The sequence below is a fragment of the Rhodococcus sp. NPDC060176 genome (genome assembly GCF_042728675.1).
Classification (GTDB): Bacteria; Actinomycetota; Actinomycetes; order Mycobacteriales; family Mycobacteriaceae; genus Rhodococcus_F.
Genome location: NZ_JBHWYS010000004.1, coordinates 395205 through 452875, shown reverse-complemented (window position 1 = coordinate 452875; position 57671 = coordinate 395205). Strand labels below are relative to the sequence as shown.

At 61.7% G+C, this 57671-nt stretch carries 54 protein-coding genes, 1 tRNA gene, 1 other RNA gene and 1 pseudogene (2 of these 57 cut by a window edge); 21 read left to right on the top strand and 36 right to left on the bottom strand.

Features of this window, described 5'->3' with window-relative positions; genetic code table 11:
- Window positions 1–3318, bottom strand: partial view of an SDR family NAD(P)-dependent oxidoreductase gene (locus ACFWEM_RS21740; protein WP_378536917.1) — the 5' portion only. The gene continues 2808 nt to the left of window position 1, outside the view; 3318 of the gene's 6126 nt are visible here — the first part of the coding sequence; its start codon is at window positions 3316–3318; its stop codon lies off the left edge, out of view.
- A 677-nt stretch (window positions 3319–3995) separates the two neighbouring features.
- Window positions 3996–6251 (bottom strand): DNA polymerase III subunit gamma and tau, encoded by a 2256-nt coding sequence (locus ACFWEM_RS21735; protein ID WP_378536913.1) that lies wholly within the window; start codon window positions 6249–6251, stop codon window positions 3996–3998.
- Between the two features lie 162 nt (window positions 6252–6413).
- Here ACFWEM_RS21735 and ACFWEM_RS21730 point away from each other — a divergent pair, with 162 nt between their 5' ends.
- On the top strand, window positions 6414–7727 hold the full coding sequence (locus tag ACFWEM_RS21730) for an ammonium transporter (RefSeq protein ID WP_060939276.1): 1314 nt from the start codon (window positions 6414–6416) through the stop codon (window positions 7725–7727).
- Window positions 7728–7733: 6 nt separating this feature from the next.
- Here ACFWEM_RS21730 and ACFWEM_RS21725 read toward each other — a convergent pair whose 3' ends face one another.
- The 7 genes from ACFWEM_RS21725 to ACFWEM_RS21695 form a co-directional block, all read right to left on the bottom strand.
- Complete coding sequence (locus ACFWEM_RS21725) at window positions 7734–8105, bottom strand: carboxymuconolactone decarboxylase family protein (protein WP_003943892.1); 372 nt, start codon at window positions 8103–8105, stop codon at window positions 7734–7736.
- Between the two features lie 8 nt (window positions 8106–8113).
- The gene (locus tag ACFWEM_RS21720) at window positions 8114–9703 is read right to left on the bottom strand and encodes a long-chain fatty acid--CoA ligase (protein WP_378536907.1); all 1590 of its coding nucleotides are present in this window, start codon (window positions 9701–9703) and stop codon (window positions 8114–8116) included.
- Window positions 9696–10319 (bottom strand): RBBP9/YdeN family alpha/beta hydrolase, encoded by a 624-nt coding sequence (locus ACFWEM_RS21715; protein ID WP_378536904.1) that lies wholly within the window; start codon window positions 10317–10319, stop codon window positions 9696–9698. Before ACFWEM_RS21715 ends, ACFWEM_RS21720 begins: the two co-directional genes overlap by 8 nt.
- Window positions 10319–11680 carry an MFS transporter gene (locus ACFWEM_RS21710; RefSeq protein WP_378536901.1) on the bottom strand — a complete coding sequence of 454 codons (1362 nt, stop codon included), beginning with the start codon at window positions 11678–11680 and terminating at the stop codon, window positions 10319–10321. Before ACFWEM_RS21710 ends, ACFWEM_RS21715 begins: the two co-directional genes overlap by 1 nt.
- Before the next feature lie 94 nt (window positions 11681–11774).
- Window positions 11775–12827 carry a 3-keto-5-aminohexanoate cleavage protein gene (locus tag ACFWEM_RS21705; protein WP_378536898.1) on the bottom strand — a complete coding sequence of 351 codons (1053 nt, stop codon included), beginning with the start codon at window positions 12825–12827 and terminating at the stop codon, window positions 11775–11777.
- A 51-nt stretch (window positions 12828–12878) separates the two neighbouring features.
- Window positions 12879–13778, bottom strand: coding sequence for a TauD/TfdA dioxygenase family protein (locus tag ACFWEM_RS21700; RefSeq protein ID WP_378536895.1), 900 nt, complete (start codon window positions 13776–13778; stop codon window positions 12879–12881).
- A gap of 30 nt (window positions 13779–13808) precedes the next feature.
- On the bottom strand, window positions 13809–14783 hold the full coding sequence (locus tag ACFWEM_RS21695) for a quinone oxidoreductase family protein (protein ID WP_378536892.1): 975 nt from the start codon (window positions 14781–14783) through the stop codon (window positions 13809–13811).
- A 201-nt stretch (window positions 14784–14984) separates the two neighbouring features.
- Between ACFWEM_RS21695 and ACFWEM_RS21690 the strand changes: the two genes are divergently transcribed.
- Window positions 14985–15989, top strand: coding sequence for an AraC family transcriptional regulator (locus ACFWEM_RS21690; protein WP_378536889.1), 1005 nt, complete (start codon window positions 14985–14987; stop codon window positions 15987–15989).
- Here ACFWEM_RS21690 and ACFWEM_RS21685 read toward each other — a convergent pair.
- Complete coding sequence (locus tag ACFWEM_RS21685; RefSeq protein WP_378537166.1) at window positions 15982–17007, bottom strand: YeiH family protein; 1026 nt, start codon at window positions 17005–17007, stop codon at window positions 15982–15984. The two genes, ACFWEM_RS21690 and ACFWEM_RS21685, sit on opposite strands and share 8 nt — an antisense overlap.
- Before the next feature lie 122 nt (window positions 17008–17129).
- Here ACFWEM_RS21685 and ACFWEM_RS21680 point away from each other — a divergent pair, with 122 nt between their 5' ends.
- Window positions 17130–18038: a LysR family transcriptional regulator gene (locus tag ACFWEM_RS21680; RefSeq protein WP_378536885.1), complete on the top strand. Its 909-nt coding sequence runs from the start codon at window positions 17130–17132 to the stop codon at window positions 18036–18038.
- A gap of 6 nt (window positions 18039–18044) precedes the next feature.
- Here ACFWEM_RS21680 and ACFWEM_RS21675 read toward each other — a convergent pair whose 3' ends face one another.
- From ACFWEM_RS21675 to ffs, 4 genes are all read right to left on the bottom strand, one after another.
- A complete protein-coding gene (locus tag ACFWEM_RS21675; protein WP_378536882.1) occupies window positions 18045–18626 on the bottom strand; it encodes an HhH-GPD-type base excision DNA repair protein in 582 nt (193 codons plus the stop codon).
- 18 nt (window positions 18627–18644) lie between these two features.
- A complete protein-coding gene (locus ACFWEM_RS21670; RefSeq protein ID WP_378536878.1) occupies window positions 18645–20000 on the bottom strand; it encodes a glycosyltransferase 87 family protein in 1356 nt (451 codons plus the stop codon).
- Window positions 20001–20098: 98 nt separating this feature from the next.
- The gene (locus tag ACFWEM_RS21665) at window positions 20099–21391 is read right to left on the bottom strand and encodes an aminotransferase class I/II-fold pyridoxal phosphate-dependent enzyme (protein WP_378536874.1); all 1293 of its coding nucleotides are present in this window, start codon (window positions 21389–21391) and stop codon (window positions 20099–20101) included.
- A gap of 41 nt (window positions 21392–21432) precedes the next feature.
- Window positions 21433–21532, bottom strand: an RNA gene (ffs, locus tag ACFWEM_RS21660) — signal recognition particle sRNA small type.
- A 136-nt stretch (window positions 21533–21668) separates the two neighbouring features.
- Here ffs and ACFWEM_RS21655 point away from each other — a divergent pair.
- Window positions 21669–21756: transfer RNA gene (locus ACFWEM_RS21655), tRNA-Ser, on the top strand.
- 57 nt (window positions 21757–21813) lie between these two features.
- Here the strand turns inward: ACFWEM_RS21655 and ACFWEM_RS21650 are convergent.
- The 4 genes from ACFWEM_RS21650 to ACFWEM_RS21635 are packed head-to-tail and all read right to left on the bottom strand — an operon-like array spanning window position 21814 to window position 24865.
- Complete coding sequence (locus ACFWEM_RS21650) at window positions 21814–22245, bottom strand: YbaB/EbfC family nucleoid-associated protein (protein ID WP_378536870.1); 432 nt, start codon at window positions 22243–22245, stop codon at window positions 21814–21816.
- Entirely contained in the window at window positions 22242–22811 is a 570-nt protein-coding gene (locus ACFWEM_RS21645; protein WP_378536867.1) for a hypothetical protein, read from the bottom strand. The genes ACFWEM_RS21650 and ACFWEM_RS21645 overlap by 4 nt, the downstream gene beginning before the upstream one ends.
- Window positions 22808–24556, bottom strand: a complete 1749-nt coding sequence (locus ACFWEM_RS21640) for an alpha/beta hydrolase (RefSeq protein ID WP_378536864.1) — start codon at window positions 24554–24556, stop codon at window positions 22808–22810. The genes ACFWEM_RS21645 and ACFWEM_RS21640 overlap by 4 nt, the downstream gene beginning before the upstream one ends.
- On the bottom strand, window positions 24557–24865 hold the full coding sequence (locus ACFWEM_RS21635) for a hypothetical protein (protein WP_378536862.1): 309 nt from the start codon (window positions 24863–24865) through the stop codon (window positions 24557–24559).
- Between the two features lie 140 nt (window positions 24866–25005).
- On the opposite strand from ACFWEM_RS21635, the gene ACFWEM_RS21630 reads away from it, so the two are divergent.
- Complete coding sequence (locus ACFWEM_RS21630; protein ID WP_378536859.1) at window positions 25006–25824, top strand: pentapeptide repeat-containing protein; 819 nt, start codon at window positions 25006–25008, stop codon at window positions 25822–25824.
- A gap of 22 nt (window positions 25825–25846) precedes the next feature.
- Here ACFWEM_RS21630 and ACFWEM_RS21625 read toward each other — a convergent pair whose 3' ends face one another.
- A complete protein-coding gene (locus ACFWEM_RS21625) occupies window positions 25847–26155 on the bottom strand; it encodes a DUF6191 domain-containing protein (RefSeq protein WP_007731580.1) in 309 nt (102 codons plus the stop codon).
- A gap of 133 nt (window positions 26156–26288) precedes the next feature.
- Here ACFWEM_RS21625 and ACFWEM_RS21620 point away from each other — a divergent pair, with 133 nt between their 5' ends.
- From ACFWEM_RS21620 to ACFWEM_RS21595, 6 genes are all read left to right on the top strand, one after another.
- On the top strand, window positions 26289–26960 hold the full coding sequence (locus ACFWEM_RS21620) for a response regulator transcription factor (protein WP_378536857.1): 672 nt from the start codon (window positions 26289–26291) through the stop codon (window positions 26958–26960).
- A gap of 39 nt (window positions 26961–26999) precedes the next feature.
- Window positions 27000–27779 (top strand): helix-turn-helix domain-containing protein, encoded by a 780-nt coding sequence (locus ACFWEM_RS21615; protein WP_378536855.1) that lies wholly within the window; start codon window positions 27000–27002, stop codon window positions 27777–27779.
- 66 nt (window positions 27780–27845) lie between these two features.
- On the top strand, window positions 27846–28406 hold the full coding sequence (locus ACFWEM_RS21610) for a TIGR03086 family metal-binding protein (protein ID WP_378536853.1): 561 nt from the start codon (window positions 27846–27848) through the stop codon (window positions 28404–28406).
- A gap of 51 nt (window positions 28407–28457) precedes the next feature.
- Window positions 28458–29066 carry a TetR/AcrR family transcriptional regulator gene (locus tag ACFWEM_RS21605; protein ID WP_378445644.1) on the top strand — a complete coding sequence of 203 codons (609 nt, stop codon included), beginning with the start codon at window positions 28458–28460 and terminating at the stop codon, window positions 29064–29066.
- Between the two features lies 1 nt (window position 29067).
- Window positions 29068–29964 carry a tRNA glutamyl-Q(34) synthetase GluQRS gene (gene gluQRS, locus ACFWEM_RS21600; protein WP_378536850.1) on the top strand — a complete coding sequence of 299 codons (897 nt, stop codon included), beginning with the start codon at window positions 29068–29070 and terminating at the stop codon, window positions 29962–29964.
- A 255-nt stretch (window positions 29965–30219) separates the two neighbouring features.
- Complete coding sequence (locus tag ACFWEM_RS21595; RefSeq protein ID WP_378536848.1) at window positions 30220–30960, top strand: EAL domain-containing protein; 741 nt, start codon at window positions 30220–30222, stop codon at window positions 30958–30960.
- Between the two features lie 12 nt (window positions 30961–30972).
- Here the strand turns inward: ACFWEM_RS21595 and ACFWEM_RS21590 are convergent, their stop codons facing one another.
- Entirely contained in the window at window positions 30973–31641 is a 669-nt protein-coding gene (locus ACFWEM_RS21590; protein ID WP_378536846.1) for a DUF4190 domain-containing protein, read from the bottom strand.
- Window positions 31642–31771: 130 nt separating this feature from the next.
- On the opposite strand from ACFWEM_RS21590, the gene ACFWEM_RS21585 reads away from it, so the two are divergent.
- From ACFWEM_RS21585 to ACFWEM_RS21575, 3 genes are all read left to right on the top strand, one after another.
- Window positions 31772–32488, top strand: a complete 717-nt coding sequence (locus tag ACFWEM_RS21585; RefSeq protein ID WP_378536844.1) for an RDD family protein — start codon at window positions 31772–31774, stop codon at window positions 32486–32488.
- A gap of 8 nt (window positions 32489–32496) precedes the next feature.
- On the top strand, window positions 32497–33474 hold the full coding sequence (locus ACFWEM_RS21580) for a hypothetical protein (protein ID WP_378536840.1): 978 nt from the start codon (window positions 32497–32499) through the stop codon (window positions 33472–33474).
- 118 nt (window positions 33475–33592) lie between these two features.
- Window positions 33593–34327 carry a queuosine precursor transporter gene (locus ACFWEM_RS21575; protein WP_378536837.1) on the top strand — a complete coding sequence of 245 codons (735 nt, stop codon included), beginning with the start codon at window positions 33593–33595 and terminating at the stop codon, window positions 34325–34327.
- Here the strand turns inward: ACFWEM_RS21575 and tgt are convergent.
- Entirely contained in the window at window positions 34318–35607 is a 1290-nt protein-coding gene (gene tgt / locus ACFWEM_RS21570) for a tRNA guanosine(34) transglycosylase Tgt (protein WP_378536834.1), read from the bottom strand. The two genes, ACFWEM_RS21575 and tgt, sit on opposite strands and share 10 nt — an antisense overlap.
- Window positions 35608–35788: 181 nt before the next feature.
- Between tgt and ACFWEM_RS21565 the strand changes: the two genes are divergently transcribed.
- The 5 genes from ACFWEM_RS21565 to ACFWEM_RS21545 all read left to right on the top strand — a co-directional run bounded on the left by ACFWEM_RS21565 (window position 35789) and on the right by ACFWEM_RS21545 (window position 42562).
- Window positions 35789–36571: an enoyl-CoA hydratase/isomerase family protein gene (locus tag ACFWEM_RS21565; protein ID WP_378536831.1), complete on the top strand. Its 783-nt coding sequence runs from the start codon at window positions 35789–35791 to the stop codon at window positions 36569–36571.
- A 26-nt stretch (window positions 36572–36597) separates the two neighbouring features.
- Window positions 36598–37569, top strand: a complete 972-nt coding sequence (locus ACFWEM_RS21560; RefSeq protein ID WP_378536828.1) for an ABC transporter substrate-binding protein — start codon at window positions 36598–36600, stop codon at window positions 37567–37569.
- Window positions 37570–37688: 119 nt separating this feature from the next.
- On the top strand, window positions 37689–40025 hold the full coding sequence (locus tag ACFWEM_RS21555) for a CoA transferase (protein WP_378536825.1): 2337 nt from the start codon (window positions 37689–37691) through the stop codon (window positions 40023–40025).
- 50 nt (window positions 40026–40075) lie between these two features.
- Window positions 40076–41023, top strand: a complete 948-nt coding sequence (locus tag ACFWEM_RS21550; RefSeq protein ID WP_378536823.1) for a zinc-binding alcohol dehydrogenase family protein — start codon at window positions 40076–40078, stop codon at window positions 41021–41023.
- 15 nt (window positions 41024–41038) lie between these two features.
- Window positions 41039–42562, top strand: a complete 1524-nt coding sequence (locus tag ACFWEM_RS21545; RefSeq protein ID WP_378536820.1) for an AMP-binding protein — start codon at window positions 41039–41041, stop codon at window positions 42560–42562.
- An 11-nt stretch (window positions 42563–42573) separates the two neighbouring features.
- Here the strand turns inward: ACFWEM_RS21545 and ACFWEM_RS21540 are convergent, their stop codons facing one another.
- The 15 genes and pseudogenes from ACFWEM_RS21540 to ACFWEM_RS21470 form a co-directional block, all read right to left on the bottom strand.
- On the bottom strand, window positions 42574–43476 hold the full coding sequence (locus tag ACFWEM_RS21540) for an IclR family transcriptional regulator (protein WP_378536817.1): 903 nt from the start codon (window positions 43474–43476) through the stop codon (window positions 42574–42576).
- A gap of 166 nt (window positions 43477–43642) precedes the next feature.
- Window positions 43643–44467 carry an alpha/beta fold hydrolase gene (locus tag ACFWEM_RS21535; protein ID WP_378536814.1) on the bottom strand — a complete coding sequence of 275 codons (825 nt, stop codon included), beginning with the start codon at window positions 44465–44467 and terminating at the stop codon, window positions 43643–43645.
- Window positions 44467–44787, bottom strand: coding sequence for a DUF362 domain-containing protein (locus ACFWEM_RS21530; RefSeq protein ID WP_378536812.1), 321 nt, complete (start codon window positions 44785–44787; stop codon window positions 44467–44469). The genes ACFWEM_RS21535 and ACFWEM_RS21530 overlap by 1 nt, the downstream gene beginning before the upstream one ends.
- Before the next feature lie 3 nt (window positions 44788–44790).
- The gene (locus tag ACFWEM_RS21525; protein WP_378536810.1) at window positions 44791–45801 is read right to left on the bottom strand and encodes an NAD(P)/FAD-dependent oxidoreductase; all 1011 of its coding nucleotides are present in this window, start codon (window positions 45799–45801) and stop codon (window positions 44791–44793) included.
- Window positions 45802–45961: 160 nt separating this feature from the next.
- Window positions 45962–46738 (bottom strand): annotated as a pseudogene (locus ACFWEM_RS21520) (class II aldolase/adducin family protein); the annotation flags it as partial.
- Between the two features lie 13 nt (window positions 46739–46751).
- Window positions 46752–47588, bottom strand: coding sequence for an ABC transporter permease (locus tag ACFWEM_RS21515; RefSeq protein WP_138871461.1), 837 nt, complete (start codon window positions 47586–47588; stop codon window positions 46752–46754).
- Window positions 47585–48448 (bottom strand): ABC transporter ATP-binding protein, encoded by an 864-nt coding sequence (locus tag ACFWEM_RS21510; protein ID WP_378536808.1) that lies wholly within the window; start codon window positions 48446–48448, stop codon window positions 47585–47587. The genes ACFWEM_RS21515 and ACFWEM_RS21510 overlap by 4 nt, the downstream gene beginning before the upstream one ends.
- Window positions 48445–49428 (bottom strand): ABC transporter substrate-binding protein, encoded by a 984-nt coding sequence (locus ACFWEM_RS21505; RefSeq protein ID WP_378536806.1) that lies wholly within the window; start codon window positions 49426–49428, stop codon window positions 48445–48447. The genes ACFWEM_RS21510 and ACFWEM_RS21505 overlap by 4 nt, the downstream gene beginning before the upstream one ends.
- A gap of 204 nt (window positions 49429–49632) precedes the next feature.
- Window positions 49633–50589 (bottom strand): NAD(P)-dependent oxidoreductase, encoded by a 957-nt coding sequence (locus tag ACFWEM_RS21500; protein WP_378536804.1) that lies wholly within the window; start codon window positions 50587–50589, stop codon window positions 49633–49635.
- A gap of 108 nt (window positions 50590–50697) precedes the next feature.
- Complete coding sequence (locus tag ACFWEM_RS21495) at window positions 50698–51570, bottom strand: alpha/beta fold hydrolase (RefSeq protein ID WP_378536802.1); 873 nt, start codon at window positions 51568–51570, stop codon at window positions 50698–50700.
- A gap of 30 nt (window positions 51571–51600) precedes the next feature.
- Window positions 51601–52278, bottom strand: coding sequence for a catechol 1,2-dioxygenase (locus ACFWEM_RS21490; protein ID WP_378536800.1), 678 nt, complete (start codon window positions 52276–52278; stop codon window positions 51601–51603).
- A 279-nt stretch (window positions 52279–52557) separates the two neighbouring features.
- A complete protein-coding gene (locus tag ACFWEM_RS21485) occupies window positions 52558–53901 on the bottom strand; it encodes a M20 family metallopeptidase (protein WP_378536798.1) in 1344 nt (447 codons plus the stop codon).
- 122 nt (window positions 53902–54023) lie between these two features.
- Window positions 54024–55313, bottom strand: a complete 1290-nt coding sequence (locus ACFWEM_RS21480; protein WP_378536796.1) for a Rieske 2Fe-2S domain-containing protein — start codon at window positions 55311–55313, stop codon at window positions 54024–54026.
- Between the two features lie 81 nt (window positions 55314–55394).
- Window positions 55395–55793 carry an acyl dehydratase gene (locus tag ACFWEM_RS21475; protein WP_378536795.1) on the bottom strand — a complete coding sequence of 133 codons (399 nt, stop codon included), beginning with the start codon at window positions 55791–55793 and terminating at the stop codon, window positions 55395–55397.
- Window positions 55790–56275 (bottom strand): hypothetical protein, encoded by a 486-nt coding sequence (locus tag ACFWEM_RS21470; protein WP_378536792.1) that lies wholly within the window; start codon window positions 56273–56275, stop codon window positions 55790–55792. The genes ACFWEM_RS21475 and ACFWEM_RS21470 overlap by 4 nt, the downstream gene beginning before the upstream one ends.
- A gap of 101 nt (window positions 56276–56376) precedes the next feature.
- Between ACFWEM_RS21470 and ACFWEM_RS21465 the strand changes: the two genes are divergently transcribed.
- Both ACFWEM_RS21465 and ACFWEM_RS21460 read left to right on the top strand, forming a co-directional pair.
- Entirely contained in the window at window positions 56377–57228 is an 852-nt protein-coding gene (locus ACFWEM_RS21465) for an alpha/beta fold hydrolase (protein WP_378536788.1), read from the top strand.
- Between the two features lie 7 nt (window positions 57229–57235).
- Window positions 57236–57671, top strand: partial view of a multidrug effflux MFS transporter gene (locus tag ACFWEM_RS21460; protein ID WP_378536786.1) — the 5' end (the start) only. 746 nt of this gene lie beyond the right edge of the window; only the first 436 of its 1182 coding nucleotides appear in the window; it begins with the start codon at window positions 57236–57238; its stop codon lies beyond the right edge, outside the window.

The window sequence follows — 57671 nt, the reverse complement described above, 5'->3', positions numbered from 1 at the left end:
TGCAGCTTCTCCGATGGTGGCGTTGGCCAACTCGGCAGGGTCGAGGTCGACAACCTCGAATTGATGCGCAACCTTCGAAATAGCCTCTGCCGCACTGATCGAGTCGAGATTCAGATCATCGAGCAGACGCAAATCCGTCGTGATCGACTCGGCCGGGAACCCTGTGGTGCCGGCGAGGATCCTGATCAGCTCACTTTCCACGGACCCCGCGCCCGCGACAGCCGGCTCTTCGACCACCGGAGCCGAAACCGGCGCAGGAGCTTTCGCTGCTACAGATTCGTGGCCGTTGGTGACTGCCCGCGAAGTCGGAGCAGATGGAGAAGACGGAGAAGTCGCTCCACTGCCTACATCCGCGCGAATGACGTCGACGAGGAAGTTCCCGCGTCGGCTCAGGTAATCGGCCAGCGCCGCAGCCGGATCCCCGCCGGACGTACCAACTGCGAGCGGTTCGGGAGCAGATTTAACCGTCAGCTTCGCCTCGGCCAGGTTCTCGATGAACACCTTCTGATCGGCGGGAACGAATTCGCGCACGAAGCGGCCGTCGAAAAGTTCGTTCCAGCGGACCTGAGCGCCGTGTACGTACATCGCGGCCAGTGCGACGTTGAAGTCCTCGTCACGTCCGGACTTGGACGCAACGGGGAAGCAGCGCACGCCGTCGGTCCCGTTGATCGCCTTGGTGAGCCCGGTCAGCACACGGCCGGGTCCGACCTCGACAAGCAGGTCCACCTCCTGCGAGATCCCACGTACCGTCTTGATCCAGTCGACCGGTGAGACAACCTGTTTGGTGACCAATTCGCGAAGTGCCACTGGCGTCTGGACGCGTTCCCCTTCAACGCAGGAATATACGGGGCAGGTCAGCGAATCGACGTGCTCGTCAACGGGCGCAGTGGACTTCAGCTCCCGCTCGGCCTCGTTCATCATCTCGGAGTGGAAAGCATTCGACACGGCAAGCGCCTGGGCCGACACTCCGCGCGTCTTCGCGATGGCAACCACATCGTCGACCGCGTCCTTGGTACCCGAAACCACTGTCTGCGTCGGCGTATTCAGATTCGCGACGGTCGCATATCCGTTTGCTTCCGCGATGATCGCCTCAGCCGTCGATCGGTCGCAGGTCAGGCTCGCCATTGCGCCGTTTCCGCCACCACTGACCGCCATCGCCGCGCCCTTCGCCGCAGCCAAGGTGATCAGCGTCTTCTTGTCGTAAGCCCCTGCCACGTAGAGGGCTGTCAGCTCCCCGAGACTGTGCCCGGCAACGGCAGTGGGTGTGACGCCCAAACGGTGGAGGTACTCGAACCACAGTAGCGACGCCAAGGCAACGGCGGGCTGGGTGAACTGCGTCTGGGCGAGGTCCCTCTTCCACTTCGCCAATTCCGCAGCGTCAGCGCTCTTGACCGGGTTCCGCAGAATCCGCGGCGTGATCGCTTCCGCTCCCGCATCCTCCAGCCAGCCGTCGGCCTCGTTCGCCAGTTCACGCGCCCACTCGAAACGCTCGATCAGCACGCGAGCCATCTCGAGCTGTTGTGATCCCTGTCCCGGGAACAGGAACCCGATGTCGTGACGAACGTTGTTCGAGATCGATATCTCGTTGCTGACCACCTTGACCTGGCCGGCCGCGGGCGCAGAGTTCTCGCAGATGACGGCGAGTTGGCGCATGCGTTCGGCCAACTGCGCGGGTCGACCTGCCACCACTGCGGCCCGGAAGGGCGCGGTCGGCGAGATCACCCGCGAGAGCTTCGCCGAAAAGTCCAGCAGCTCGGCAACACTCAACGGAACTGCCAGATCTGCGACATCCCGCGCTCGGGTCGCCAAGTCCATGGCGGAATCTGCGGAAAGTACGAAGACCTCGGTGTCCTGGTACGACGCCATCATGGTGCGGACGTCGCGCGAAGGTGTCAGCTTGCTGGACGGTGCATCAGCCGATTCGATGGCGACGTGGCAGTTGATACCGCCGAATCCCATGGCCTGCGCACCGGCGCGCATCTTCTCGGACGGATCTCTGATCTCGCCGTTGACGAGCGGAAAGAGCGCTGGCGCTTCGGTTCCGAACGCCGGGTTCGGGTCGGTGCAACCGGCGATCGGCGGAAGGATTCGTTGGTTGACGGCCATTGTCGCCTTGATCAGTGCAAGGATGCCCGACGCCGCCTTCGTGTGCCCGATCAGCGACTTCAGCGAGGTCATACCGATGCTGCGAGCCTCGACGGGCCCGTCCGTCTGCGCGGCCTGCTGGACGCCGGCAAGTTCGACGGGGTCCCCGACAGGAGTGCCAGTTCCGTGTCCTTCGACAAAGGCAACCTCGCTGGCAGCGAATCCTGCTCCCGAGTATGCGCGACGGATCATTTCGGCCTGAGTTTCGGCGCGGGGCTTGGTAATTCCACCCTTGCCATCGGTGGAGATGCCCCAGCCGCGAATCGTCGCGTACACGTAGTCACCGTCTGCCCTGGCGTCCTCGAGCCGTTTCAAGGCCACGAATCCACAGCCTTCACCCGGGATGAATCCGCTTCGGCTTGCGTCGTACACGTTCATGTCACCGCGTGTCAGTGCACCCAAACGCGCGAATCCCACGAGTTCCAAAGGATCTAAGCTGACGTCGACTCCACCTGCCAAGACGAAGTCGGCCGCGCCGGACGCCAGCTTTTCCGCCGCAGTCGCCACCGCGAGCATGCCGGACGCGCACGCACCGTCCACGACGTACCCGCCGCCGTTGAAGTCGAGGTAGTTGCAGATCCGACCGGCAATCGTATTCGACAACATACCGGCCAGAGTGTCTTCACTCGGCTCCACCAGCGGGCCTTTGTAGACCTCTTCCATCGTCTCGGCGAGGGCATCGACGACGGAACTGTCCAACTGGCGCGCTTCGGCCGCCACAGCGAGGGCGCGCTTGACATAAGGCCAGCGCAAACGCATCGACCACATCCGGGATTCTTCACCGGTAAGGGAGTTGCCGACGATTGCGGCGCTGCGGCCAGTGGGTACCGATCCTCGGCTGTAGCCCGCGTCCGTCAAAGCGCCGAGTGCTGTTTCCAGCGCCAACCAGTGTGTGAGATCTGTCGACTTGAAGGTCCGCTCCGGGATCCGGCGCCCGACCCAGTCGAATTCGAATCCGTCCATGAACGCGCCCCGGTCGGCATACGTTCTGTCGACGTCGTCGGGATTTGCGCTCCAATAGTCGTCGAGAGACATCCGCGACTCGGGAAACTTTCGGAATTGCATCCGGCGCGCAAGGACGTTCTCCCAAAATCCTTGCAGATCGTGTGCACCGGGAGACCACATGCTCATCCCGACTATCGCAATTGCAGGATTAGTTGAATCTTCAGTCATCTTACACTTCCTATTTTCACGCGCATCCACGGGAGACTCAATCGACCGAAGACTAACCACGCGTTCGTCGGCGTGTAAAACGCAGATTCACCTCAAGGCATAACCAAATAACAAAGATTGTTCGAGATCGCGAACATGTTTCAGCAATTTTTCCGCAATCGACAATTAGCTGTAACTTCGAGTTACTCGTTTGCCTAACTCGACGTCAAACTCCGGCTGGAACATCCGTATCTGATCCTGGATTCAAAGCCGTCCAATCCAGACATACAGCAAATATGCAGTTGAGCATCCGTTAAATCGGCACAATGCCGAATATGTGGCCAATTCGCCGAATGTCCCAAATTGGTCGATCGACACAAAACAAACATCTGCAAGGTTCAATCTGAACATTCGTGACACGCTGAGAGTTAGCAATATTGATCGAACGTCGGTCGATCGACAAGAAATCTCAGATATTCTTCGGCGGTCATCGTACGAATCGAAGTTTCGTTACAGCGAAACTGGGCGAACAAATGTGCCAGCAAACCAGCCACAGCATTTTCAGCATTGACTGACCGAGCGACTGCACCCTCGACGCCCGCGAAGAGCAACGACGAGTCACTTATAACGATTCGATCACGCGGCCTGTCTCGCGACATTCCGGCCGTTGTTCCGCCCACAAGGGACGCGTCAGCGACTCAACTTTCGAGTCTGCGGGCTCCAAGGACGTCCTTGAGTAGTTCCTTGGCAACATCCTCGGGATCGCGTCTGGCCGTCGGGTCCGCGGGCTCGGCCGCCTCCGCGAACATTTCGTCCTCGTCCTCACGCGTTGCAGGCGGAGGAGTTGCCTCGTAGTCGACCTCGGGAGCGGGGGCCGGTCCAGGGTCTTCCGGGTAGTCGGGAGCCTCGGGCGGCGGAATGTCGTCCGAATCCCCACGCTGGGGCTGCGGAGCCTTGGGCTGCTGCGCCGCGCGTTCCTGACTGGGGCGCGAGAATCGCGGCGCAGCGGCCGGGCGAGTCGGAGCCTCTGCCGCCTTGGGCGTGCTCGACCCGGCAGGCGCGGGCGGCGCACCTTCCTGGTACTCGACTTGCCAAGTGCCACCGAACATCTCGGTAAGGACCTCGCAGATGACCGCTGCGTTATGCGGTTGCGTCACACGAGCACCCAGAACCGGCGAGCCGTGAGCAATGACCACGACGTGACCACGCACGTCGTGAACCGTAGCAGCGGACAGCATGGCCGGCAGAACCTTGTTTCGTTCACCGACCTTGTTGCGCAAGGTGTTCCACGATTCACGAAGTGTCTCGACCGTGGGGCCGGCCGAGACCGGCGCAACTTCTGCAGCCGCCGGCTCCTCGAACTCGGGCTCGGCCTCGGGCTCGTAGTCGGGTTCCGGCTCGGAAAGTCCGATCGGCTCTTCCGCTTCGACAGTAGCTGGAGTCGGTAGTTCAACCACGGGAGCTTCAACCACGGGAGCCTCAACCACAGGAGCTTCGACCACCAGCGGTTCGGCAACGGGAGGCTCCACGATCTCAACGGCGGGAGGCTCGACGACTGGGGGCTCGACGACTGGGGGCTCGACGACGGGAACTGCCGCTACCGGAGGCTCGACGACAGGAGCCTCGACAACCGGCGGCGCCGCCGCGGGAGCAGGCGCGGCTGGTTCCGGCCGTGCCTCAGGCTCGGCCTTACGTTGGGAGGGCCGTTGGAACTTGGAAGCAATCTCCGGTTCGAGCGGCGGCACGGTCGGTGCCGGCGTTGCTGCCGCGCGAGGGGCAGCGGCAGCCGCGACTCCGGCAGCCGGAATACCTTGTTCCAGGCGCTCGAGCCGCTGCAATACAGCTGACTCGGTGTCCGAAGCAGAGGGAAGCAGCATTCGCGCGCACATCACCTCGAGCAGCAGCCGCGGCGCCGTCGCCCCACGCATTTCGCTGAGCCCGGCATGGACGGTCTCGGCGAAACGGGTGAGCGTGGCCGGACCGACTCGCTGAATCTGCTCACGCATCGTGACCAGCTCTGCCTCGGGTGCGTCGACCAACCCTCGTTCGCTGGCGTCGGAGACAGCCTGCATCAAAATGAGATCACGCAGACGTTCGAGGAGATCCAGCGCGAAGCGGCGTGGGTCGTGACCGGCGTCCATCACGCGATCGACAGTGCCGAACAAGGCGGCTCCGTCACTGGCGGAGAGAGCATCGACGGCTTCGTCGATGAGCGCGACGTCGGTGACTCCGAGAAGGGAGAGCGCGCGCGGATACGTGACACCTTCTTCTCCGGCGCCCGCGAGCAGCTGATCGAGGACACTCAACGAGTCTCGAGGCGAACCACCGCCGGCCTTGATTACCAGCGGATATACGGCGGGCTCGACCGGTACGCCCTCCTGGGCGCAGATCTTTTCCAGGAGTCCGCGCATGGTCGACGGCGCCAACAGGCGGAACGGGTAATGGTGTGTACGCGAGCGAATGGTGGGGAGAACCTTTTCGGGTTCCGTCGTCGCAAAGATGAAGATGAGGTGTTCCGGCGGCTCTTCGACAATCTTGAGCAGCGCGTTGAAGCCCGCCGCCGTCACCATGTGTGCCTCGTCGATGATGAAGACGCGATAACGAGAAGCGGCCGGTGCGTGGAAGGCCTTGTCTCGGAGTTCTCGCGTGTCGTCGACGCCACCGTGACTTGCGGCGTCGAGTTCGGTGACGTCCAGGTTGCCTGTGCCGCCCGGGCCCAGCGAAACGCACGAGTCGCACACGTCGCACGGCGTCGAGGTCGGACCCTTCTCACAGTTCAGTGAACGCGCAAGGATGCGCGCCGACGACGTCTTTCCACAGCCACGTGGGCCGGAAAAGAGATAGGCATGGTTGATGCGTCCGGTGTCGAGGGCCGTGCTGAGCGGTGCGGTGACATGCTCCTGCCCCACCACCTCGGCGAAGGACGCGGGTCGATACTTCCGGTACAGGGCCACGCGCAAAGACTACCGGCGACCCACGACAGGTGGTCCGGTGCGGGTGCAACGCCGACTTCTCCCGAAACATGTTCGCAACACAATCGCAGTGCGTAGGAAACCGCACGCACGCATCGTGGGTTCCGTGCACGCGGGCTGGTCCGCGTGCGTGAGGAGAAGACTGTGCCCGCCACCATCGATGCCGGAGCAACTGCCTGGTTGCTCGTCAGTACTGCACTGGTTCTTCTGATGACGCCAGGACTGGCACTGTTCTACGGCGGCATGGTCCGCTCGACCGGCGTCCTCAACATGATCATGATGAGCTTCGTCTCGATCGCACTCGTCACTGTTGCGTGGTTGTTCGTGGGCTACAGCCTCGTGTTCGGCGACGATCACGGCGGCATCATCGGTGGACTCGAGCACGTCGGAATGGCGGGCATCGACCCGTCGACCGTGCACGGGAACGTCCCGGAAGTGTTGTTCGCAACCTTTCAATTGACCTTCGCGATCCTTACTGCGGCACTGATCAGTGGTGCGATCGCCGACCGAGCGAAGTTCTCCGCCTGGATGATCTTCGTCCCCATCTGGTCCTTGCTCGTCTACGTCCCCGTCGCTCACTGGGTGTGGAATCCGCAGGGATGGCTCGCCCAGATGGGAGCACTCGACTACGCCGGTGGCCTCGTGGTCGAGATCGTGTCCGGAGCGTCGGGTCTGGCATTGGCCCTGGTCCTCGGCCAGCGGATGGGTTTCAAGGCCGAGTCGATGCGTCCGCACAATCTGCCGTTCGTCCTGCTCGGCGTAGGCCTGCTCTGGTTCGGTTGGTTCGGATTCAACGCCGGCTCGGCCCTTGCGGCCGACGGTATGGCCTCGCAGATCTTCCTCAACACACTCGTCGCCGGTTGCACCGGACTACTCGGCTGGCTGTTCGTCGAACAAAATCGTGACGGACACCCCACGACGTTCGGCGCAGCGTCGGGCGTCGTCGCCGGTCTGGTCGCGATCACCCCGTCGTGCGGAACGGTGAACATGTTCGGTGCGCTCGTCATCGGTCTGATCGCCGGCATCGTCTGCTCGTACGCCGTGGGATGGAAGCACAAGCTCGGCTACGACGACTCCCTCGACGTCGTCGGCGTGCACCTCGTCGGTGGAATCGTCGGCTCGTTGCTGATCGGACTCCTCGCGACGGCCGTGATGACGGGCGGTCCGGAAGGTTTGTTCTTCGGCGGTGGATTCGCGCAGTTGGGCAAGCAGTTCGTCGGCGTCGTCGTGGTCGCGCTCTATGCCTTCGGTGTGACCTACGGTCTCGGAAAGCTCATCGACAAGACCTTCGGCTTCCGCATTTCGCGTGAAGACGAGGCCCGCGGAATCGACGTTGCCCTGCACGCGGAGTCGGCCTACGAGCACGGAGTCCTCGGCCATGGTCCGATCGGCGGACAGAACCCGAGCCCGTTCCTCCAGCGTCAGCGTGAGGAACGGGAGAACCGCGAGCGGGACTGACCGCCCTCACCGGTTCGCGATTTCCTCCATCAGGATCGGAACGCCGACATTGCAGGAATGAATCCCGACGACGGTGGTCAGTTTCAGCACCTCGAGAATCTCCTTCGGGGTCACTCCCATGTCGAGCGCGGCGCGAATATGGCGTCGTACGCCGGGCGCGTACATGTGTGTGCTCGCCGCATCGACGGCTATGCACAGCAACTGGATCACCTGAGGTGACAGCACCCCACTGTTCCAGGGCTGCATTGCTGTCTTCATGTACAGCTCGGTCCACTCGGGATCCAGCTCCGAAAGGCCGTCCCACAACGGATTCCAGCCACCCGAATCCTTCATGGCCTGGGTGACGGGAAATGCTTCATTTGCTCGAACGTCAGTCATCGATCTCCTCAGACCATCGAAAATGCTTGATTCAGTTCACGTTTGAGAATCTTTCCGGTTGCCGTCATCGGAAGCGACGGCACGAACTCGATGCGACGCGGATATTTGTAGGCGGCCATCTGTTCCCGCGACCATTCCACGAGATCCGATTCGGAGATCTCTTCACTCGGCTCTCGGATCACGAACGCGACAACTTCTTCGCCGAGGCTCGGGTCCGGCAGCCCGACGACGGCGACGAGTGAGACGGCTGGGTGAGTGAGCAGAACCTCTTCGATTTCGCGTGGGTAGACGTTGAATCCGCCCCGCACGATCATGTCCTTCGCGCGATCGACGATGTAGTAATTTCCGTCGGTATCGACCCGTGCCAGATCCTCGGTGCGAAACCAACCGTCGCGCATGGCTTCCGCCGTCGCCTCTGGTCGGTTGAAATAGCCCTTCATGACGTTGTGCCCGCGAATGGCCAACTCACCCACGTCCTCGGGGCCGGTGATCGTGTGCCAAGAGTCGTCGACAAGCCGCGCTTCGACGCCCCAGATCGGCACGCCGATCGAACCGGGCCGGGGGTCGCCCTCGGGGTCACTGAACAAGGCCAGCGGAGAGGTCTCGGACAGTCCGTACCCTTCGAGGATCTGAACCCCGAAGCGCTCCTTGAACCGCGTCAAGATTTCGACGGGAAGCGCTGCGCCACCGGAGATCGCGCACCGCATGTTCTGTGCAACGGTTTCGACATCCACCCCGGATCTCACTACCCCGTCCAGCACGCCGAGTAGTCCCCAGTACATGGTCGGGACGCCCGCGAAGACCGAGATCTTTTCGCGTTCCATGATCTCGAGTGCCGCGGTCGCATCGAAGCGTGGCATCAACACCAACGTGGCACCGACGCAGATTCCCGCATTCATGGTCACTGTCTGGCCGAACGAGTGGAACAGTGGCAAAGTCAGGAGATACCGCTCATGCATGGAGGGAGCGCTCTCGAACAACCGGTTGGTCGACAGTGCATTCAAGACCATGTTGCAGTGAGTGAGTTCGGCGCCCTTGGGTTTTCCGGTTGTGCCGCTGGTGTAGAGAATGACCGCGGTGTCCGTCGGTTCACGAACAATCGCGGCTGCAGTTGTTTCCGTTTCGGGCACGGATGCCATTGCTTCGCCTAAGGTCTCGACTCCGGGGATCGACGAAGGTGCGCCCGACTCGGCAGTGATCACGATCAGGGAAGAACAGGTCTCGCTCTGCTCGAACCCGGCAATGGCGTACTCGGCGATCGGCAATTCGGGACTTCCCTCGAAACAGAAGTACAGTTTTGCTTCCGAATCAGCCAGGTGGTAGGCGATTTCGCGCCCCTTGAGCAGAATGTTCAGAGGAACGACGACGCCGCCGGCCTTGAGAACGCCGTAGTAGACGATCGGAAACTCAAGAATGTTCGGGCAGGACAATGCCACCCTGTCACCTGGCTCGACACCCCGCGAGACGAGCAGTTGCGCGATGCGATTCGCGTAGGCGTCGAACTGCGCATACGTCAGCCGCGCTTCCCCGAGCACCAGCGCATCCCGTTCCGGATATCGCCGGGCCGAGTCTTCCAGCAGAACAGCAAGATCAAGCACGACTGTGTTCCTCCTGCTCCACGGAATCCGTCGTATGAGATGGGGCGGCGTGCGACACCGACTCGAGCAGTTCCCACACCAACGATTCCGCCCGCGGCCAGTACCCATACCCGGACGCCGGATTGAGATGTCCGACCTCGCCCAGATCCAGCAACCGACTCCCCCATCCTTCAGCCAAACCCACAACTCGGCGATAGCCGGCCAGCGGATCGTTCCGGCTCGCCGCGACCGTGCTCGGAAACGGTAGACGCTGACGCGGTATCGGTAGCCACCCGTGTCGGTCGAGATCTTCGAGAGACGGATAAGACTCGGGCAGCGGAAGTTCGAGATCTGCCGGCGTGACCAGAAGGGCGCCCGCAACTTCTCGATGATGCGCCCTCGCCCAGTGAGCAACGGTCATGACTCCGGCGCTGTGCGCGACCAGGACAACCGGCCCGCAGACACTTGTCAGCACCTCGTCCAATGCCGCAACCCTGGCATCTCGACTGAGCTTGTCGGTCTCGAGGGGAGGAACCGTCAAAACATTGTCCAGGCCGCGTTCGAGGTGAGTCTGCCAATGATCCTCGACGTGATCGCGCAATCCGGGAACTATTACTACCGTGGATGATTCATTCATCATGAGCTCCGAACGTCTGTTACTTCGGTGGCGCCCGGGATCTCGGGCCGCTTCTGCAACGTCGCCAACCGCCTCATCCCGGCGGGATAAGCACGCTTGCCGGCTACCAACGCGAGGGCTGCGGCGACATAGACGAACGGCGAAAGCTGTAGAGCACCGAGAAGACCCAGGTGATCGGCGAGGATACCGACCACGAACGGGCCGAGCGCCAACCCCAGAAGGTTGTTGGCAACAGTGAGCGTTCCCATGGCGGATGCTCGAATCGAATGATGGGTAAGGTTCGCGACCATCGCTGCCGTCGGCCCCGACGAACCGGCGGAGAAGAAGGCACCGATACCGAGCAACACGAGTTGTGCTGTCCCCGTGCCTAACCGGAGCCCGATGCTCAGCGTCACCAATGAGATGGCGCAGTAGACGATGGCGGTGGTCCATTTCCGCGCCGAATCGTCGCGGCTGAATCTGTCTGTGATGAAACCGCAGACCACCATCCCGCTTCCGACAAGGAGGACGAATACGGAAGCCGTGACGCCGGCCTTGTCCGGGGCCAAATCGTAGTAGCGATTGAAAAAGCTCGGCAACCACGCCAGAAGTACAGCGGCGGTGAACATCTGGAGACCGCCACCGATGTAGGCGAACAATACGGCCGGATTGGTGAACAACGATGACACCGGCGCGCGAAAGCCGTCGCGCCTGAGCGCTTCCCCGGCAGCATCCGGCGCGGCCTCGACGGCGTAGGCCGTGAGCTTCTTCTCGGTGACGAGGGCACGGAAGAGCGCAACCAGAATCAGACCGAAGATCGCCATGGCGGCGAAAGACCACCGCCAACTGAACTGAACTGCGATGAACCCACCGATTGCCACACCGATGACCGAACCGAACGATCCACCGGCCATGAAGGCACCGGCGAGAGCTGCGTGCACACGGGGCGCAAACACACTGAGCACCACGGCGATACCCACGCTGCCGTACGCCGCTTCACCGACACCGACCAAGGACCTTGCGCCCAACATCTGTTCGTAGGTCTGAGCGATAGCGCACAGCAACGTCGCGACACTCCACAACACGGCCATCAGGATCAAGCTCTTGACGCGCCCCCAACGGTCCGCGAGCAGCGACAACGGGAACGTCAACAGCCCGACCATCAATGCCACCACGCTGCTCAGGGAGGCAAGGTGCGAATCGGACAGATCCCAGTCGGCTTTCAGGATCGGGAAGACCGCACTGAGTACCTGCCGCGACATGTAGTCCGAGAGAAGTAGACCGAAAGCCAGGGCAAAAACGATCCACGGGTATAACTTTCGTCGTCCGCCGATTCCGAGCGCGGTGTCCACACGTGGTGTGGCGGGAGCTTGCAGTCCCATGACTCTCCTAGGAGTACTCGAGGTAGACCGGGGGCCTCGGGGTGCGAACCGTCACGGTTCGCACCCCGAAGCTGTTGTACGAGACGGGGTGGACTCAGGCGTGCTGCGTGAATCCCAGCTGGCCGATCCGGCGGTTGGGTGCATAACCCAACTTCGCCAACGTCTCGTCGGTGTCGACATACGTCTCACCGATCCGGTAGATGTCGCGAGCTTCCTTCGCGGTAGCCACCTCGCGGCCCAATTCGCTTGCAATGCGCACCAACTGCTCGATCTGCTGCACCGATGTCATCTTCTCGCCCTTGCGGCCCCAGATGGTGTCCTCGTTGCCGCAACGAGCGTGCAAGCCCATCGCGATCGCCATCGTGTTCACCGGCAGGACGCTACGCATCAGCGTTTCCAGGGTCAGGCACGCACCGTCGGGAACACGCTGGACGAAGTTCATCATGTTGTACGGGTTTGGGCCGTCGAAGCCGCCGCCGATTGCGACCCACGTGAGGTTGACCGGGCCGGTGTAGATGCCGCGTCGGATCAACCGCTCCACCGTTTCGAGCTGCGGAATGCTCGACAACTGGAAATGCGGCTGGATTCCGGCGGCCTGCAGCCGGCGCAGGTGCTCTGCCACCCATTCCGGACCGGCGGGCACGGTCATCTCCCGATACGTATCAGCCAATTCCGGACGCTGCATCGACGTACCCGCGATGTCGTCGTCGGTCATCAGTTCCATGATGTTCATCTGGCTGGTGTTGATCGCGATCGTCACCTGATCAGGAGCGGGCTCCAACTCCGCAAGCATGTGACGCACGTCGTCGGACAACCACTTCGCATCGGCACCTTCCCCTTCCGGAGCGAACGAAATCGAACCGCCGACCTGCAGAATCATCTCGGGAACGGCCTCACGCAAGCGACCGAGAAGCTCGTTGAACTTCGACAGACGCTTCGAGCCCTTTCCGTCGAGTTCACGCACGTGGATGTGGAGAACGGTGGCGCCGGCGTTGAAACAGTCGACGGCTTGCTGGACGTGCTCGTCCATCGACAGCGGTAGGTCTTCTGCAAAATCGTCCGGTTCCCACTCCGGTCCGTAGGGAGCAACGGTGATGACAAGCTTGTCCTGGGTTTCGGGGAACAGTGAATCGTCGTGGAAATGCATAGCGTGACTCCGATCGAGTGAATGAATTATCTTCGGGGCTGGGAAGAGAGATCAGAACGGTGCGTCGCCGATGATTCCGGCGCGCTCCATCTTTCGAACTGCGGGCCAGTAGTCCTGCACCGCGTAATGCTGTGTCGAACGGTTGTCCCAGATCGCGACGCTGTTCTCGGTCCAGCGCCACCGAACCTGATACTCGGGAATCTGGGCCTGACTGGCCAGGTAGGTGAGCAGGTTTCCGGCGCCGGGGGCGTAATCGATTCCGTAGCGGACGTTCTCGGGCGTGTGATAGTTCACGAGGTGCGTGGCAAACGAGTTGACGAATAGAATCTTCTCGTCGGTCTCCGGATGTGTTCGTACCACGGGATGTTCGGCGTCGGGAAAGCGTTCCCTCAGTTGGTGGCGCTGTTCGATCGGCATCCGAGCGCCGAAGGTCGACTCGATACTGTGCCTGGCACGCAGGTCCTTGATCTGCTCCTTGACCCGCGCCGGCAGATTCTCGTAGGCGAGTGCCATGTTCACCCAAATCGTGTCGCCGCCGACAGGAGGTGTTTCCACACAACGCAATACACATCCCATGGGCGGGTTGACGCGCCAGGTGGCGTCGCAGTGATACGCATTCTCGAAGTGCTCCGGCGGGCTGTCCAGGTCTTTGTAGATGCGGACCAGGCCCGGATGGTCGGGATCACTGCCCAGAGCTGGATGATCCTCCAGTTCACCGAATCGCTGGGCAAGTTCTACGTGCTCGGCTTTGGAGAAGTTCTGGTCGCGAAAAAACAGGACCTTGTGCTCGAGTAACAATGCCTTGATTTCGGCGAAGAGTGCATCGCCTCGCGCGACCTCTCCGAGATCCACCCCGGACAACTCTGCCCCGATCGAACAGGTCAATTTCTCGACGTGGATCGTGCTGGTCGACGGGAGCAGGTTTTCTGTCAGCGTTGCAGTATTGGTCATGACAATTCCTCTGGGAAGTGCTGTTTCGGTTCAGACGGAGAAGACGGAGGAACCGATACTGCGACCGGACTCCATGTCGTGGTGCGCGCGCACCGCATCTTCGAGGGGGTATCGCTGGTTGATCTCGATCTTGATTCGCCCGGACTCGACGTGTGAGAACAATTCGCCCGCCAATTCGGCACGTTCTGCGGGATCTGCGATGTAGTCAGCAAGTGCCGGACGGGTGACGAAGAGAGATCCCTTGACTGCCAACTGCATTGCCTGAATCGGCGGAGTAGGTCCGGACGCCGTTCCGAAGCACACCAGCAGCCCGCGCCTGGCAAGGCAATCGAGTGAGATGTCGAAGGTGGACTGCCCGATGCTGTCGTACACAACCGGCACGCCGACGCCCCCGGTGATCTCCTTGACGCGTGCGACGACGTCCTCGCGGGTGTAGATGACGACTTCATCGCACCCGTGCGCACGGGCAACGCTCGCTTTCTCGTCGCTCGACACCGTGCCGATCACTTTGATTCCCAACAGTTTTGCCCACTGGGTGAAGATCAGTCCGACACCACCGGCCGCGGCATGCAGCAAGACGGTGTCCCCCGCTTTCAACGGGTAGATGCGACGCAGAAGGTAGGCGGCGGTCAACCCTCGCATGGTCATGGCGGCTGCGGTGTCGAAGGCAATGCCGTCGGGAAGCGCGATCAGGTCCGACGCCGCCATGATCCGCTCGGTGGCGTACGCCCCCAGCGGACTGCCGGTGTAGGTCACGCGGTCCCCCACGGCAAAATCGACGACTCCTTCGCCGATCTCTTCGACCACGCCAGCGCCCTCGACTCCCATCCCGGCAGGCAATTGCGCAGGATAGAGGCCACTTCGAAAGTAGGTGTCGGCGAAGTTCAGCCCCACCGCTTCATGGCGAACCCGAACCTCTCCAGTGCCCGGTCGTCCTACCTCGATCTCTTCCCAACGCATGACGGACGGTGTGCCGATCTCGTGGAATCGAATGGCGTTTGCCATCAATGCTCTCCAATTCTGTGGGGCGGGCTCGACTCGATTGCGATCGAGCTGCATTCGTACGCAACAACTTCCAGAAGTCGGTGCTCGACTTCGTGGTCGTGCCGAACTGATGTGAACAAAACTATGTGAGATCCGGCTCACATGCTTAACTTGACGAGACACACAACACAACATTTCGGGACATCGAGTAAAGGGGGCCCTATGAAGCCGCTCGCCCGCTACGCATCACTGAACCGCTACGTCGACCTGTGCCGAACGGTGGACGTGGACGCCGTGGGCCTCATGAGGAGTGTCGGCTTGAGCCCGGCAAGCCTGGCGAACCCCGACCAATGGGTACCGGCCGCCTCCATCGCATCGCTCCTGGAGCGATCGGCAGCGGAGTCCGGACACGAAGACTTCGGACTCCTACTCGCCGGCCTGCGTCGACTGTCCAATCTCGGCCCCCTCAGCTTGGTCATCAGGGAAGAACCAGACGTCAGGAGCGCACTCGACGTACTGATGCGATACGAGCACACGTACAACGAGTCATTGCGCATCCGATTGAACGAAGTCAACGGACTCGCGACCCTGCGAGTCTCGCTCGAGGTCGGCGAACCGGTCGACACCAGACAGAGCGTCGAACTCGCAGTCGGCGCAACGCTGCAGATCCTGCGGAGTTTCCTGGGTTCTCGATGGCAACCGGTCAGCGTCGGATTCACGCACAATGCTCCGAAAGACACGAGCACGCATCGGCGAATCCTCGGCGACACGGTGGAATTCGATCACGAGTTCACCGGCATCGTCTTCTTCGCAGCCGACCTGGATGCGGCCAACCAACTGTCCGACGAGTTACTCCGGCCGTACGCTCGCCAGTTCCTCGACTCACTTCCTGCCTCGGAAACCTCCGATACCCTCAGCCGTACCAAGGAATTGATCGAAGTTCTGCTTCCGACCGGCCGGTGCTCTGTCGAGCAGGTGGCACGAAGCCTCGGGTTCGACCGGCGGACACTGCACCGTCATCTCGCCGAATCCGGAGATACGTTCACGGCCGTTCTCAATTCGGTTCGAAGCACCCTTGCGGAAAGATTTGTCGCCAATCCTCGCTATTCGTTGACCGAAGTCGCTGTACACCTCGGGTTTTCGACGCAAGGCAGCTTCTCGAGGTGGTTTCGCACTCAGTTCTCGATGAGCCCCAGCGCATGGCGGACCCAGCGCTCGATCAGCTGACCAACACAACTCCGACGTAGGCGATCGTTGCCACCCACACAGTGGAAATCGCGGCCAGCACGAACGGTCGGGCACCCACTCCTCGAATGACGCTCAGGCGCACACCCAGGCCGAGCGCGAACATCGCAGCGGCCAACAGTATCGTCTGCGCCGTCTTCGCCAGTCCCAGAAGCTCATCCGGCAAGATGCCCGTGGAGCGCAAGCCCATACAGCCGATGAACGCCACGACGAACAACGGAACCAGCGGAGGACGCTTCGCTGCAGTGTTGTCGGCCATCGTGCGTTGCCGGATGCTCAGAAATGCCATGACCGGCGCCAACATCAACACACGCGCCAGTTTCACGATGGTCGCGACACCCAACGCGGTTGCGCCGAGAGCGCTGCCGGCAGCCACTACTTGCGCAACCTCGTGAATCGAGCCACCGGCCCACATGCCTGCACCAATCTCGCTCATACCGAAACTTCTGGCCAACAACGGGATTGTCGGAATCATCAGAGTTCCGAAGATCACCACCAGTGCAACAGCGGTGAGCAACTCTTCCTCCCGCGCATTGACAACACCGTCCGCAGCAGCCACAGCGGCTGCTCCACAGATCGAGAAGCCGCAGGCGATCAGAATTCTCTGGGTCCAACTCAATCCGAGAAGTTTTCCGGCATACATGGTTCCGGCGATACCGAGGAACACAATCGCCACCACAACGGCGATCACTCCCCAGCCCAGACCGACGATGTCGGAGAACATCAATTGCAGCCCGAGCAGAGCGATGCCCACCCGGAGTAGTCGTTTCGCCGAGAATGCCAGGCCAGGTTGGAGTTTCGCCGGCAAGGCAACGGTGTTCGGCACCACCGCACCCGCCACGATCGCAATCAGCAACGGACTCACTGCAGAGGTGAACTGACCGATCACCAGCGCGAACGCGGCGCCGAAAGCGCACAGCGCAAGTCCGGGCACCAATGCAGCGACGCTCGACCACCGTCGCACTTCTGACGAAGGGGCGACTGGGGGTTTCGCGGCCACGGACTTCACATCACGGTTCACTCATCCAGAGTCGTTCAGGGATCATTACTCCGGTAGGGCGATTTCTACCATCACGACATATCAAATCGATATGAACATGAAGCTGGGTATAGCCTGTTTGCATGACCAGACGGTGGCCCGACCTCACCACCCTCGAGCTACTCATCGGCATCGATGACCACGGAAGTCTCAGTGCTGCAAGCCGTTCAGCGAATATTGCGCAGCCGAATGCAAGCCGCGCCGTGAAGGCACTCGAGCGGCAACTCGGGATGCCACTCATTCACCGAAGATCAACGGGGGCGACATTGACGCCCCAAGGGACCGTCATCGTTCACTGGGCCCGCCGCGTCCTCGCCAACTCGAGCCAGCTTCTCGACGTGGCCGAAGGGATGCGGACCGAACGATCCGCGGAATTGACCGTCTGTGCCAGCATGACCGTCGCCGAACATCTGATTCCGGCCTGGCTCGGTATCTTTCGGTCACTACATCCTGGTGTCACCGTCCACCTTCAGGTCTACAACTCGACTCGCGTCCTCGAAGCCGTCGAGGTGGGAATGTGTGATCTCGGATTCGTCGAGTCGCCGACCACTCCGAAGAGCCTGTCCAGCGTCACCGTCGCGCGTGACTCGCTGGTCGTGGTCGTCCATCCGGATCATCCATGGGCGCGTCGACGAAAGCCGCTGACCGTCGCCGAACTGGCAGCGACGCCGCTGCTGGTGCGCGAGCCCGGATCGGGAACCAGAACAACTCTCGACCTGGCGTTGCACGAATACGAGCGAGGTGCGCCCTTGTTGGAACTGGGCAGTTCGGCCGCGATTCGAACCAGCGTGCTCGGTGGCGTCGGCCCGGCGGTACTGAGCACGCTGGCCGTCGACGACCAGGTGAAGCAGGGAGAACTTCGGGTCGTAGCCGTCGAAGGCTTGGAACTCGACCGATCCCTACGTGCAGTGTGGCGGCCACCGCGTCAGCTCGAGGGTCCCGCAGGCGACCTGATGAAAGTGGTGCGTGCGAGCGGATCCCGAAAATCCTGAAAGCGGCTACTTCTTGTCGGCTTTCGCCGCGGCCTTTGCTGCCTTCTTGAACTCACGGACCTCGAGCAAAGACTGCTCGTCGACCACGTCGGCAATCGAACGCCTCGAACCTTCGAGGCCGTAGTCGCCGGCAGCTTCACGCCAACCCTTCGGCTCGACGCCGATCTGCTTGCCGAGCAATGCAAGGAAGATCCGGGCTTTCTGGTCGCCGTAGCCGGGCAGGGCCTTGAGCCGCTTCAGCACTTCCTTGCCATCAGGGTTGCCCGAAGTCCAGATCGCCGCGGTGTCGCCGTCGTAGTTCTCGACGATGAACTGGCACATGAGCTGGATGCGCTCGCCCATCGACTTGGGGAATCGGTGCACAGCCGGGGGCTCGGCACAGATCGCGATGAACTCGTCGGTGTCCATGTCGGCGATTCGCCTGACATCGATGCTGCCGAGCCGATCCGCCAGCTTCTTCGGACCGAGGAAGGCCGTTTCCATCGGAACCTGTTGATCGAGAAGCATTCCGATCAACAACGCCAACGGGTCTTCGGCGAGGAGGGCATCAGCTTCGGGGTCACCGACAAGGTTCAGATGAAGTGCCATGAGTCCGATACTGCCACGTCAGGCAGCAGTTGTGACCGGCGCCGACGCATCCGGCGCCGGAATCTTCCACTTCTTCCAGCCGAACAGAACCAAGGTCGAGACCGCGGCAAGCGTGAAGACCCAGAGGTAGACGCCGACGGTCGGAATCCGCAGATACTCGGGCGGCACGAACATGAACAGGCCCATTCCGATGAAGCGATCCGTACCCGGAATGACCGACGGGTCCCACCAGGTGTGAGACCAGTTCAAGACCGGGAGCAGGAAAACGAACGGCGCCACCCACGCCCAGCGCTTCTTCGACACCATCGCGTAGTGCGCGGCGAGGACGACCAGCGGGACGAACCACACCCAGTGATGACCCCACGAGAACGGCGAGACAGTGGTCGCCGTCAACCCCGTCATGGTGAGGCCGAGCAATTTCTGACCGCGCCGGTGAGCAACCCACGCGGCACCGAGTCCGAGGCACACCGCAAGCGCACTGAAGACGAGGACCAGAATCCGCGACGGCGTCGGAGTGTGAGTGAGCTGAGCGATCAAACCGGACACGGACTGATTGCTCGGAGCATCCGTCGGTCCGACGCGTTCGCTGTCGACGAGAGTGCCGGTCCAGTACTTGTACGCATCGTTGTAGATCACGACGAAGCCGATCGCAACGGTCGCAGCGAACGTCACGACGGCCGTCACCAACGCACGCCATTGGCGCGTGATGAACAAGTATGCCCAGAAGAAGGCCGGCGTGAGCTTCACACCCGCGGCAATACCGGCTCCGATTCCGCGGAGACGACTCTTCTCGTCCCGGCCTAGATCCCACACGATCAGGAGCAGCAGGAATATGTTGATCTGCCCGAGCCAGAGCGTCGTACGTATCGGTTCCATGAACAGGAAGATCGTGGTCGCCAACGCACTGACGGCGTACGTCTTCGCGTCGAGCCGATAACCGAGGTACTTCCAGCACAACACGATCACGGCGAACAAGGCTGCGATGTTCAAGCCTGTCCACACGACAATCGCCTGTTTGAACGAGAGCACCGCCCACACCGTGAACAGCAAAGCGGCAAACGGGGTGTACGTGAACATCATTCCTTGCAGAACCGGTCCGTCGTACAACGGAAGGCCCTGAACCACGACGCTGCCGCCGTGGCGGTAGACGTCGAGGTCGAGGAAGTTGTCGAAGATTCCCCAGTACCGCGTATTCATCGGCACCGCGAACAGGACCATCAGCACGGACGCGACTGCCAGAACGCCGAGTACGACGAACCCGAGAACCCCGACACGGAGACTGCGTCGCGGAATGTCTGCTTCGATGACCGACTCTGAATTCGCGGTGTGTGCCTCGAAAGAAGGCCCATCCGAAGCGTTGATCGCGCCCGTCACTACAACCTCCGGGATTTACACCCTATGTCGGGAATTGATGCTTCGAACGGTACAAGACCAGACCAAAAAGTACCGACCGGGCACGCCGCTTCGAACGCTCAGATCTCGGAGAGACGCGATTCGGTGGCTGCGAGCAGGACACACGTAGCCACGCCGTCCATGGCAACTTCGAGTTCAGCCGTGGACGGGAAACTCGGGGCCAACCGGATGTTCCGGTCATCCGGATCCGTGCTGTACGGGAAAGCCGATCCGGCAGCGGTGAGCGCGATACCGGCGTTCTTCGCCAGTTCGATGACTCGCTTGGCTGTGCCGTCGACCACGTCGAGGCTGATGAAGTATCCGCCCTTCGGCTCGGTCCAGGACGCGACCTTCGACGCACCGAGGCGGTCTTCGAGAATCCGCAATACGAGCTCGAACTTGGGAGCCAGGAACGCGCGATGCTTCTCCATGTGCGCGCGGACGCCGTCGGCATTGCCGAAGAAACGCAGGTGGCGAAGCTGATTGACCTTGTCCGGTCCGATGCTCTTCTTGCCCAGGAACTTCTGGTACCAGGCAAGGTTTTCTGCCGAGCTACCGAAGAAGCTCACACCGGCGCCGGCAAAAGTGATCTTGGACGTCGACGCGAACACGAGCGGACGGTTGGGGTGTCCGGCCTCCGCTGCCATCGACAGAATGTCGTAGGAAGGTGCAGTCTCGCCGACGAGCGGATGCACGGCATACGCGTTGTCCCAGTACAGGCGGAAGTCAGGCGCGGCTGTCGGCATCGACGCCAGCGTCCGGACAATTTCTTCGGAGTACACGGCGCCGGTGGGGTTCGCGTAGACCGGAACAGCCCACATGCCCTTGATCTGCGGATCTGAGGCGACAAGTTCGGCGATCTTGACGACGTCAGGTCCGTCATGGTTCATCGGCACAGCGATCATCTCGATACCGAGAGACTCGGTGATCGCGAAGTGACGGTCGTAGCCCGGTGCGGGGCAGAGGAACTTGACCTTCTCTTCACGCGCCCACGGCCGAGCTGAATCCGGTGTGCCGTGCAGGAGTGAAAACACGACATTGTCGTGCATGATCTCGAGGCTCGCGTTGTTGCCGGCGAGAAGGTTCGCAACCGGGATACCCAGCAGCTCGCCGAAGATGGCGCGCAGTTCCGGCAGACCGGTGAGCCCACCGTAGTTACGGCAGTCGGTTCCGCTTCCGTCTCGGAAATCACCGTCGCCGGGCAGCGTCAGCAACGCTGCGGAAAGATCGAGTTGCTCCGGCGAAGGCTTACCGCGAGTCAGATCGAGTGCGAGCTTCTGCGCCTGGAGCTGCGTGTACTTCGCGCTCTGGCTCTCATGCTCGGAGGTGAGTTCTTCATGGCTCATCAACCCGATCTGGGTTTGGATAGGCATCCGGAGCGGCCTTTCACCGACGAGGCGGGGTCGGGTATGTGAAAAAATAGAGGACCCCGCGCACCCGGCAGAGCCCGTTGACCCTTGCTGCCTTCCGGCCCTGGGGGAGTTCACAGGATGCGCGCCGCGCGGGATCCAATGAACAGTGTAGACGGCTTTCGCCGGCCGCTGCACACCACCTACCGGGGTGGAGATGCAAACCCTGAGATCCACCGGTTCTTCGCAGGTCAGGCACCCGTTTAACGCTTCGCGCTCGCGATTGGGTATGCTGCTCCACGGAGGATTCGCCTAGTGGCCTATGGCGCTCGCCTGGAACGCGGGTTGGGTTAACGCCCTCAGGGGTTCAAATCCCCTATCCTCCGCCACAGGAACCCCTGTGAACTGCTGAGAAGCGGTTCACAGGGGTTCTTTTTTGCCCGAGTTCAGGCACGTCGCATGAACGAACCGCCGTCGAAGGGTAGGTCGTCGCCGACCGGCGCGCGGTCGGCTCGTCGCAGCACGTCAGGTTCGGGTGCGGCCGGTGTCTGATCGAACGCGTCCACTGCATTGAATGCGGTCATTGCCCTCGCGACACGAGGGTCGAGAAGGAGCGGGGCGCGTAGTTCCTGCGCCGCCGACGCTGCTGCCGCAGAAGCGGTTCGGTGAGCCGCTGTGATCGAGGCGGAGAGCGCAGCCGCGCCGGCCCGAAGACAACCCTCGGTCAGTTGCAGGTCAGTGATCGTGCCGTATGCATCGACCTCCACGCTGACGGCACCACCTCCCGCCTCGGCGCGGGCGCGAACCTTCCCGACCTCGGCGTCGACTTGGCGAGCGAGAACAGTCAACTCGGGAAACGAGGATGCGGGCCCCGTCACGGCTGATCGATCTGCACCGGCGCGTTCGGATGATCCGACGCGTCGGGTCGGGGGAAGCACGGCGACGATCCAGCCAAACTTGCTCCCCGCGCATACTCGTCGAGAACCATTCGATATCCATCCGGCAAGATGGTTTCAGTACTCGTCGTATCCCCAGCGGAGTCGTACGTTCGCGATGCCCAGCCGCGCTCATCCCACAGATTGCGAATCGCATCGCCGAAACCTGGAATGCTCGCGGCGTCAGAAGACGTGAGGAAGTACGTCACCCCGTAGTCCACGGACGTGTCCTTCGACAGATTGCTGTCGTTGCACGGGACGGTGCTGCCCGGGCTGAGGGTGACCTTTTGGTTCAGCTCGGAATGCCGCGTCAGGTAGGCGCCCTGCGGCAGTATCGCGATCGTTTCGGTCAGGTACTCGATCACCTTGGCTTGTGCCTGCGCGCGAGTCAGATTCACGTCAGCTTCCGTCACTTTTGCGTTCTCCGTCGTCGTACACGCCGACAGCAGCACTGCCACCGCGATACCGCTCGAACCGAATGCCCTACGGCGTCGAGTTGAGTTGGTCATGGCGCTCCCAGTCCCGCGATAACGTGGCCCATACCGGCAAGAGCCGGATTGTTGATTTCCCAGTACTCACTGTGTGCGGCCGGGTTGGGGAGCTCACCCAACAGTCCGGCATCGATCCCGGTCCCGGGTGCGGACTCGATGACAGTGGCGCCGAATCCGATCAACGGAAGATCGTTCGCGGGGTTCGCGCCGTGCGAGAGACCACCGAACACGTCTCCGATCATCGGAACCGGATCATTGGCCGCGGCCGTGGCGTATACGTGGCCGCCGACGTGTTCGGGGCTGATGCCCTCGAGCGAAAGTCCCTCGACCCGGTCCATTCCCACTCCAGGGCTTCCCACGAAGAACAGATCGTCCGCGTCGATGGACCGTCCGTCCGAGGCCGCAGCGCCGATCACGGTCGATCCGTAACTGTGCCCGATAACCGTGTTGTGCGAAGGCACACCATCGTGGGACGCGCGAAGTCCGTCTTGGAACCGGCCGAGCGATCCGGCGCCGCCGTCGGCATACCCGTCGAGCCCTGCTTGCGGGATCGTTTGCGGCGCATCGTATCCGTACCAGGTCGTCACCGAAGTCGACCCTGAAATCCCGGCCCTTTCCAACGCCTTTTGTCCCGAATCCAACATGGCCTGTGAGCGATCGATGTCGCCGCCGATGGTTCCCAGGTGGCTGCCGGTGCCAGGTACGAACGTTGCGACGTTGGTCGCGGTATCCGGATTGTTCAGTGCCACGATGGCACGACCTTTGCCGTCGACGCCGAGCAGGTACTTCTCCGAATCACCCTCCTGAGCAAGAGCGGCGTCGATCCGGTCGGCGAGGACGCCGTATCCGTCGAGACGCTGCTGCAGGTCCACGCGTTGCTGCTCCCACCGCTCGTAGTCGCGGCGCGCCTGCTGGTCCGCCTCGTCCACACCGCCCGCGTCTGACGGAATGTTGCGCCCCTGAGCCCAATCGGGGTGCTCACCATCGAGATCGGAGAGTTCGGTCGACGTCGACGATTGCAGATTGCCGAGGTTGATTCGGTTGAAATGATCGCGATCTGCGGCCGGCATCCCGTCCCTGTTTCCGATTCCCGGATCGAACGCCGCGAGAGCATCTTTGTCGCTCGGGGACAGTGATTCCCAGAATTCGTTGAGCTCCCTTGCGCCGTCCGGAGGGAACGCGTTGCCGTCCAGGATCGCGGCCACCTCCGCGCTCATGGTCGGCCGGGCGCCTGGGTGCTGTGCGAGATCGGTGAGGTCTCCTGCTGCCTTCGACAAGGCCGCGGCAGCATCCTCGTCGAGGCTTCCCGCCGTGTGCAGGGCTGGAATCAGTCGGGCCTCGAAGCTGCGTGCCTGCTCGTCGAATGCAGCCTGCCCCAAGATGTCGAGTGCGGTGTTGCCGCTTCCGTACCGAGGTGCGCTCACCCGGCCGTCGTCGGCAACAGCCATCCCCTCCGCGATCGCACCGTCGGCGATCTCGATCACCGCCGCTCGCGCCGGCTCCAACGCGGAAGCGGCTTCACTCAGCGCGTCGGCTTCGGCAAATACTCCCGTGGTGAGATGCGTCGCGGCGATACTGTCAGCTAGCGCTCGCGCCGATGCTGCAGCTGAGGCTTCGCCTTTCCAGTGATCGAGTGCGGAGTCGACCGAGCGGTGTGCCGATTCCACAGCACGCATGAAGTAGCGGTTCTTCTGCTCCAATTCCGTTGCAGCGGTAGCGAAACCAGCCGGATTCCACGCGCGGACCTGAGAGATCGTCGCCATCTACACAGCCGCCTGGTAGGCGGCCAGTCGGTTCCGGAAAGCAACCTCGACAGCCTCGTAGTCATTCGCGCTGAATTGGGCGGCGTCGGCCATCGACGTCAACATCTCCGAAGTAGCGCGGTATCCGGCGGTAATCGGGTCACCGGCCCGCGCGGCGGCGAGACCGCTTGCCGAATCCGGCATCGCTGCAGCCGCGTCAGCGAGAATTCCGGACACGTCGATGCCGGCGATCACGGCACTTTGGTCTCGCACGGCGTCGGCCAACACCCGTAGCGACTCGACATCTGCTTGCAGTACTTCGTTCCCCACCCAAGCCCCCCGGCTTCGAATCGACGTGCGAAAAAGCAGAGTAACAGCGCATCGACTGCTTTAGAACCACGCAATTTCGTTTGACAGACTCACAAACCCGAAGACACACTTTCCGTCCAACCCAAAGATCGGGAGTACGCGTGATTGCCGGCCAGACCAATCTGCTCGCAGATTGCAGCAGTTGCTTCGGCCTGTGCTGCGTCGCGCTCCCCTTTTCCAAGTCTTCCGACTTCGCGACCAACAAGAATGCCGGCGACCCCTGCAAGAACCTGCAGGAGGATTTCGGTTGCGGCATTCACACTGGATTGCGAAAGAAGGGCTTCACCGGTTGCACCGTCTACGACTGTTTCGGTGCGGGACAGAAGGTTTCACAGCAGACCTACCACGGCGTCAGCTGGCGTGACGCCACTGAGACCGGGTCGGACATGTTCGAAACCTTCCCTGTCGTACGCCAATTGCACGAACTGCTCTGGTATCTCGCCGAAGCCCGCTCGCTGAAGCAGACCCACTCGATTCGGAAGGAACTCGACGCTGCACTCGCAGAGACCGAAACCCTGACCAACGGCACACCTTCGCAGATTCAAGCCGTCGAAGTCTCAGCACACCGAGCGGCAGTCAACACCCTGCTCTTGCAGACGGGTGACCTTGTGCGATCACCGATTTCAGGCAAGAAGAGTCGCAAACTCGACCACCGCGGCGCAGACCTCATCGGCGCCAAACTTCGTGGTTCCGATCTACGCGGGGCCAACTTTCGCGGGACCTATCTGATCGGGGCAGACCTCCGCGGCTGCGATCTCGATCGAGCCGACCTGATCGGCGCAGACTTACGCGGCACCGACATTCGCGGTGCAAAACTCCGCGGCAGCATCTTTCTCACTCAGTTCCAGATCAACGCGGCGATCGGCGATTCGGCTACCACGCTTCCCGATTCGTTGAGCCGCCCCAGCCACTGGGCCTGAGCCAGACGACTGTTGGCGACTGTCAACTCCGTCGACGGAGCACAACCTTGTTGGCTTCCGGATCGACGGACACCCACGGCGGGTCACCGTCTGTTCCGTCCTCACGATGCATCAACGCACTCTGCCGTTGCTCGAATTCATGGTGCTTTGATCCCTGAAACAAGGCAGCAACCTCTTCGAAACCCGCGGCCGATACCGGACGAGTCGTGCGTCCCCGGGTCCACGGCAGTGCCCGGCCGCCGGTGAGCCGGTTCCAGAGAGTCTCGGCGAATGCGAACAGGACCAGAAGCACGAGCAAGCCTGGCAGCGTCAACGCAAACAGAGTGCCCATGAGAGAAGTCTAGCCACTGACGCCCCCAATTCCGCGACTTCCGATTGGCCTACTTTGCCTGGCTCCTCGGTCCATGATCTGCAACAATGCAAGCTGTTACGACTAGTAACACCTTCGGGGGGAGGATTTTCACGTGAGTTTGATACTTGCAGCTACTGATCGTGCGGAGCTTGTCCAGACACTCGGAACCGAATTAGTATATTTCGGGCACCAGGTACAGCTCGCCCGCACCGGGCGTCGACTACTCGACGACCTGGACACCGACAGTTTCGACATCGCCGTGATCGACCTACTGTTGCCCGACATCGACGGCTACGAGATCGCACGACAGATCCGCTTGCGAAGTTCGATGCCGATCATCATGTTGGTGGACACCCTCGAGGACATCGACGAAGCACCTCATCGCGCTGTTTCGGACTTCGTGCTGAATCCGATCGATTCTCACGCGCTCGATCTTCGAGTCACCGCAATTCTTCGTGAAACCACACACCCCACTGCCGGCAAACACCTACGTCACGGTGACCTACTCCTCGATCGACGTGCGATGACGGCGACGATGGGCGGAAAGCTGCTGGTCCTCAGCCGGACCGAATGGCGAGTGCTCCTGGAACTGTCAACCGAGCCGGGGCGTGTGTACTCGCGTGATCACCTGATCCGAAACGTCTGGGGTTCCGCCCACGAAAAGACGCGTGTGGTCGACGCGACCATTCTCAGCCTGCGGTCCAAACTCGAATCCGATCCCGCGAAACCGAAATACATCAAAACGATTCGGGGGTTCGGATACCGCTTCGGCCCGGTCGACTGAACTCACCTTCGTGTCGGTGCCGCTCGATAAGCTCTTGCCATGGGTTGGTACACACCACAATCGGTCGCCCCGGATCTCTCCGACATCCTGGTGTGCGGCTGGACGGCGTGTGCAGAAGGCGAGCACCTCCTCGTGCCCGATGCGTGCATGGACGTGCTGTGGATACGTGGCGTCGGCATTCGCGTCTGTGGCCCCGAAACCGCTGCATGGTCGTTCACTCTTCCGCCCGGAACACGCTCCGTGGGTGTTCGATTCCGCCCTGGATCAGCATCGCCCATGCTGCGAACTTCGGCGTCCGAGCTTCGGGATTCTCGCGCCGACCTCGGCGATGTAACCGACGCACGTACAGAACGAATACTGTTGAACCGCTTGGAGAATTCCGAAGACCACAAACAGGTCTCCATCCTCGAAGATGCTGTTCGAAGTTGGGCAAGTTCGAGTTTCCGTCACGATCCGGTGATCAACCATGTTCGCACCGCACTGTCCGAACATTCGTGGAATGTCAGCTCGCTCGCCGACGCGGCGGCCCTGACGTCGCGCCAACTCCAGCGTCGTTGCAACGACGCCTTCGGATACGGCCCTGCAACGCTGCGCTCGATCCTGCGTCTCCAGCGCTTCATGGCACTCGCTCGCAGTCGACCCGCGTTGGGACTCGCTGAATCCGCTGCCCACTGCGGGTTCAGCGATCAGGCCCACTTGACGCGTGAATGCCGCCGAATCTCGTCGCTGACCCCGGCGGCTCTACTCCGAACCCAAGCCCCCGACTGGCACGGGTCGGATACCGTCGTCGCTCTGACCGAGGGCGACGCGGTCGCATAGGCGAGCTACTTGCCGATGTCCGAAATAATCAATCATGAAGCGCTGTGGCGGTGAAGGATTGTTGTCATGACTTCAACAGAGATCTCCCCCGCCCAACGCTATCGGGATCTGGCCGCCGAATTCACGGCGCGGATCGACGCTGTACCCGCAGATCGCTGGGGCAACGATTCCCCCTGCGAGGGCTGGACCGCCCGCGACGTGGTGAGGCACGTGCTCGACAGCGAACGAGACATGGTCAAGGTAGTCGGCCTGGAATTGGCACCCGGTCCGTCGGTTGACGACGACCCGTCCGCGGCCTGGGCGGCCGTGCGCGATTCGATGCAGGCAATTCTGGACGACCCGGCAAAGTCCACCCTCGAATACGACGGGCACTTCGGCAGGACCAACCTCGGAGCCACGGTCGAAGGGTTTTTGTGTTTCGATCTGGTCATCCACGGTTGGGACCTCGCGGCCGCAACCGGCACCGATACGGCGATGCGAGACGCGGACGTGGACTGGGTGTCGGAGATCGCCGCGGGCCTGGGCGACTCGATCCGCATGAGCGGCGTGTGCGGCCCGGAAGTACAGGTTCCGGACAACGCTGACAAAGCGACGAAACTCCTTGCCTTCCTCGGCCGGAAGGCGTGAAAAAGCACCCCTGACGTGGGCATTACTTCCATACACATGTAATGTCGCGGTATGCCAGAGCGTCGAAAATCCTCCACGAGTCCAGACCTGCTTGCGGCGGCATTGTTCGACGTCGCCGCAGAATCCGGACTGGAAAATGCCAGCGTTCGCGAGGTCGCAAAACGGGCGGGCGTCTCGATCGGCGCGGTGCAACATCATTTTTCGACCAAGGACGAGATGTTCGCATTTGCACTGCGAACACTCGTCGATCGATTGTTGACAAGACTGGCCGAGTCGTCCGCCGACGCGGACCCGCACGCCTCTCTGTTCCAGGCGCTCTCGCAACTGCTTCCCCTCGACGAACAACGCACGCGCGAAGCTCATGTGCTCGCCGCCTTTGCCGTGCGTGCCGCAACCAGTGAGTCACTCTCCGAAATCCGCCGGACAACTCTGTTCACAATCCGCACCGGCATCTCGACGGTATTGATCGGGATCGGAACTCCAGAAGCGGAAACCAGAGCGGCACTTCTGCTTTCAACCGTCAACGGATTGGCACTCGACGCACTCGGAAGTCCCGCAATGTATCCGCCGCAGTACCTCGATCACGCTTTGGAAACCGCGATCCGCCTCACCCTGCACGACGCCGAGAACCCGCTCGCTTCCGTCGGGCTCGCCAGCTGACGTGGCAGGAGCAGGGCGCTTCGCGCCGAGCCCGTCCGGCGATCTCCATCTGGGAAACCTCCGGACTGCCCTCCTGGCCTGGCTGTTCGCCCGCACCAGCGGGCGCGACTTCCTCATTCGGGTAGAGGATCTCGATCGTGTCCGACCCGGAGCGATGGAACGGCAACTCGACGATCTGCGTAGGCTCGGCCTCACCTGGGACGGCCCAGTCGTCTTACAGTCACATCGTCTTCCCTTGTACCACAAGGCTATCGAACTATTACGCGAGCGTGACCTGACCTATCCTTGCTTCTGCACACGCAAGGAAATCCTGCAGGCACCGTCCGCTCCCCATGCTCCCGACGGCGCCTACCCCGGCACGTGTCGGAACCTTTCGGAGGCCGAACGCGCCGAGAAATCGGCAAGTGGCCGATCCCCCGCGCTGAGGCTACGGGCCGGCATCGACTCGTTCACCGTCCATGACGAACTGTTCGGCGAGGTGACGGGACAAGTCGACGACGTTGTCCTGCTCCGCGGTGACGGCGTACCCGCCTACAACCTCGCCGTTGTCGTCGACGACGGCGCGCAGAACATCGACCAAGTGGTCCGCGGCGACGACCTCCTGACCTCGGCTCCACGCCAGGCCTACCTCGCTCGACTGCTCGACATCGATCCACCGTCGTACGCCCACGTTCCTCTCGCTTTGAACAGTGAAGGCAAACGCCTCGCGAAGCGCGACGGCGCAGTGACTCTTGCAGATCAACTCGAGGCCGGACGCAGTGCTGCACAGGTTCTGACGATGATCGCGTCGAGCATCGGCCTCGCCGAACCCGGCGAAGTTGTCACACCACCACTATTGGCGGATCGATTCGATTCTCGGAAGATCCCCCGGACCCCGTGGATTTTCCCGGCGAAGTAAGTGAAGGATCGATTGGCACCTCGTCGGGACAAAAGCTCGATTGTCCGATATACCAAAGCCGTCCGCAATAGCTATTCGTTGGCAATTCTCGAATAGTGAAGTACGGTCAAGACTGGCGAAGGCAGTTCAGGGCGAGTGATCCCTGCAAAACTACGCCCGGGATCTGAACCTGGAATCCGACCGCAGTACCCACTTGCAGCATCCACGCTGACACGCACGTGCGGCACGGGCGACTCAGGACGAAAAGGAATGCGCATGGTCCGCGAGCTTCGCGAGGCACTCGACGACCATCAATTCGAGGTGTTGTATCAACCCCAGGTCAATCTGAACTCGTCAGCAATTATCAGCTATGAAGCCCTTCTGCGGTGGCGCCATCCACTTCGAGGGTTGATCGAGCCTCAAGATTTCATGCGCTCCGCCGAGTCTTCCGGACTCATCATTCCCATCGGATTACAAGCTCTGGACATGATTTGCGCCCAGACAGCGTCGTGGCCCGAGCACATGATGGTCGCTGTCAACTTTTCGCCTCGCCAACTCGCTACCCCGCACGCCGCTCACGAAATCCTCGGAGCGCTCGACAGTTCACAAACCCCACTGAGCAGAATCATCGTGGAAGTCACCGAACTCGGCGTCGTCGGTCGGCATGCCGCCGAGACTCTTCACATTCTGCACAACGAAGGAATTCGAATTGCCCTCGATGATTTCGGGGCGGGCTTCGCGTCGTTCTCCGCGTTGTCGGAATTGCCGCTCGACATTCTCAAGATCGACCAATCGTTGACCTGGGCGGTCAGCGCAGCGGGTCGTGCTGGAGAGCGCGCCTTCATGGTCATGGAGTCCATCGCCGGCATCGCTAGGAAGCTCGGGCTCGATTCGATAGCCGAGGGCGTCGAAACCGCCGAACACGCAGCCAACGTCTTGCGCGCCGGCTGCGACATGGGCCAGGGTTATTACTTCGGTAAGCCACTTCCTGCGTCGTCCATCGTCACTCCCGTGTGAGCGCTCGCCACTTCAGTACGACGACGATGCACTCGCTATGAGTGCGACTACGAGAATCACGGCAAAAATTGCCAAGAAGGCGGCGCCGACCGCAATTCCGGCTATCGCAAGCCCGCGTCCCTGTTGACCTGTCTGCTTGATTTGATTGAGCGCGACAATACCCAAGATGATTCCGACGATTCCGCCGAGACTGTAGAAGCAACCGCCCGCAAGTGACACAACCAGCGATGCAATTGCAAGACCGTTGGTGCCGACCGGCTGCATCGGCGGTGCGTACCCACCCGCGAATTGATTCGGCTGACCGTACGGGTTCGGAGGTTGGCCATACTGAGCCTGTCCGTATTGACCTTGTCCGTATTGAGCTTGTCCGTATTGTCCGGGTTGCTGATATTGATTCTGCTGATATTGATTCTGCGGCCCGAAATTCTGCGGCGGCAGGTACGGGTTCGGTTCACCGATTCCGCCCGGCTGGGGGTTATCACCGGGCGGGTTGTACGACGGCGGCGGATAACCCGGGTACTGCTCGTTGGGAGTGGTATATCCGGGAACTTCAGGTGAAGACTGCGTTTCGGACGGGGACACGCCGTACCCCTCGGGAGGCAGGCTCGGAAATTCTCCGTATCCAGGTTTTGCCTGGTAATCGCTCGAAGAATCGTCGTTGTTGCCCCCGGAACTCGTCATACAACGCAGCCTAAACCACAGGTGACCTCCGAATCCAAGTGAGCAGATGTCATCCACATAGCTCTTTGATCCCAGTAGGGTCATATCCACTGTCACACTCGAGCGCGATATTTACGACTGAGGGGAACACATGACAACCGGCGGGTACGACCCCAACCAGAATCCAGAGGGCGGGAAGCAATTCCCACCCCAGGATCCATATGGCCAGCAGGGAACACCTCCTCCCGGAAGTTACCCACCTCCCGCCGGTCCTCCGCAGGGAGGCAGCTACCCGCCTCCTCCGCAGGGCGGGAACTTCCCGCCGCCTCAAGGTGGTAACTACCCGCCGCCCGGTGGATACCCGCCGCCTCCGCAGGGTGGCAACTTCCCGCCGCCGCAGTTCAACGACCAGGGTGCGTACGGGGCAGGAAACCGGCTGCCTTCTGGTGCCGAAGCCGGTGGACTTGGTATTCGATTCGGCGCTCGCGTCATCGACGCCATCATCGTCGGAATCGTCGCCATTATCTTGACGGTTCTGGTTAGTGATCTGGGAAATGTTCTTGTCAGCGGACTCTTCTCGGGAATTCTGACCTTCGCCTACTTCATCGCAATGGAAGTAACGCAGGGTCGGACTCTGGGAAAGATGATTCTGGGCCTTTCAGTACACGGTCCGGGCGGCGCACCTCGCCCCTCCGTCCAGCAGTCTGCGATTCGCAACGCCTTCACGTTGCTCTCGATCATTCCGATCATCGGCGGAATCCTCGCGTTGGTCGCCTACATCGTCATCGCGGTCACGATCAACAACAGCCCCACCAAGCAGGGCAAGCATGACGAGCTCGCTGGTGGAACTCAGGTAGTCAAGGGTTAGGTGCGCATATGACAACCGGTGGGCACGACCCCAACCAGAATCCCGAGGACGGAAAGCAATTCCCGCCCCAGGATCCCTACGGCCAGCAGGGAACGCCTCCTCCAGGGAGCTATCCCCCGCCGGCGGGGCCTCCGCAGGGCGGAAGCTACCCGCCGCCCGGTGGATACCCCCCACCTCCTCAAGGTGGCAATTACCCGCCGCCAGGTGGATATCCGCCGCCGCCTCAAGGCGGAAGCTATCCCCCTCCCGGCGGAAACTATCCGCCGCCTGGTGGATACCCGCCACCTCCCGGAGGTGCCAACTTCCCGCCGCCGCCCGCCAATGACTACGGCGCAGGATTCGGTGGACCACAGCTTTCTGTGGGTGCCGCGCTGAGTTACGGCTGGGAACGCTTCAAGAACAATGCGTTGACCTGGATCGGCATCACTGTTGTCGCGGGCTTGATTTCGTTTGGCATCAACCTGTTGTTCGGTGGCTTCGATTTCTCGACCGACGGTTCGACCTCGGTGTCTGCGTTGAGCATCATCGGCGGATTGGTCTCGATCGTCGTCAGCATCCTGATCCAGGCTGCCTACGTTCGAGGTGCCCTCCACGAAGTCGACGGCAACAAGCCTGCATTCGGTTCCTTCTTCCAGTTCTCGAACATCGGCGCCGTTATTCTGGCGAGCATCTTGGTCGGGTTTGCGGTAGCGATCGGCCTCGTCCTGCTGATCATTCCGGGCATCGTCATCGCATTCCTGACCTATTTCACGCTGCAGTTCGTGATAGATCAGGATCAAGATCCCGTCACCGCAATCAAGTCGAGCGCCAGCGTCATCTCCAAGAATGTCGGCCCGCTGCTTCTCCTGGCACTCGCGGCAATCGGCATCAACCTCGTTGGCGCACTGCTCTGCGGTCTCGGATTGCTGGTCACCGGTCCGGTCACTCTCATCGCCGGCACCTATGCGTATCGCGTCATCACAGGACGCTTCGTAGCAGCACTCTGATCAGGCTTCATCCCGTCACTGAAGGCCCTGCGGTTCCACGTGAAACCGCAGGGCCTTCGGTGTGTTCTGCACAACTGGACGGTCGCCAACTCGCATCCGAGCGCCTTGTGGTGCTTGGATGACGGACGTGACAGCTCAGGATCAGCAAGACGAATCGACCCACGAAACCAAATTTGCGCACGTCAGCCGGGGTTATTACCCGACGATCGTCGCGCTCTTCACCGCAACGCTGCTGATCTCGAACGTGGCGGCGACCAAGGGGGTCGCCTTCTTTGCGGATTCCGACTTCTCGCTCGGTCCCTTGCAGATTCTGCCCATCATCACCGATGGTGGATTCTTCTTGTTCCCGCTCGCCTACGTCCTCGGTGACGTGCTCAGCGAGGTCTACGGCTTCAAAGCGACCCGACGCGCGATCTACCTGGGCTTCGGCGCACTGATCCTTGCTGCCGCGTGCTTCTGGATTGCCGTGCAGCTCCCGTCGGCAGAGTTCTACGAAAACCAGGCCGCCCTCGAAACCGTAGTGGGCGTCATTCCCCGGCTACTGGTCGCAGGCTTGGCCGCCTACCTCGTCGGCCAGCTCCTGAACTCCCTGGTGCTGGTCATGATGAAAAAGCGCATGCAGGAGAGGCACCTGTGGGCGCGCCTGATCGGCTCGACCGTCGTCGGCGAATTCGCCGATACCCTCATCTTCTGTTCCATCGCAGCCGGTGTCATCGGCATCAGCACGTGGGAAGACTTCATCAACTACGTGTTGGTCGGCTTCCTGTGGAAAACGCTTGTCGAGGTACTGGTCATGCCGATCACCTACCGCGTCATCGCCTACGTGAAAAAGCGCGAACCGACCTACGCTTGAGGTGCAGGCGTCTTCGCCGCGTAGAACTTTCCGAGCATGTCCGCTTTGAAGTCGTGGAAATACCCACCTTCGATGCTGGCTCGGATGTCGTCGACCAACTTCACGGTGAATCGCTCGTTGTGGATGGTGCAGAGCGTCGACGCGAGCATTTCCTTCGCCTTGAAGAGGTGATGGATGTACGCGCGGGTGTAGTTGGCGCAGGTGTAGCAGTCGCACTCGTCGTCGATAGGTGTGAAGTCGCGGCGGAACCGGCTGGTGTTGATGTTGAACCGGCCGGAACGGACGTAAATCGCAGCATTGCGAGCAACACGCGACGGGTTGACGCAGTCGAAGGTGTCCGCACCGTTCTCGATTGCGACGAAGAAGTCGTCCGGTTCGCTGATCCCGAGCATGTGACGCGGCTTCTTCTCGGGTAGTTCCTCGTTGCACCAGCGCACGATCGTTCCGAGGTTCTGCTTCTCCAAGGCACCGCCGATGCCGTAACCGTCGAAGCCGTATCCGTTCTCGCCTTCGATCGACTCGAGGCCACGGCAGGCCTGACGACGCAGATCCTCGTACTGCGCGCCTTGGATCACGCCGAAGAGTGCCTGGTAGGGCTTGTCGGCGCGTTCGGCGGTGAGCTTCTCATGCTCGTTGATGCAGCGGATCGCCCACGCCTGCGTGCGCTCGACCGATCGCTCCTGGTAGCCGCGGGTGTTGAGCAGCGTAGTGAGCTCGTCGAACGCGAACATGATGTCGGCGCCGAGTTGATGCTGGATCTGCATCGACACCTCGGGGGTGAAGCGATGCTTGCTGCCGTCGAGGTGCGATTTGAACGTCACGCCCTCGTCGTCGACCGTCGCGAGACGCTCTTTGCCCTTCGCGATGACGTCGTCGGACTGCACACCGACGGCCTCCATCGCGAGCACCTTCTTGAACCCGACGCCAAGAGACATCACCTGAAAGCCGCCGCTGTCGGTGAAGGTGGGGCCGTCCCAGTTCATGAACTTGCCCAGCCCGCCGGCCTCGTCGACGATGTCGGGTCCCGGCTGCAGGTACAGGTGGTACGCATTGGCGAGCACCGACTGCGCACCGAGTTCCTTCATGGACTCGGGCAGCACGGCCTTGACCGTGGCCTTGGTTCCGACGGCCACGAACGACGGCGTCGCGATGTCGCCGTGCGGTGTGTGGATGGTGCCGGTACGTCCGAGCCTGTCCTCGAGCCTGGTCCCTATCGTGAAAATCGACTCGGGACGCTTCGAAGGAGACGCGCCGGGCTGAGGCTGTACTGCAGAATTCACGGGTTCAATCCTGTCACAGCCACGATCACAGCAAGAGAAACGTCCCGCGCGATCACTGTTCGGCATCGGTCTACTGAACGAACCCGGGCAGTATCGCCGTGTGAGGGTCCCGCTCCATACTTCCCTGGGCACACCCCCGACTCGACCGGTGTACACCGCCATCCCGCTGACAGGAGCTCACTTGACGAGACAGACCTACAACTTCGTCACCGTCGACGTCACACACTCGATTGCCACCGTCGTCATCGACAAACCTCCCGCCAACGCGTTCAATCCCAGCCTGATCGCCGAGCTTCTGGATTTACTGCCGACACTCGCGTCAGATCAAAGCGTCCGTGCCATTGTCATCACGGGTACGGGCCGCTTCTTCATCGCCGGTGCAGACATCACCGTGATGCGCGAGCTGACGGAAGAAACTCAGCGCGCGATGCGCCCGTGGGTCGACGTACAGCGGATCCTAGAGGCGGCTCCCAAACCTGTTGTCGCGAAGATCAACGGGCACGCACTCGGCGGTGGAGCAGAACTGACGTTGGCGTGCGACTTCCGCATCATGGCGCAGTCGGCGACCATCGGCTTCCCCGAGATCGGACTTGGGCTATTTCCGGGTGCCGGTGGCAGCCAACGACTTCCACGCCTCATCGGTGCTCACCGAGCCAAAGTGCTCATGATCGAAGGCAAGCGGCTCAGCGCCGAGCATGCACTCGATATCGGCCTGGTCGACACCGTCGTTGCAGACGCCGACCTCGATGCGCATTGCGCAGACCTCGCACGCGAACTCGCGTCGAAACCCACTGCCACCATCGGAATGATCAAACGCATTGTCGACGAAGGCATGTCGTTGCCGCTCGATCAAGCGCTGGACCTCGAATTCGAGGCAGTGCTCGAACTGATCAAGACGGACGACGCCGCTGAGGGACTTCAGTCATTCCTCGACAAGCGGTCCCCCACCTTCACCGGACACTGACAGCTCCCATTTACCGAGAGGCCATCATGCTCAACAAATTTCAGAAGAAATGGGTGGGCGCAGTCGCTTCTCTCGCCGCCCTGACGATCGCCGTCAGCGGATGCACCCGCCCCGCTACCGACAACTCCGCCGAAAGTGATGGCCTGGTACGGATCGCGGTAGGTGTAGACCCGTCGTACGCCCCGATTTTCCTCGCCGACCACGAGGGCATGTTCGAGGCCGCCGGCCTCGACGTCCAGGTCATCCAGACCGAAGGCGGGGCAGCCGGCGCCCAGAACGTCGTAGCCGGAACCTCGGAACTCTCCGGCAATGCCGACTCGACGGCACTGTCCGTCATGGCCGCCAATCCGAGCCTGCGGGCGCTGGGCGTATTTCAGGAATCCGACCGGTACTTCCAGGTTGTACTGAGGAACGGCGTCGAACCGAAGTCGATCAAGACCATGGGCGTCTTCCCCGGCATCGGTCTCTACTTCACGAACCAGTACCTGGCCAGTCTCGGCATCGACCCCACGACGGTCACACTCGTGAGCACAAGCCCGCCCGAACAGCCTGCTTTGCTGGCGCGCGGTGACATCGACGGCTTCCTGTCCTTCGACCCCTGGGTGACGCAGAGTGTCAATACCGGTGGACGCGTCGTCGCCACGACCGGCGACTTCGGCGCCAAGTACGCGCAGTGGATCATCGCTTCGGACAACTGGTTGTCCGCGAACGAAGAAACCGCAGGCAAGGTGTTCAAGGTGATCTCCGAAGCGTCGGCAATCGTGAACTCGGATCCCGATCGGGCTGCAACCGCAATCGCCGCGGCCATCCAGATGGACCCGGCCGAAGCCGCAGACCGAGTGACCCAAATCGATTTCGGTGGACGCGGATTCACCGATGACGACGTGGAGCGCGCAAACGAACTTGTTGCGTTCTTCCGTGAGCAGGGCAAGATCTCCGCGGACATCGATCCGTCGGCTGTCCTCCTCTCGGGATGGGTCGAGCAGAACGCCGCCTGAGCGGAGAGTGAGAACGGGTCCGGTGGGCAGACCGAAATCATGTCGCCCACCGGCCCGTAGAACTACGTTCGACACCAGTCGGTTCGGCGATATCTTTCGATTGAAACGGAGTAGTTGTGGTGCATCCCCCGGTACGGGTCGTAGAGATTTCCAGTCCGTTTGCGCGATTCGCCGGGCGCATCCTGGTCGGGCTGGGTTTCGAGGTCATTCTGGTAGAACCACCCACCGGTGACCCCAGTCGCACCGAGTCCCAGGGTGATTCGTACTTGCATTGGCATGCAGGCAAGAAGTCCGTTGTCCTCGATATCGACAACAGCAACGATCGCCTCGCGTTCGAAACACTGCTGCGCAGTGCCGACGTCCTGCTCGACGGCAGCCCGGCCGGCGCTCTACCCGACAACCGAGGATCCCTCGTTCACGTACGAGTAACACCCTTCGGCACAACCGGACCGCGAAGTGACTGGAAGGCAACAAATCTGACCGTCGCAGCACTCGGCGGGATGATGGCCCAGGTCGGCGACCCCGAGCACCCTCCACTGCTGCTCCCCGAACTCCAGGCTGAGCAGCTCGCCGGAATCAATGCCGCAATCGGCGTGCTTCTCGGACTGCGTTCGCGATCCAAGGGCCAAAACCCGTTGCTGGAGATCAGCGCTCAGGAATGTGTTGCCGCCGCGCTGGAAGCGGGCACTCTTGCCTACATTCACGAGGACCGCGTCCCGCCGCGCCCGGGCCGGGTACATCCGCTCGTTCCGCACGGACTGTTCCAGGCCGCCGACGGTTATGTCGGTGGCGGCCTCGGCGGTAGCCCCCGCATGTGGGACGGCATGCTGGCCTGGTTGATCGACAACGATGCTCAGGACGATCTCGACCAACCCGAATGGTCTGACGCGGTCTACCGAAAGACGCATCAGGAACATATTTTCGACGTTCTGTCCGCCTTCATCGCGAAGTGGCCGAAGGAAGAATTCGCAGTCAGCGCGCAGTCACGCAAGTTGCCGTGGGCAGCGGTCGACCGGCCCGAAGAACTGCTGCGTAACCCGCAACTCAACGACCGGGACTTCTTCACCGACGTGACCGGCGATCACGGTACCTACCGCGATCTCGGGTTCGGCTTCGCTTTCCCCGAAGGCCGGCGCATCGGAACGCTCGAGGCTGCCCGGTTGGGTCAGCATCAGGAACTCTTGAAGGCCACCTCGCCTGTGGCAGTGAACGAAACCCACGAGTTCAGCGGTGACAGCACGCCCAGCCTCGAAGGTGTTCGCGTCCTGGATCTCACGTGGGTGCTGGCGGGCCCGTACGGCACCAGAATCCTTGCCGACCACGGCGCCGAGGTCATCAAGGTCGAATCGATCGGACGCCCGGACCCGACTCGCTTTGCACCGTTCATGCATCTCTCGCGTGGACCGCACGACAATCCGAACACCAGCGGGTACTTCAACGACGTCAACCGCAACAAGCGCAGCATCACACTCGATACCCGATCCGCAGAGGGTCTTTCGGTACTGCGCGACCTGATCAGGAACTCCGACGTCGTGGTCGAAAATTTCAGCTCGTCGGTCATGGACAAGATGGGGCTCGGCTACGAACAACTGCGGGAGCTCAACCCGGATATCATCTACGTGTCGATGTCCGGCATGGGTCACACCGGTCCTCGCAAGGACTGGGTGTCGTATGCCGACATCGTTTCGGCAAGTACCGGATTGACCGCACTGACCGGCTGGAACGCCGATGACGTTGTCGGAGTCATCTACGGCCACGGCGACATAGTCGCCGGACTGCAAGCCGGCGTCGCAGTGCTGGCAGCCCTCGACTACCGCGACCGGACCGGCCGGGGACAGCACGTTGACCTGTCACAACTCGAAGCCATGGCAGCGCACATGAGTACCAGCGTTCTTCGGGCCGCTCGGTCACAGTCCCCCGATCCGATCGGCAACAGCCATCACGAACTGGCACCACACGGCGTGTACCCGTGCCTCGGCAGCGACCGGTGGTGCTCGATTGCCGTTCGCGACACCACGGAATGGAATACATTGTGCCGCATCATCGGAGCAGAGAAATGGATCGACAATCCTGACTTCGCGAGTCCGGAAAGTCGCCAAGCCGATCACGAACGTATCGACGACGCCATCGCCGACTGGACCAGGACTCTGTCACCCGAAACAGTCATGGAACGCTTGCAATCGGCGGGTATTGCGGCCGGCACCATCCAGGACGGACGCGACCTGGTCGAGGGCGATCCACATCTTCGGGCACGCAGTTTCTATTTGGCGCAGGAACATCCCCTCGCCGGAACATTCCTCCACGAAGGCATCCCCGTTCGCCGGAACTCCGAACCCGGCTCGATCCGACGCGCTGCGCCGGTGCTGGGCGCGGACACCGACGACGTCCTCGAGTCGGTGCTCGGATACAGCGACGAACTGATCGCCGGACTTCGCGACCAGTCGATCCTGTCCTGACCGCACTCATATTCAGTACATCCATTCATAGATCGCTACTAGGAGACACAATGCGCGCGGCCCGACTCCATCAGTTCGGCACTTCACCGATAATCGACGACATCGACATTCCCACACGTGAATCCGGTCAGACGCTCGTGCGCATCGACGCTGCCGCGCTCGGCCATCTCGACATCACCGTCGCGAGCGGAAACTTCGGAGTCAAGCCGAACCTGCCGCATATCGGTGGAACAGACGGAGCGGCGACGGTGATCGAATCCGACACCTATGAGCCTGGCACCCGCCTTCTGGTCCGCGGCGGCGGAGTCGGCCTTTTCAAGAACGGTTGCTGGGCTGAGTATCTGGTAGCGGCAGACAAGGCGTTCACACCCTTTGATCCCGCACTGTCGCCGGCCGTCGCCGCAACCTTTTTCCTGCCCAGCACAACCGGCTATGTTGCCGTCAACGACATTGCAGCCGTCGCTCCCGGCGAACGAGTTGTTGTCGCCGGAGCATCCGGTGCTGTCGGATCGATGGCAGCACAGTTCGCTCTGCTTGCCGGAGCGTCCGAGGTAATCGGTGTTGTACCGCGCGAAGATCAGGCTGCCTTGCTTCCGGAGGGTGTGAGTCCCGTCGTCGGGCAAGGCGACGAACTTGCCGGAGTGCTGGGATCCGAGCCTTCCGTCGACGCCGTGATCGACACGCTTGGCGGCGACGGCTTGCCGCACCTTCTGGCGAGTGTTGTCCCCGGCGGCAGGGCTGCCCTGATCGGATACACCTTGGGTAAGAGCCTCACCCTGGACTTGCCGAACTGGTTGCTCAGCGATGTTCGGATCTTGCCCGTCAACATGATTCGCAAGACTGCCCGGCAAGCCGAGCTGGCATCCGAAATGATCCGGTTGCTCATCGAAGGCAAGATTTCCGTTGCAGTGCAGGAGTTTCCGCTGGATGACATCGCAACGGCACTGCAGTTGATGGGCGAGGGCAAGGTTGCCGGCCGGGCGGTCGTCGTACCCTGAGGGATACAATTACCCATGCCCCGCGACGCACATGCCATTCCGCGCTCGCTTCCGGATTTGATCCGGAGGCGAGCTCTGGAGCGTCCGGAGCACCCGGCCCTCGTCGTCGACGGGATCACGGTCACCTACCGCGAATTGCGGGATCGTGCAGCGTCGATGGGGGCGGATCTTCGCAATCACGGTGTCGGCCGTGGGGAGCGCGTGGCGGCACTGTCCGGCAACAGGATCGAACTGGCAGACCTTGTTCTCGGATGCACGTGGATCGGTGCGGTTGTCGTCCCACTCAATACGGCCCTCCGAGCCGACAGTGTTGCCAGCGCACTCGAACAGGCTGGTGTACAACGGATCCTGGTTTCACACGAATACTCAGGCGCTGTAGCCGAATTCGACGGCACCGTGTGGGTCATGGGTGAACAATACGTCCCCACTGCCGGTTCGCATCCGGGCTGTGAGCCCGAGACCCTCGATCCGCTCGACCTGGCCGCAATACTCTTCACCTCCGGCACCACCGGCATGCCCCGAGGCGTCCGATGCCCGCACGCGCAGTTCCTGCAGTGGGGCAAAGGCGTCGGCGCCTCACTCGGGCTCACCGGGGACGATGTGCTGTACAACTGTCTGCCGCTGTTTCACACCAATGCGCTCAATGCCTTTGTTCAGTCGCTCTGGGCCGGGTCTACTTTTGTCCTGGGCCAACGTTTTTCGGTCCGCAATCATTGGCGTGAAGTTCGCGAGATCGGGGCAACTGTCGACTACCTGCTGGGCGCGATGGTGGCCATGTTGATGAACGCGGACTCCTCGCCGCAAGACCGAGCGCACAGCGTCCACGTCGCGCTTGCCCCTGCAACGCCGGCACACCTGATCGAACCGTTTGCCCAGAGGTTCGGTGTGGAACTCGTGGACGGATTCGGAAGTACCGAAACCAATCTCGTGATCGGCACGCTTCCGGGAGATCGGCGGGCCGGGTACATGGGCCGGGCGATGAGCGGCTACGACACCGCAGTCGTCAACGACGGTACTGTTGTCCCCGACGGAAAGCCCGGCGAACTGGTGGTCCGCAGCACGATACCCGGCGCCTGTTCACTGGGCTATCTGGGCGAGGAGATTCCGGCGCCGGAGAGTTGGATACACACCGGCGACAGAGTGATTCGGGAAGCAGACGGCTGGTTTCGATTTGTCGATCGCATCAAAGACGTGATTCGACGCCGCGGTGAAAATATTTCCGGGGCCGAGGTGGAAACCGTTCTGGCGCTGCATCCGTCGGTCGGCCAGGTGGCCGTCTTCCCGGTACCGTCGGATCTGGCCGAGGACGACGTCATGGCAGCTGTGATACTTCGCCCCGGAGTAGCTTTCGACCCCATCTCGATTCTGGAGTTCTCCCAGCAACAGCTGCCGTACTTTGCCCTTCCCCGGTACATCGACGTCGTGGACACGTTGCCACTCACCGAAACCGGGAAGGTACAGAAAGCAGTGCTACGGGAGAGGGGCGTCGGCCCACACACCTGGGACTGCGAGAAGAGCGTGTTCCGCGCCCGGCGATAGACCGCGCCTCGCTACTTGCCGCAACCGTTGAACGAACACATCACCGGACTGCAGATCGTGCGCAGAGCCAGCGGGTCGGTCGGCGAATGTGTGCACTTCATGGCATGAAGTTTTCGGGTGATTCCGGCGCCGGCAGTGCGCAGGGCCCCGGTGATGCGGCTGACGTTGAGGCGAGCCGTCGGCGCTGTCACAGACAACGCACCGGCCAGAGTGCGCGGGCCGCTGAACACCGGCACTGCGACGCTCATGTACCCGAGCCGTGTCTCCTCGACTTCCACCGCGAGTTGTTCCTTACGCATCCGCTCGGTTTGCTGGCGCAGCACGCTGACGGACATCGTCGTTCGACTGGTCAAGGCCGTGAAACCCTGCTCGACTACCTCGTCGAAGACCGATTGCGGGGAGAAGGCAAGGATGATCTTGCCCGTGGCGGTGCAGTACAGCGGGAGCCGACCGGCCACCCGCGACTGCTGATTGAGCCCGCGGTGTCCGATGATCTTCTCGATGTAGAGGACGTCGATGCCGTCACGAACCGCAAAGTGAACCGTCTCCTGTGTCGCCAGCAGTAGGTCCTCCATGTACGGCAGCGCCGCGTCGCGCAGAATCCGCTGACGCGGCACCAATTGGCCCAGCTCGAACAATCGCAGGCCGAGCCGGTACTTGGTACCCGCGCGCTCGAGCAATCCCCACTCGACCAGCTCGCCGGCCAACCGGTGAACCGTCGCTTTCGCGACCCCACTGCGCCGAGTGAGCTCCGTCAGAGACAAATCACTGTGGTCCGTGTCGAAAGCATCCAAGATCATTCGAGACTTGCCCAGGACCGAGGATAGTTCACCTGCAGGCTGCGATGCAGCGGTCGTTTCCGACGCGATGGGCAGTACGGATCCGAACCCGACGGATTGTTGTGGAGCGGCCATGAGTGTCCTCCTGAACGATCTGTGACAGCCTGCCGAGACCGAGTGCCGCAACGACCGAAACCAGTAGGGTCCTCGTTAGGTGCAGGTGCTTCGAGACTGACACTATGGTGACGACACGGTGAGACGCACGCCACATGGTCCGCTCAGTGAACCCGTCCCGCAGATTTTACACGGGGCGTCTACCTGCGTAATTCTCCAGAAACATGCAGACGGCGGATGCAATCTGCGGAGCGTGCTCCTCGACGAGCGCGACGGTCCCCGATTCGACGATTTCCGTTTCCACCACTGCCGCACCCTTCAGGTGTGCACGCAACGGCGCAACGTTAGGCATCGAGAAGGGATCCTTCTGCGCGCCGATCAGCAAAACCGGCGCAGTCACCGAACCGATTCTCGCCTCCATGACATAGCGGGCGCAGGCTTTGTGCCCCTCCGCCGGATCTACCCGGTAGGCAAGCGCGTCTCGGATGAACCTGTCGAGCAGCGCGGTGCCTGGTTCGGGGTAGTAGGGGCGACGCATCTCCCACAGCCTGGTGAGATGGCTACCGTCTGCAACCCGGTCGACGCAGTCGATCCCACCGGGTCCCGAGTGCCCCTCGCGGTAGTTGCGGTCGGTCCACGGGCACGACGAGAGCACAGCAGCGTGCACCCTGTCGGGGCGAGATGCCGCCATTTCGAGCGCCACTGCCGCACCGGTGTGGTGGCCGATGACCGTGACTCGATCGACACCCAGGATGTCGAGCAATTCCCACGCGCCTCGCGCATAAGTCTCGATGGTCTGCGGGCCGGGCACCGGAGCACTGTTGCCGTACCCCGGCATGTCCATCGCGACAACGCGGAAGTCGTCGGAAAGAAGTGGAATGAGCTCGCGGAACTCGTCCCACGAACGGGGCGCCTGATGAAGCAGGAGAATCGCCTCACCCGAACCTTGCTGCGCGTAATGCAATTGCCCGAAGGACGAATCCACGTATCCGAGTCGCAGGGCGTCAACCATCAGAACGCCGCAACCATCGGGGTATCGACGCCGACGATGTCGATCTTTGCCGAACCACCCGGATTTCCGACGGGATCGCTACGTGTAGGCAAGATCTCGAGGAAGAAGCGCTTGTTGTCTTCCTTGAAATCCGGGTCTGCTTTCCGGTCGACGGTGATCGCCTCCACTGGGCAGGCCAATTCGCAAGCGCCGCAGTCGATGCATTCGTTCGGGTTGATGTAAAGCTTGCGATCACCCTCGTAGATGCAATCCACGGGGCATTCTTCCATGCACGATCGGTCCGTGTAGTCGATGCATGCTTCACCGATGACAAATGCCATGGCCTAACCCTCCTGTTCGGTGGAGTGTCCAGGGAAGATCTCCGCTTCCGGATCCAGTACTGCCGCAGCGTTGTTCACCGCAGTAGCGGCTTCGCCGAAACCGACAGCAATCAAGCGGACCTTGCCGGGATAATCCGTGATGTCCCCGGCGGCATACACACGCGGAACATTCGTCTCCATCCGTGTATTCACCGCGATGTGGCGATTGTCGATCTCAATTCCCCACTCCATCATCGGACCGAGGTCGGCCGTGAATCCCAATGCGGCGATGACGGATTGAGCAGGTAGCGTGGACGTGCTCTTGTCGTGTTTGTGGGTGATGTCGACCTCGCCGATCCACCCGTTTCCACGTACCGCCGAGACATCGGCGTTGACGAGAACCTGGACACTGCTTTCCTGCACCTTGGCGACTGTGGATTTGTGCGCGCGGAAACGATCTCGCCGGTGAACCAGGGTGACGGACTTGGCAATCTGTTCCAGGTGAACGGCCCAGTCGAACGCGCTGTCGCCGCCACCGACGATCACAACGTCTTTCCCGGTGTGCGCCGACAAATCCGGGACGAAGTAACTCAGCCCCCGATCCATGAACTCCGAACCCTTCGCCAACGGACGCGGGGTGAAGGTTCCGATGCCGCCGGTGATGACAACCGCGCCGGCCACCACTACCTGGCCCATGCTGGTGGTGATCCGCACCCGGCCGTCGTCGTCATGCGACAGCTCACGAGCCTGCATGCCCAGAAGGTACACCGGATCGAACGGGGCAGCCTGCGCCATCAAACCCTCGATGAGGTTGCGTCCCTTGACCGAAGGGAATCCCGCGATGTCGAGGATCGCCTTCTCCGGGTACATCGCACTGACCTGTCCCCCCGGTTCCGCAAGGGCATCGATCACGGCAACCGAGAGGCCGCGGAAGCCTGCGTAGTACGCGCCGTATAGCCCGGCGGGGCCGGCACCAATGATCAGAATATCGACGCCGATCTCGTTGTCGGTCGCCGTGGAAGACGTTGTGTTCACACTCGATACGGTATTGCGCCGACGGACTCCCGCAAATGAAACCGGTCCGCTCAACAGACCTCGGTAACAGTTGCGGGACGCCACGAAAAGGGCCCGCCGACCTCTCTGTCGACGGGCCCAATGCTCGCAAGAATTCAGTGCTCGCAAGAATTCGGTGCGCGAATACCTCGGGTTCGTCTGCTGCGATCTTCTGGATGATGGTCGAGTACGCAAACCACCCCACCTTCTCGGTGCCGACTGCCTCGTAGGTCTGCGCCGCGATCTTCTCGTGCAGGACAACCGGATCACCGGCGGCTCGCGCCGTCAGCTCCGCCTGCATCGACCGCTCCATCGACACGTACCACCACACTGCGCTCTCCACGGAAGTTCCGACGGTCAGATGGCCGTGGTTGGTGAGGATCACGGCCTTGTTCGATCCGAGGGCATCCGCGATGCGAATCCCCTCCTCTTCGTCCAGCGCCACCCCGTGATACTCCTCGTAGATCGAGTGATCCTCGTGAAAGGCGCACGCGTCCTGAGTGATCGGCGTGAGACGGGTGTGCAGCGAGGAGAACGCCTTACCGTTCAAACCGTGGGCGTGAACAGCTCCGATGACGTCGGGACGAGCCTCGTGAACCTTGCTGTGGATGACAAACGCTGCCCGGTTGAGCGGTCCGTCTCCGGAAATGACCGTGCCGTCCGACGCCACATGCAGCAATTCCTCCGGCTGAACCTGGGAGAAGTGCCGCCCGAACGGCGCAGTCCAGAAAGTCTCCGGATCTTCTGGGTCTCGGGCGGTGATATGTCCCGAGATTCCCTCGTCCAAACCGAATTTCGACAGGATCCGATACCCGCCGATAACGGCGGTCTTGCGTCGACGCCGCTCACTCTCGACGTCGGCGAACTCGGACGGTCCCGGAATTCCGGCCTGCTCGGCAATGCTCAGCGGGTGATTCATGCTGCGCTCCTAACTATTTGACGCCGTAACGGGCGAGGTACCGCGAGGACAGAATGCGGAGGATCCGGTCGAAGATGAAGCCCATGATGCCCAGGACGATGATGCCGACGAACGTCCAGTCGATCCGGCCGTAGTTTCGAGCCTGCCAGATCATCGAACCGATACCCTGGTCGGCGGCGACGATCTCCGCCGACACGATGGTGAGGAAGCTATTGCCCATCGCCAGGCGAGCGCCCGTGACGATGCCGGGGATCGACGAGGGCAGGACCACCGTCTTCATGATCTGAAGTTTGTTGGCACCAAGATTTGCCGCTGCCTGCAGTTTGTTCTCGCTGATCGCAACAGTCGCGGCAATCGTGCTGACCGTGACGATGAATACCGAGGTGTAGAAGATCAGAACAACCTTCGACGTCTCACCGATGCCGAACCACACGACGGCGAGAGTGACAAACGCAATAGGCGGAATGAACCGGAAGAACTCGATGTACGGATCGAGGAGCTGACGCACGATGGCAATGCGTCCCATCAGAATTCCGACGGGAGCACCGATCACGACACCCAGGAACCAGCCGATGAGAATTCGCTGACCCGATGCGGTGATCGACGACCACAGAACGCCGCTCTCCCACAGTTCCTGTGCCGCCGACCAAACTTCGGCCGGTGATGCAATAGTGGTCGGCCCGTACCACCACGCCAGGAACGACCAGATGCCCAAACCGATTGCCGCTGAGGCTGCATACATCAGCGTCGCTTTGACAATCTTGGATCGCCGCGCCGACGAACGCTTTTTTGTCTGCGCCACCTTCGCTGTTCTCACACCGGCTGAACCACCGGTCACTACAGCCGTCACAGCTCGTCCTCCTCAATGCCTTGGTTCCGCAGCGACGCAACCACTTCTGCCCGAATGTCGTCCCGCAGCTTCTCGTAGAGCTCGATCACCTCGGGATCGTTGCGGTCTCGCGGACGAGCTGCATTGACCTCGTAGACGCTCTTGATCCGGGCCCGCGGGCCAGCCGACATCACGATCACACGGTCAGCCAACGTCAGCGCCTCGTCGATATCGTGAGTCACGAATACCACGGTGCAGCGGGTGTGCCGCCAGATACGGTCGAGTTCGGTCTGCAGAACCTGACGAGTCTGAGCGTCCAACGCACCGAACGGCTCGTCCATGAGAACCAACGACGGCTGGTTGGCAAGAACTCGTGCGATCTGAACACGTTGCCGCATACCGCCGGACAGCTGCGAGGGGAACTTCGCACCCGCGTGGGGCAAGCCGACCATCGCGAGGTACTCGGCCGCAATACTGGCCTGCTCGCTGCGGTTCGCTCCACGCATCCTGGGGCCGTAGGCCACGTTCTGGCTCACGGTCATCCATTCGAACAACGCTTCGGAGCTCTGAAACACCATGCCTGCGTGGCGGTTACTACCGTCGACGACATCTCCGTCGCACACGATCTCGCCGGCGCTGGGTTCCACGAAGCCGGCCATGGACGACAGCAGCGTCGACTTGCCGCAGCCACTCGGACCAAGCAGACAGACGAATTCCCCTGGCTGCACGTGCATGTCGATTCCGGCGACGATCTCCGCCGCGCCGAAGCTGATTCCGAGGTCGAGCACGTCGATGGCAACACCGGTGTTCTTTTTGCCAGGACCACCTGCACCCGCGCTATTTGCCGCGCTAGATGTTGAATTACTTGTTGCGATACTCACTGTGCACCATCCTTGTGCCAATCCAGAAGCATTGCCGATTCGAGATCCGGCTGGTCGCTGAGAACACCGATCGACTTGTAGAAATCTACGATCGACTGAGCCGACTCGACATCCGTAGCTTCGAGATTCACCACAGCGAAGTCGATCTCGTCCACCGCGGCAATAGTCTGATCCTCGCTGACATTCACAGCCGCCTTGGTCGCGGACGCTGCCACGCCCGGATCCGACTCGACCTTGCGCGTTGCCTCGTCGAGCACCTTCGCGACGGTTCGCGCTGTCTCTTCGTTGGCCGACAACCACGGAGCCGTCGTGATCGCCCAATGATGATAGAACCAGCCATAGTCTCCGGTTACTGCCACCACGTGGCCGGTTCCCTGATCCAGGGCGGTGGCCGGCCACGGCTCCCACAGGACAAACCCGTCGATGTCGCCGCGGCTGAGCAGTGCGGGCATGTCAGTCGGGGTCGCCGAGATCATCTCGACCGAACCGGGGGTAATGGAGTTGGCAGCAAGGTACTTGTCCGTCGAAATCTGGCTGAGACCTGGGACGATGCCCATCTTCTTGATCGCAGTCGGCGAGTCGACACCGTTACGCAGCACGACCTTGATGTAGTCACCCGACGCCTCGTACGAGTACATCGCACGCAACGACGGATTCTGACGCAACTGGGCGATCGTTGTCGTATCGGAGCTACCGGCGATCTGGACCTGCCCGGTCGAGAGTGCGTCGACGGCCTCGCCACCACGACCGAACTGGACGAGTTCGACGTCCAAACCGGCAGCGTCGAACATGCCTTCCTGATCCGCCACGAAGAACGGAGCGTAGGAAGCATCGATTCCGACTGCGATACGCAGTGGTCCACTTCCGGCGGAATCAGCTGTGCTTTGCGTCGCCGGGCGGCTGCATGCGCCGGTTGCAACGGTCAGCAGCAGCGCAGCCGAAACAAGAGCAGTCCTTCCAAACTTTGACAGCGAGGCCATCTACTCACACCTTTGTTTGTGATCTGTGCCGCAGTTGCGGGTCGTGGAGAGCAAACCTAGCCGTGCGTACCTACACCCGAGAACCAACCCGGTCCACCGTGCGGACCGAGGACAGGAACTTACCTCGGCGAAACACTGCACCTGGAGGAACGTGCGGACCGAAATACTGCGGTAACACGGCCCTCCATCACAATGTCCACCGAATCACAATGTCCACCGAATTGTCTGCGAGCGCAGCGCACTGGCGACATTCTGCGCCGTCATCGAGTAGATCGACGCACGCGCTCCGGCGCTGCCGCCGGCGACGTGCGGGCTCAGGAGGGTCGAATCGAATCCACGGAGCGGGCTCGAAATCGGTAGTGGTTCAACGTCGAACACGTCGAGGGCAGCGCCGCCGACATGCCTGGAACGCAAGGCACGCGCCAATGCCACGTCGTCGACGACAGCGCCGCGCGCCACATTGACCACGATCGCTCCGGTGGGCAACTGCGCAACTCGATGGGAATTGATCAGTCCCCGAGTTGATTCCGTAAGCGGGACGGCCAGCACCAGGACATCCGCGAGAGGCAGTAACTCGTCGAGTGACACAAACGTCGCAGCCACAGTGTCACGCGGTCTCGAACGGGCAGTGACGTAGACGTCGCAACCGAAGGCGGCAAACAATTCTGCACACCGGCGGCCGATCGAGCCGATACCTACGACGCCGACCCGGCGCTGCGCCAGATCGCGGCAATCGCGTGTCAGGATGGATTCCTGTGGCCAGCGCCCATCGGTAACCTCGTTGTGCGCCCAGAACATGGAGCGGCACAACCCACCTGCCGCGAGCACTGCCCACTCCGCAACCGAATTCGCGTTTGCACCGGGGGTATTCGCGACCGGAACTCCGGTGGCGCGCCAGGCTTCCGCATCGATGAAATTGGTTCCGGCACCGGGCTGTTGGACGAGGAGCACATTCCGGCCGAGCTCTGCTTCCTCCTTACCCAGTGGCAGATCACCACTCCAGTCCCCCACCACGACGTCGCACGTCGGCAACTCCGCACGGAGCGCCCCCGTGGTGCGTTCGGGTAATCGAACTACCTCCGCCTCACCTCCGACCGCGTCACGGATTGCGGTACCGAGTCCGTTGTCGGCGTCGGCCGTGAGCAGAAGTACTTTCTTCACCAGAACTCCTTCGGGTAAGACGATGACTGTACCTTCGACAACGCGGAAGCCGGCCTCCCGATCGAGAGGCCGGCTCCATTACGCAGCAGTATATTTGGCAGGAACTTCTCAGATAGCTGCCTTCGCGCCGGCTGATGCCTTTGCCAAGAACTCGAGGCTCAGCGGGTTGTACTTCGCTGCCTGCTCGTGCTGCGGCCAGTGACCGCACTCCGAGTAGAGTTCGAGCTGAGCGCCCGGAATATCCTCGGCCATCTTCTTCGCTTCCGGAACATCACCGAACGGATTTTCCTGACCCCAGACCACAAGAGTCGGCGCCTTGATGAGTGCCATTCGATCTGGGCGCAGCAGGTTCCGCTGGCGAACCTCCATCTCCTGCAAGGAAAGGAGGTTGTGGATGTTGGCGACAAAATCAGGCTGATGGTAGATCCGGTGACGAGCCTGAACCAATTCCTCGGTTGCATCGGCGGGATCATGCATGAGCAACTGCATACGTGCGCGGGTCAATTCGATGTCATCGCTCTGGACGGCCTTCGCGGTCGACGTCTTGATACGCTCCATGACTACCGGGTTCGCGACTGTTCCACCTGCTGCCAGCAACTGCAGCGACAGAACACGTTCGGGCTGCTCGCTGGCCAGGTAGGCAGCGACCCAACCACCGAGGCTTTCGCCCACCAAGTGCACACGGTCCAGTCCGACCGCGTCGAGGTAGTTCACCAAATGCTCGACGTAACGCGGAATCTCGTACGGGTAGTCAGGCTTGCCGGTGTAACCATGGCCGAGCATGTCGATCGCGTGAACCCTGTAAGACTCGGCATGCGGCGCAATATTGCGTGCAAATGCCTCGAGGTGTCCGCTGGTGCCGTGCAGGAAGATCACGGCCTCGTCACCGGATCCTGCCTGCAGAGAGCGCGTGGGCACACCGCCCGCGTCGACGGTCGTCAACTCGAAATCGAGTCCGGCAAGTTCGTTCCAGATTGTCATCAGAGAAACTTCCTTTACTGAAGGTGCAGATTATGTTGTTGCGCTGGGTGTTCCAGCTGGATCGAGAATCGTGACACCCATACCGGTGAGCCACTCGGGAATCGCTTCGTAGGCAAGACGTTCACCTGGAACGTAGTCGAGCATCGCGGCCATCATGAGCCAGGTCCGCAGCTCCTGCGCACCGTTGCCCGCCTCGTCTTCGATCTGCTGCGTCGTGAACTCGGCAAGCTCACTTGCCTTGCCGCTGGCAAACAGATCAAGAATTCGGTCGTCGAACTCCGGAGTGATCGCGGCATCGGCCGCGCGGATGATCTGGCGTCGCCGGACGTCGTAGTCGGACCAGTTCTCCCGGCCGTCCAGCCAGGCTTGAACCATGAAATCCTCGTCCTCACCGTGCGGATCACGCCAGTCCGGCCAGGGCAGACGATGAGACAATCCACCGGACGCGATCACCACGACGCGGGTATCCGCCGGATACGACGCAACGGCATCCCGCAGGGCCCTCGCCACTTCCTCACATCGCTTGAACGTCGGGAGAGGCGGCGCGAATACGTTGACCACCAACGGCACTATCGGAACATCGATTCCGTCGAGAAGGTACTGAATCGCGTGAGACTGACCATGATCGATCTGCAATCGCGCCGAGTAGGCGAGATCGAACCGGCCACCTTCGATCAGCTCGTTTGCAAGGTGCCTGGCGAACTCCACGTCGACCCGTTGCGGCCCCTTGGGTGTTCCTGACTCGCCACTGGAAATGCACTCTCCGACTCCGAGAGTGAACGCCGGAAATCAGATCCAGCCAGAAACCGCGAAAGTGATTGGAGCCGAGAATCAAGACAACATCGGGTTTCGACGCCGCGATCTTCTCCCGGCTCAGATACAGCGCGTCCCGGAAGCGTTCGGCCTCCGCCTTGTGCGTCGTCTCTTCCCAATGGGTGTTCATCAAGGTGCTGTGAGAGGCACCGATACCCAGAACTATCTTCGCCATCAGTCGATTCCTACTTCCTCGAGCGAGCGGGTGACGGTGTCGAGAGCCACTCGGATCAGATACTTCGTAAATCTCTCCGCCGCAGCCAGATCCACAGTGTTCATCCCCATCGCGAAGTCCACCTCGAACGGTGCGTCGACCACCTTGGGCATACCCACCCGAATCGTCGGGATGCCGCGGCTGCGCAGGATGTTTGCGTCGGTGGCTCCACTAGCGTCGAAGAAGTCCTGATGCGGCTCTCCTTCGGCAGCCTCCCACGCGTCGACTGCGGAGCGGCGCAACCACATTCGAGCGTCGGAACCCTCACCGGGGATGGCAAGAACCTGTTCGACATCAATCTGCAGATCCAGCGATTGTGCGATCTCCGCCACGACGGCTTTGAGTTCACGCTTGGCTGCGGTGGGCGTCGTCCGCGGGCTGAGCCGCAGATCGACGGTGAGGCGCACCTGCTCGGGGGTGAACGACGCTGTTCGCTCCCACCCGCCGCGGATGTTGGCAACGATCCCCTGAGGCGCGACCAAACCGTCCTGATGCGCCGCCGAGTACTTCGGAAACCATTCCTCCAACTTGGCGACCACCTCGCCGGCGGCGGTAATCGCGTTGCGGTACGGCAACCGGTGGCGCGAGCCGACGTAGGTGTGCAGACCGTGCACCGTGATCTCGAACCAGGCCAGGCCCACTTCTTCCCAGGAAACCGTCCAGCCGGGCTTGGCGATCAGCGCGCAGTCCGCCCACACTCCCTGTTCCAGGAGGAACGAGCAGCCGACGCCCTGGCCGGTGTTGCGTCGGGGGTTTCCGACACCGGGGCGGGCATTGGTCGGCATACCGCCGGCGCCGAATCCGAGTACCAGGTCACCGCGAAGCGGAATGCCCGCTGCGGCAATTGCTTCGGCCGCTGCGACGATGCAGACGGCGTGGCCCTTGGGGTTCGACGCACCCAATCCGATCACGTAGTTCTCGTCGAACTGAGCGTGCGGCGTCAGATCCGCTCGCAGCTCGTTTCCCACCCACGGCAGGTCTTCCGCCGGATCGCCCGTCGTGACGGTGTCGATCGGCGCATACAGCAACAGATCCGGTCCGGACCCGTCACCGCGGAGCCTTCCCCACGAGTTCGCCTGCCGATCATCAAGATCCATTGTGTGGGCCTCGATGCCCGACGCTGCCAGGACCGCGGTGATGTGGCGGGCCAGCGGTGCTTCGTCACCCGTCGGACTGGGAATGTTCACCACCGAAGTGGCGAGATCCCGCAATCGCGCACGATCGACATGGGCGTAGGCTCGCTCGACCCATTCCCGGCGCTCGTCGCTTAGGCCTGCGAGAGCGTCGGCCCTCGCAGTGGTCATGGATTGACCTGGTGTACCTGAGTATTGCTGCGCTCGCCGGCCAGCTGCCACAGCTTGGGAACTGCCACTGCAACAGCGGCACCGATAGCGACAGCCGTCAGAATCTTGAACATGTATCTTTCCTATTCGCTGGTGCCGGTGGGAATCTGAGCGTCGGCGACATGGGCCGAGCGGGGCGTTGGCGTCCGTCGCTCCCGGGTGGGCCTGACCGGCGCCTTGGGGGTGTGCTTGGCCGCGTCGGCGATCTTCTCGGCGTACTCTTCCTCTGCCAGATTTCGCCACGTCGTCAGCGACACGTCCGGTCGGTACAGCTTCTCCGGCGGCGCGTCGGTAACCTCGACCATCCACGCATCCTGACCCGAGAACTGACCGTGGAACAGCCAGCGGATCGCGCCGAGATACTTGGCGTAGAAGCCCAATTTTGCTGCGCCGGAAACAAAGTTGACCATGAGGCCGACGTACTTGTGGTTGTCTTCGTCCACCGGGACGTAGAACTCGTAGTGAATGAACTTGGGGTACGCGATGCGCAGGACACCCGGCATGGACAGTGAAGCAAAACCGGGGAAGTTCTGAGCTGCGATCACAGGATTGACGTCCAGACCGGCGCCGACGTTTCCGATCTGCGAAATCTGGGTCTCGTCCGGCTTCTTCTTCCACCACCGCTTGTTCGTCCAGGTTCCCACGCCCGGGAATTCCGCCTCCCAGTACACCTCTTCCTGCACGCGGTAAATCCAGCGTCCCTCCGGAACGATGCTCGTGATGTTCCACGTCGGCATCGGCTTGAACAGACGCCACAATGCGGTGCGGTGCAGGTACTTCGCATGTCCCTCGTCGAAACCGTTCTCACATGCGAAGCGCCAGTTGCCTTCTCGGGGCTGAATCCGACCACCGACGATACCCTTGTTCTCCACCAGCTCACGCGGCAACTGGTCGTCGATGGACGGCGCCGGCTCGTTGGCGATCGGGATGTACACCCACACCAGACCGAGTCGCTCCTCGATCGCATAGGTCTGGACGTTCAGCTTGCCGCAGATCTTGGAATCCGGACCGTCGGTGATGACCGCGGCCAGCTTGCCGTCGGTGAGCCGGTACGTCCAGCCGTGGTACGGGCAGCTGACGGTTCCCGGGAACTGCTGATCGCCCTCGGACAACGGAACGCCGCGGTGCGGGCACCGATCGTGCAGGGCATATGCCTTGCCTGCGTCGCGGATGATCGCCAGCTTTTCACCACAGATGGTGAAGCTCTTGGGGTCTTTGGTGATGTGGTTCGACCACGTGACCGGGTACCAGTAGCCGCGGTATCCGCTGCCGGCTGCGTTGTAACCCGGCCATGCCGTCCAATCCTGCCGACCGGCCGCTCGTGGCCGCTCGGGCAGCGCGAACGTGGCTTCCGACGCCTCGACACCAGTCATGTGAAGTCCTCTCGACACTGAACGTTTGAATGAAACAGATCTTGGGTGAGATTGCGGTCTACGCCAACGGATTCGGTTCGCTCAGCAGACCCGGACCACCACAGCGGTTCCGACGGCACACAGCACGCCATCGTCCGAATGCTCCCGCAGCGCCAAAGTTATTTGTTCACTGTCGATTTGGGATACTTCACCCGACACCTCGAGCGTGGTTCCGACGGGCGCGGGCGCACGGTTCTGCCAGGAGACTGACACAACTCCTTCGTATCCACCGGCAAAGTGTGACGCGGCACGAAAGAACAGCGTGCCCTGCAACTGGGCCATGACCACCGGGGCGGACAACCCCTCCGTCTGCGCATAGGAGGCGTCGTAGTGAATACGGTGCGAATTGTGCGTCGACGCCCCGAATCGAAGGATCCGAACCGGATCGCAGACCAACGTCACCGATTCGATCGGCGTGCCCACCACTACTGTTTCGGTCATCGGACGATGAACTTCTCGACGACCTCGGCAAATGCGCCGGACTGTGCACCCCGGTAAGTCTTGGTGACCGAGAGCAGCAGAAACTCGTCCGGAGCCCGGCCCTTGGTCGTCACGGTATCGAGTACGCGCCCTACGACGACAGCCTCACCCAGCGGGGCCGGTCGCAAGAACGTCACACTCTGCCCGCCGGCCATCAAGCGCACGTCGATACCGTCTGTGCCAGGCACTTCGTCACGAAACATGCCGTCTTCTCGGTACTCTCGATCGGAGCCGCCTTGCGGACCTCGCAATAGCGAAGGCAGATACATCGGATGGACTGCAAATGCCGGGTGCTCCGGATCGAGAAACCGGGAGTCCGTCTCGGCGGCGGCAACCGCAAACGCAACGGACTCCGCCGGACGCACCCTTCCCAGCTCTCGCGTTTCCCGCGTACCGATCATCGCCTCCGCGCGATCGCGCGCATGCTCGAGTTCTGTTCTCATGCCAGCACGCTAGGCATTCGGAAGTCTCACAGCCACGAACCGGGTTCGCCTGCCGGACCGCAATACTTCCCATACCGCTCACCTCGAGGTCAGGTATAGCCATGGCTGATCAACCGAAGAGCTTGTACGCCAAAGCAGATGGCGTTACATTCCATTACTACGACCTCGGCGAGGGCGACCCCACGATTTTCCTGCACGGAGGCGGCCCCGGCTGCACCGCGTGGTCCGACTTCGGGCCGGTGGCACCGCTCTTCGCCTCGGATCGACGAGCGATTCTCGTTGATCTCCTGCAATACGGTCGGTCCGACAAGTGCTCCATCACCGGCCCCATGTGGGACTTCCACGCCGCCAAGATGGTTGCCCTGCTCGACGAGCTCGGAATCGAACGCGCAGACTTCGTCTGCAACTCGTGGGGCGGCACCATAGCGCTCAATCTTGCGGCAAAGTACCCGGAACGCGTTCGGTCCCTGGTGATCACGGGCAGCATGCCAGTCTTCTACGGACCACTCGCGCCGCTCCCCGAGGACGGCCGTCGTGGCCGCAACGCCCGCGACGTCTACTACGGCGGCACCGGCCCCACCCTCGAAAAACTCCGCACCTTGATCACCAGCCTCGAATGGTTCGACGGATCGAAGTTGCCCGCCGAAACTCTCCAGATGCGATACGAGCAAAGTCTCGACCCCGAAGAAATGGCCCTGTCTGCCTCGGCGGACTCACCTCGTGGCGATTGGCAGGATCTCACAGCTGAACTCGGCCAGATCCAGGCGCCGACGCTCTTCGCCTGGGGCATGCACGACGCGTTCCTCACCCCGGACTACCCGCTCATGCTGGCGCGGATGATTCCCCATGGCCATCTCTACATCATGGACAAGGCGTCGCATCATCTTCAGGAAGAGCGACCATACGACTACTACAGTGTAGTTTCGGGTTTCCTTGACCAACAGCACAACTGAACGAACGGTGATCGCCCCGACGGGCGGTGCACGGATCCGATTGGTACTGCTTCTCGGAATTCTCACCGCCCTCGGGCCGTTCACCGTCGACATGTACCTTCCTGCGCTGCCGCAGATCACGCAGGAATTCGGCACGTCGGACACGATGGTTCAGCTGACCCTGACGGGCACACTGCTGGGTCTGGCCTTCGGCCAGTTGCTCATCGGCCCACTGTCCGACATCTACGGACGTCGACGTCCCCTGCTCGTGGGCACAGTAATTCACGTCGCCGCGTCGTTGGCCTGCTTCTTTGCTCCGTCCATCGAAGTCCTCACTGCCCTGCGGACCCTTCAAGGTTTCGGCGCCGCCGCGACGGGCGTGATCGCGATGGCAATCGTTCGTGATCTCTTCACCGGACACGATGCGGCAGTTGTACTTTCGCGACTGATGTTGGTCATGGGCG

Excerpts from the sequence above, each read along its gene's own strand:
- ACFWEM_RS21725 (WP_003943892.1), bottom strand. The coding sequence starts at position 8,105 with ATGACTGACGTTCGAGCAAATGAAGCATTTCCCGTCACCCAGGCCATG.
- ACFWEM_RS21715 (WP_378536904.1), bottom strand. The coding sequence starts at position 10,319 with ATGAATGAATCATCCACGGTAGTAATAGTTCCCGGATTGCGCGATCAC.
- ACFWEM_RS21710 (WP_378536901.1), bottom strand. The coding sequence starts at position 11,680 with ATGGGACTGCAAGCTCCCGCCACACCACGTGTGGACACCGCGCTCGGA.
- ACFWEM_RS21705 (WP_378536898.1), bottom strand. The coding sequence starts at position 12,827 with ATGCATTTCCACGACGATTCACTGTTCCCCGAAACCCAGGACAAGCTT.
- ACFWEM_RS21700 (WP_378536895.1), bottom strand. The coding sequence starts at position 13,778 with ATGACCAATACTGCAACGCTGACAGAAAACCTGCTCCCGTCGACCAGC.
- ACFWEM_RS21695 (WP_378536892.1), bottom strand. The coding sequence starts at position 14,783 with ATGGCAAACGCCATTCGATTCCACGAGATCGGCACACCGTCCGTCATG.
- ACFWEM_RS21690 (WP_378536889.1), top strand. The coding sequence starts at position 14,985 with ATGAAGCCGCTCGCCCGCTACGCATCACTGAACCGCTACGTCGACCTG.
- ACFWEM_RS21680 (WP_378536885.1), top strand. The coding sequence starts at position 17,130 with ATGACCAGACGGTGGCCCGACCTCACCACCCTCGAGCTACTCATCGGC.
- ACFWEM_RS21675 (WP_378536882.1), bottom strand. The coding sequence starts at position 18,626 with ATGGCACTTCATCTGAACCTTGTCGGTGACCCCGAAGCTGATGCCCTC.
- ACFWEM_RS21665 (WP_378536874.1), bottom strand. The coding sequence starts at position 21,391 with ATGCCTATCCAAACCCAGATCGGGTTGATGAGCCATGAAGAACTCACC.
- ACFWEM_RS21645 (WP_378536867.1), bottom strand. The coding sequence starts at position 22,811 with ATGACCAACTCAACTCGACGCCGTAGGGCATTCGGTTCGAGCGGTATC.
- ACFWEM_RS21640 (WP_378536864.1), bottom strand. The coding sequence starts at position 24,556 with ATGGCGACGATCTCTCAGGTCCGCGCGTGGAATCCGGCTGGTTTCGCT.
- ACFWEM_RS21625 (WP_007731580.1), bottom strand. The coding sequence starts at position 26,155 with ATGGGCACTCTGTTTGCGTTGACGCTGCCAGGCTTGCTCGTGCTTCTG.
- ACFWEM_RS21615 (WP_378536855.1), top strand. The coding sequence starts at position 27,000 with ATGGGTTGGTACACACCACAATCGGTCGCCCCGGATCTCTCCGACATC.
- ACFWEM_RS21610 (WP_378536853.1), top strand. The coding sequence starts at position 27,846 with ATGACTTCAACAGAGATCTCCCCCGCCCAACGCTATCGGGATCTGGCC.
- ACFWEM_RS21605 (WP_378445644.1), top strand. The coding sequence starts at position 28,458 with ATGCCAGAGCGTCGAAAATCCTCCACGAGTCCAGACCTGCTTGCGGCG.
- ACFWEM_RS21595 (WP_378536848.1), top strand. The coding sequence starts at position 30,220 with ATGGTCCGCGAGCTTCGCGAGGCACTCGACGACCATCAATTCGAGGTG.
- ACFWEM_RS21590 (WP_378536846.1), bottom strand. The coding sequence starts at position 31,641 with ATGACGAGTTCCGGGGGCAACAACGACGATTCTTCGAGCGATTACCAG.
- ACFWEM_RS21585 (WP_378536844.1), top strand. The coding sequence starts at position 31,772 with ATGACAACCGGCGGGTACGACCCCAACCAGAATCCAGAGGGCGGGAAG.
- ACFWEM_RS21580 (WP_378536840.1), top strand. The coding sequence starts at position 32,497 with ATGACAACCGGTGGGCACGACCCCAACCAGAATCCCGAGGACGGAAAG.
- ACFWEM_RS21575 (WP_378536837.1), top strand. The coding sequence starts at position 33,593 with ATGACGGACGTGACAGCTCAGGATCAGCAAGACGAATCGACCCACGAA.
- ACFWEM_RS21560 (WP_378536828.1), top strand. The coding sequence starts at position 36,598 with ATGCTCAACAAATTTCAGAAGAAATGGGTGGGCGCAGTCGCTTCTCTC.
- ACFWEM_RS21550 (WP_378536823.1), top strand. The coding sequence starts at position 40,076 with ATGCGCGCGGCCCGACTCCATCAGTTCGGCACTTCACCGATAATCGAC.
- ACFWEM_RS21545 (WP_378536820.1), top strand. The coding sequence starts at position 41,039 with ATGCCCCGCGACGCACATGCCATTCCGCGCTCGCTTCCGGATTTGATC.
- ACFWEM_RS21540 (WP_378536817.1), bottom strand. The coding sequence starts at position 43,476 with ATGGCCGCTCCACAACAATCCGTCGGGTTCGGATCCGTACTGCCCATC.
- ACFWEM_RS21535 (WP_378536814.1), bottom strand. The coding sequence starts at position 44,467 with ATGGTTGACGCCCTGCGACTCGGATACGTGGATTCGTCCTTCGGGCAA.
- ACFWEM_RS21530 (WP_378536812.1), bottom strand. The coding sequence starts at position 44,787 with ATGGCATTTGTCATCGGTGAAGCATGCATCGACTACACGGACCGATCG.
- ACFWEM_RS21505 (WP_378536806.1), bottom strand. The coding sequence starts at position 49,428 with ATGGCCTCGCTGTCAAAGTTTGGAAGGACTGCTCTTGTTTCGGCTGCG.
- ACFWEM_RS21495 (WP_378536802.1), bottom strand. The coding sequence starts at position 51,570 with ATGACAATCTGGAACGAACTTGCCGGACTCGATTTCGAGTTGACGACC.
- ACFWEM_RS21485 (WP_378536798.1), bottom strand. The coding sequence starts at position 53,901 with ATGACCACTGCGAGGGCCGACGCTCTCGCAGGCCTAAGCGACGAGCGC.
- ACFWEM_RS21480 (WP_378536796.1), bottom strand. The coding sequence starts at position 55,313 with ATGACTGGTGTCGAGGCGTCGGAAGCCACGTTCGCGCTGCCCGAGCGG.
- ACFWEM_RS21475 (WP_378536795.1), bottom strand. The coding sequence starts at position 55,793 with ATGACCGAAACAGTAGTGGTGGGCACGCCGATCGAATCGGTGACGTTG.
- ACFWEM_RS21470 (WP_378536792.1), bottom strand. The coding sequence starts at position 56,275 with ATGAGAACAGAACTCGAGCATGCGCGCGATCGCGCGGAGGCGATGATC.
- ACFWEM_RS21465 (WP_378536788.1), top strand. The coding sequence starts at position 56,377 with ATGGCTGATCAACCGAAGAGCTTGTACGCCAAAGCAGATGGCGTTACA.